Source organism: Bacillus sp. COPE52, from assembly GCF_003355115.1.
In the GTDB taxonomy this organism is placed as follows: domain Bacteria; phylum Bacillota; class Bacilli; order Bacillales; family Bacillaceae_G; genus Bacillus_A; species Bacillus_A toyonensis.
In genome coordinates this window covers 1,039,412-1,097,082 of record NZ_CP031292.1, presented here as the reverse complement: position 1 = coordinate 1,097,082, position 57,671 = coordinate 1,039,412, and the positions used below count along the sequence as shown (strand labels likewise).

The 57,671-nt window shown below is 35.4% G+C and carries 64 protein-coding genes, 2 pseudogenes and 1 riboswitch (1 of these 67 cut by a window edge); of the genes and pseudogenes, 18 read left to right on the top strand and 48 right to left on the bottom strand.

Annotation, left to right across the window (positions count from 1 at the left end):
• From DPQ31_RS05475 to DPQ31_RS05435, 9 genes are all read right to left on the bottom strand, one after another.
• Positions 1–1,461: part of a SpaA isopeptide-forming pilin-related protein coding region (locus tag DPQ31_RS05475; protein WP_208731655.1), annotated on the bottom strand (this coding region is incomplete at its 3' end). The annotated region extends 2,326 nt beyond the left edge of the window; the window shows 1,461 of its 3,787 annotated nt.
• Between the two features lie 59 nt (positions 1,462–1,520).
• Positions 1,521–1,613: riboswitch (cyclic di-GMP riboswitch) on the bottom strand.
• Positions 1,614–1,784: 171 nt separating this feature from the next.
• Positions 1,785–2,321: a TetR/AcrR family transcriptional regulator gene (locus DPQ31_RS05470; RefSeq protein ID WP_098138363.1), complete on the bottom strand. Its 537-nt coding sequence runs from the start codon at positions 2,319–2,321 to the stop codon at positions 1,785–1,787.
• Positions 2,322–2,694: 373 nt separating this feature from the next.
• A complete protein-coding gene (locus DPQ31_RS05465) occupies positions 2,695–2,961 on the bottom strand; it encodes a CPCC family cysteine-rich protein (protein WP_199634440.1) in 267 nt (88 codons plus the stop codon).
• On the bottom strand, positions 2,958–3,401 hold the full coding sequence (locus DPQ31_RS05460) for a hypothetical protein (protein ID WP_098138364.1): 444 nt from the start codon (positions 3,399–3,401) through the stop codon (positions 2,958–2,960). Before DPQ31_RS05460 ends, DPQ31_RS05465 begins: the two co-directional genes overlap by 4 nt.
• A gap of 352 nt (positions 3,402–3,753) precedes the next feature.
• Entirely contained in the window at positions 3,754–4,407 is a 654-nt protein-coding gene (locus DPQ31_RS05455) for a DUF975 family protein (protein WP_000625391.1), read from the bottom strand.
• A gap of 224 nt (positions 4,408–4,631) precedes the next feature.
• Positions 4,632–6,062: a PH domain-containing protein gene (locus DPQ31_RS05450; protein ID WP_208731654.1), complete on the bottom strand. Its 1,431-nt coding sequence runs from the start codon at positions 6,060–6,062 to the stop codon at positions 4,632–4,634.
• Positions 6,055–6,531 (bottom strand): PH domain-containing protein, encoded by a 477-nt coding sequence (locus DPQ31_RS05445; protein ID WP_000371349.1) that lies wholly within the window; start codon positions 6,529–6,531, stop codon positions 6,055–6,057. Before DPQ31_RS05445 ends, DPQ31_RS05450 begins: the two co-directional genes overlap by 8 nt.
• Before the next feature lie 79 nt (positions 6,532–6,610).
• On the bottom strand, positions 6,611–6,778 hold the full coding sequence (locus DPQ31_RS05440; RefSeq protein ID WP_000783814.1) for a hypothetical protein: 168 nt from the start codon (positions 6,776–6,778) through the stop codon (positions 6,611–6,613).
• 2 nt (positions 6,779–6,780) lie between these two features.
• The gene (locus DPQ31_RS05435) at positions 6,781–7,362 is read right to left on the bottom strand and encodes a TetR/AcrR family transcriptional regulator (RefSeq protein ID WP_000164841.1); all 582 of its coding nucleotides are present in this window, start codon (positions 7,360–7,362) and stop codon (positions 6,781–6,783) included.
• Between the two features lie 156 nt (positions 7,363–7,518).
• Between DPQ31_RS05435 and DPQ31_RS05430 the strand changes: the two genes are divergently transcribed.
• Entirely contained in the window at positions 7,519–7,662 is a 144-nt protein-coding gene (locus tag DPQ31_RS05430; protein ID WP_000522751.1) for a YjcZ family sporulation protein, read from the top strand.
• Between the two features lie 40 nt (positions 7,663–7,702).
• Here the strand turns inward: DPQ31_RS05430 and ecsC are convergent, their stop codons facing one another.
• From ecsC to ecsA, 3 genes are read right to left on the bottom strand one after another with little or no spacing between them, the layout of a single operon-like run.
• A complete protein-coding gene (gene ecsC / locus DPQ31_RS05425; protein WP_208731653.1) occupies positions 7,703–8,410 on the bottom strand; it encodes an ecs operon protein EcsC in 708 nt (235 codons plus the stop codon).
• A 13-nt stretch (positions 8,411–8,423) separates the two neighbouring features.
• Entirely contained in the window at positions 8,424–9,635 is a 1,212-nt protein-coding gene (gene ecsB, locus DPQ31_RS05420) for an ABC transporter permease EcsB (protein WP_001089113.1), read from the bottom strand.
• Positions 9,628–10,371: an ABC transporter ATP-binding protein EcsA gene (gene ecsA, locus DPQ31_RS05415; protein ID WP_001292604.1), complete on the bottom strand. Its 744-nt coding sequence runs from the start codon at positions 10,369–10,371 to the stop codon at positions 9,628–9,630. Before ecsA ends, ecsB begins: the two co-directional genes overlap by 8 nt.
• Before the next feature lie 559 nt (positions 10,372–10,930).
• Between ecsA and DPQ31_RS05410 the strand changes: the two genes are divergently transcribed.
• The 3 genes from DPQ31_RS05410 to DPQ31_RS05400 all read left to right on the top strand — a co-directional run bounded on the left by DPQ31_RS05410 (position 10,931) and on the right by DPQ31_RS05400 (position 12,797).
• Positions 10,931–11,365: an HIT family protein gene (locus DPQ31_RS05410; RefSeq protein ID WP_001016840.1), complete on the top strand. Its 435-nt coding sequence runs from the start codon at positions 10,931–10,933 to the stop codon at positions 11,363–11,365.
• Positions 11,366–11,579: 214 nt separating this feature from the next.
• The gene (locus tag DPQ31_RS05405) at positions 11,580–11,942 is read left to right on the top strand and encodes a YtxH domain-containing protein (protein ID WP_000030306.1); all 363 of its coding nucleotides are present in this window, start codon (positions 11,580–11,582) and stop codon (positions 11,940–11,942) included.
• 297 nt (positions 11,943–12,239) lie between these two features.
• Complete coding sequence (locus DPQ31_RS05400; RefSeq protein ID WP_000834919.1) at positions 12,240–12,797, top strand: HTH-type transcriptional regulator Hpr; 558 nt, start codon at positions 12,240–12,242, stop codon at positions 12,795–12,797.
• Between the two features lie 5 nt (positions 12,798–12,802).
• Here DPQ31_RS05400 and DPQ31_RS05395 read toward each other — a convergent pair whose 3' ends face one another.
• Positions 12,803–13,138, bottom strand: a complete 336-nt coding sequence (locus DPQ31_RS05395; protein WP_000383648.1) for a DUF1878 family protein — start codon at positions 13,136–13,138, stop codon at positions 12,803–12,805.
• 118 nt (positions 13,139–13,256) lie between these two features.
• Here DPQ31_RS05395 and DPQ31_RS05390 point away from each other — a divergent pair, with 118 nt between their 5' ends.
• The 4 genes from DPQ31_RS05390 to DPQ31_RS05375 all read left to right on the top strand — a co-directional run bounded on the left by DPQ31_RS05390 (position 13,257) and on the right by DPQ31_RS05375 (position 18,131).
• Positions 13,257–13,451, top strand: a complete 195-nt coding sequence (locus DPQ31_RS05390) for a hypothetical protein (protein ID WP_208731652.1) — start codon at positions 13,257–13,259, stop codon at positions 13,449–13,451.
• A gap of 424 nt (positions 13,452–13,875) precedes the next feature.
• Positions 13,876–14,739: a peptidylprolyl isomerase PrsA gene (prsA, locus tag DPQ31_RS05385; RefSeq protein WP_097953162.1), complete on the top strand. Its 864-nt coding sequence runs from the start codon at positions 13,876–13,878 to the stop codon at positions 14,737–14,739.
• Between the two features lie 408 nt (positions 14,740–15,147).
• Positions 15,148–17,481, top strand: a complete 2,334-nt coding sequence (gene helD / locus DPQ31_RS05380) for an RNA polymerase recycling motor HelD (RefSeq protein ID WP_208731651.1) — start codon at positions 15,148–15,150, stop codon at positions 17,479–17,481.
• An 86-nt stretch (positions 17,482–17,567) separates the two neighbouring features.
• Positions 17,568–18,131: a hypothetical protein gene (locus tag DPQ31_RS05375; RefSeq protein WP_098225916.1), complete on the top strand. Its 564-nt coding sequence runs from the start codon at positions 17,568–17,570 to the stop codon at positions 18,129–18,131.
• Positions 18,132–18,232: 101 nt separating this feature from the next.
• On the opposite strand, the gene DPQ31_RS05370 is transcribed toward DPQ31_RS05375, so the two are convergent.
• Genes DPQ31_RS05370 through DPQ31_RS05360 form a run of 3 tightly spaced genes read right to left on the bottom strand, consistent with a single transcriptional unit; the run spans position 18,233 to position 20,442 of the window.
• Entirely contained in the window at positions 18,233–19,489 is a 1,257-nt protein-coding gene (locus DPQ31_RS05370; protein WP_208731650.1) for an FtsW/RodA/SpoVE family cell cycle protein, read from the bottom strand.
• 7 nt (positions 19,490–19,496) lie between these two features.
• Positions 19,497–19,904, bottom strand: a complete 408-nt coding sequence (locus DPQ31_RS05365) for a PadR family transcriptional regulator (RefSeq protein WP_000390179.1) — start codon at positions 19,902–19,904, stop codon at positions 19,497–19,499.
• A gap of 4 nt (positions 19,905–19,908) precedes the next feature.
• Positions 19,909–20,442 (bottom strand): sigma-70 family RNA polymerase sigma factor, encoded by a 534-nt coding sequence (locus DPQ31_RS05360; protein WP_097958800.1) that lies wholly within the window; start codon positions 20,440–20,442, stop codon positions 19,909–19,911.
• Positions 20,443–20,721: 279 nt separating this feature from the next.
• Between DPQ31_RS05360 and DPQ31_RS05355 the strand changes: the two genes are divergently transcribed.
• Positions 20,722–20,886, top strand: coding sequence for a hypothetical protein (locus DPQ31_RS05355; protein WP_000561154.1), 165 nt, complete (start codon positions 20,722–20,724; stop codon positions 20,884–20,886).
• Positions 20,887–21,085: 199 nt separating this feature from the next.
• Here DPQ31_RS05355 and glpD read toward each other — a convergent pair whose 3' ends face one another.
• The 17 genes and pseudogenes from glpD to DPQ31_RS05265 form a co-directional block, all read right to left on the bottom strand.
• Complete coding sequence (gene glpD, locus DPQ31_RS05350) at positions 21,086–22,768, bottom strand: aerobic glycerol-3-phosphate dehydrogenase (RefSeq protein ID WP_000672820.1); 1,683 nt, start codon at positions 22,766–22,768, stop codon at positions 21,086–21,088.
• A gap of 133 nt (positions 22,769–22,901) precedes the next feature.
• Positions 22,902–24,392: a glycerol kinase GlpK gene (glpK, locus tag DPQ31_RS05345; protein ID WP_000759975.1), complete on the bottom strand. Its 1,491-nt coding sequence runs from the start codon at positions 24,390–24,392 to the stop codon at positions 22,902–22,904.
• Between the two features lie 12 nt (positions 24,393–24,404).
• Complete coding sequence (gene glpF / locus DPQ31_RS05340; RefSeq protein ID WP_208731649.1) at positions 24,405–25,226, bottom strand: glycerol uptake facilitator protein GlpF; 822 nt, start codon at positions 25,224–25,226, stop codon at positions 24,405–24,407.
• 227 nt (positions 25,227–25,453) lie between these two features.
• The gene (gene glpP, locus DPQ31_RS05335; protein WP_000394289.1) at positions 25,454–26,014 is read right to left on the bottom strand and encodes a glycerol uptake operon antiterminator GlpP; all 561 of its coding nucleotides are present in this window, start codon (positions 26,012–26,014) and stop codon (positions 25,454–25,456) included.
• Positions 26,015–26,111: 97 nt separating this feature from the next.
• Positions 26,112–26,561: a helix-turn-helix domain-containing protein gene (locus tag DPQ31_RS05330; protein ID WP_016107969.1), complete on the bottom strand. Its 450-nt coding sequence runs from the start codon at positions 26,559–26,561 to the stop codon at positions 26,112–26,114.
• 286 nt (positions 26,562–26,847) lie between these two features.
• Positions 26,848–27,078, bottom strand: coding sequence for a hypothetical protein (locus DPQ31_RS05325; protein ID WP_199632831.1), 231 nt, complete (start codon positions 27,076–27,078; stop codon positions 26,848–26,850).
• A gap of 216 nt (positions 27,079–27,294) precedes the next feature.
• Complete coding sequence (locus DPQ31_RS05320; protein WP_000404439.1) at positions 27,295–27,495, bottom strand: sporulation YhaL family protein; 201 nt, start codon at positions 27,493–27,495, stop codon at positions 27,295–27,297.
• An 80-nt stretch (positions 27,496–27,575) separates the two neighbouring features.
• Positions 27,576–28,448 carry an alpha/beta fold hydrolase gene (locus DPQ31_RS05315; RefSeq protein WP_033663243.1) on the bottom strand — a complete coding sequence of 291 codons (873 nt, stop codon included), beginning with the start codon at positions 28,446–28,448 and terminating at the stop codon, positions 27,576–27,578.
• Positions 28,449–28,690: 242 nt separating this feature from the next.
• Positions 28,691–28,939 carry a Phr family secreted Rap phosphatase inhibitor gene (locus DPQ31_RS05310; RefSeq protein WP_097958796.1) on the bottom strand — a complete coding sequence of 83 codons (249 nt, stop codon included), beginning with the start codon at positions 28,937–28,939 and terminating at the stop codon, positions 28,691–28,693.
• Positions 28,939–30,033: a response regulator aspartate phosphatase gene (locus tag DPQ31_RS05305; RefSeq protein WP_208731648.1), complete on the bottom strand. Its 1,095-nt coding sequence runs from the start codon at positions 30,031–30,033 to the stop codon at positions 28,939–28,941. The genes DPQ31_RS05310 and DPQ31_RS05305 overlap by 1 nt, the downstream gene beginning before the upstream one ends.
• 252 nt (positions 30,034–30,285) lie before the next feature.
• Positions 30,286–31,263: a ring-cleaving dioxygenase gene (locus DPQ31_RS05300; RefSeq protein ID WP_097958794.1), complete on the bottom strand. Its 978-nt coding sequence runs from the start codon at positions 31,261–31,263 to the stop codon at positions 30,286–30,288.
• Positions 31,264–31,318: 55 nt separating this feature from the next.
• Positions 31,319–32,263, bottom strand: coding sequence for a ring-cleaving dioxygenase (locus DPQ31_RS05295; RefSeq protein WP_097958793.1), 945 nt, complete (start codon positions 32,261–32,263; stop codon positions 31,319–31,321).
• 544 nt (positions 32,264–32,807) lie between these two features.
• Positions 32,808–33,074, bottom strand: a pseudogene (locus DPQ31_RS05285) (AAA family ATPase); the annotation flags it as partial.
• An 800-nt stretch (positions 33,075–33,874) separates the two neighbouring features.
• Positions 33,875–34,204: a hypothetical protein gene (locus DPQ31_RS05280; protein ID WP_000566287.1), complete on the bottom strand. Its 330-nt coding sequence runs from the start codon at positions 34,202–34,204 to the stop codon at positions 33,875–33,877.
• Positions 34,205–34,790: 586 nt separating this feature from the next.
• On the bottom strand, positions 34,791–35,735 hold the full coding sequence (gene yhaM, locus DPQ31_RS05275) for a 3'-5' exoribonuclease YhaM (RefSeq protein ID WP_000726648.1): 945 nt from the start codon (positions 35,733–35,735) through the stop codon (positions 34,791–34,793).
• Between the two features lie 41 nt (positions 35,736–35,776).
• Complete coding sequence (locus DPQ31_RS05270; RefSeq protein ID WP_097958790.1) at positions 35,777–38,701, bottom strand: ATP-binding protein; 2,925 nt, start codon at positions 38,699–38,701, stop codon at positions 35,777–35,779.
• Positions 38,698–39,939, bottom strand: coding sequence for a metallophosphoesterase family protein (locus DPQ31_RS05265; protein ID WP_208731647.1), 1,242 nt, complete (start codon positions 39,937–39,939; stop codon positions 38,698–38,700). Before DPQ31_RS05265 ends, DPQ31_RS05270 begins: the two co-directional genes overlap by 4 nt.
• Positions 39,940–40,200: 261 nt before the next feature.
• Between DPQ31_RS05265 and DPQ31_RS05260 the strand changes: the two genes are divergently transcribed.
• The gene (locus tag DPQ31_RS05260; protein WP_000539550.1) at positions 40,201–40,386 is read left to right on the top strand and encodes a YhzD family protein; all 186 of its coding nucleotides are present in this window, start codon (positions 40,201–40,203) and stop codon (positions 40,384–40,386) included.
• Between the two features lie 26 nt (positions 40,387–40,412).
• Here DPQ31_RS05260 and DPQ31_RS05255 read toward each other — a convergent pair whose 3' ends face one another.
• The gene (locus DPQ31_RS05255; RefSeq protein WP_097958787.1) at positions 40,413–40,775 is read right to left on the bottom strand and encodes a hypothetical protein; all 363 of its coding nucleotides are present in this window, start codon (positions 40,773–40,775) and stop codon (positions 40,413–40,415) included.
• Between the two features lie 153 nt (positions 40,776–40,928).
• Between DPQ31_RS05255 and DPQ31_RS05250 the strand changes: the two genes are divergently transcribed.
• Both DPQ31_RS05250 and DPQ31_RS05245 read left to right on the top strand, forming a co-directional pair.
• Positions 40,929–41,069, top strand: a complete 141-nt coding sequence (locus tag DPQ31_RS05250; protein WP_000273535.1) for a YflJ family protein — start codon at positions 40,929–40,931, stop codon at positions 41,067–41,069.
• Positions 41,070–41,407: 338 nt separating this feature from the next.
• Positions 41,408–42,424 (top strand): zinc-dependent alcohol dehydrogenase family protein, encoded by a 1,017-nt coding sequence (locus DPQ31_RS05245; RefSeq protein WP_395934989.1) that lies wholly within the window; start codon positions 41,408–41,410, stop codon positions 42,422–42,424.
• A gap of 31 nt (positions 42,425–42,455) precedes the next feature.
• Here the strand turns inward: DPQ31_RS05245 and DPQ31_RS05240 are convergent, their stop codons facing one another.
• The 4 genes from DPQ31_RS05240 to DPQ31_RS05225 all read right to left on the bottom strand — a co-directional run bounded on the left by DPQ31_RS05240 (position 42,456) and on the right by DPQ31_RS05225 (position 44,150).
• Positions 42,456–42,767 carry a YbjQ family protein gene (locus DPQ31_RS05240; protein ID WP_000637510.1) on the bottom strand — a complete coding sequence of 104 codons (312 nt, stop codon included), beginning with the start codon at positions 42,765–42,767 and terminating at the stop codon, positions 42,456–42,458.
• Between the two features lie 144 nt (positions 42,768–42,911).
• A complete protein-coding gene (locus DPQ31_RS05235) occupies positions 42,912–43,115 on the bottom strand; it encodes a DUF4028 family protein (protein ID WP_097958786.1) in 204 nt (67 codons plus the stop codon).
• Between the two features lie 301 nt (positions 43,116–43,416).
• Positions 43,417–43,947, bottom strand: coding sequence for a general stress protein (locus DPQ31_RS05230; protein WP_001100089.1), 531 nt, complete (start codon positions 43,945–43,947; stop codon positions 43,417–43,419).
• Positions 43,948–44,009: 62 nt separating this feature from the next.
• Positions 44,010–44,150 (bottom strand): hypothetical protein, encoded by a 141-nt coding sequence (locus DPQ31_RS05225; protein ID WP_208731645.1) that lies wholly within the window; start codon positions 44,148–44,150, stop codon positions 44,010–44,012.
• Positions 44,151–44,386: 236 nt separating this feature from the next.
• On the opposite strand from DPQ31_RS05225, the gene DPQ31_RS05220 reads away from it, so the two are divergent.
• The 3 genes from DPQ31_RS05220 to DPQ31_RS05210 all read left to right on the top strand — a co-directional run bounded on the left by DPQ31_RS05220 (position 44,387) and on the right by DPQ31_RS05210 (position 48,407).
• Positions 44,387–44,638 carry a hypothetical protein gene (locus DPQ31_RS05220; RefSeq protein ID WP_000991353.1) on the top strand — a complete coding sequence of 84 codons (252 nt, stop codon included), beginning with the start codon at positions 44,387–44,389 and terminating at the stop codon, positions 44,636–44,638.
• A 204-nt stretch (positions 44,639–44,842) separates the two neighbouring features.
• On the top strand, positions 44,843–47,533 hold the full coding sequence (locus tag DPQ31_RS05215) for an ATP-binding protein (protein ID WP_208731644.1): 2,691 nt from the start codon (positions 44,843–44,845) through the stop codon (positions 47,531–47,533).
• 16 nt (positions 47,534–47,549) lie between these two features.
• Positions 47,550–48,407, top strand: coding sequence for a CheR family methyltransferase (locus tag DPQ31_RS05210; RefSeq protein WP_173781586.1), 858 nt, complete (start codon positions 47,550–47,552; stop codon positions 48,405–48,407).
• Positions 48,408–48,446: 39 nt separating this feature from the next.
• On the opposite strand, the gene DPQ31_RS05205 is transcribed toward DPQ31_RS05210, so the two are convergent.
• The 5 genes from DPQ31_RS05205 to rsbV form a co-directional block, all read right to left on the bottom strand.
• Complete coding sequence (locus DPQ31_RS05205; RefSeq protein WP_199632591.1) at positions 48,447–49,589, bottom strand: fused response regulator/phosphatase; 1,143 nt, start codon at positions 49,587–49,589, stop codon at positions 48,447–48,449.
• A gap of 172 nt (positions 49,590–49,761) precedes the next feature.
• Complete coding sequence (locus DPQ31_RS05200) at positions 49,762–50,202, bottom strand: ferritin-like domain-containing protein (protein WP_087970780.1); 441 nt, start codon at positions 50,200–50,202, stop codon at positions 49,762–49,764.
• Between the two features lie 69 nt (positions 50,203–50,271).
• On the bottom strand, positions 50,272–51,048 hold the full coding sequence (gene sigB, locus DPQ31_RS05195; protein WP_208731643.1) for an RNA polymerase sigma factor SigB: 777 nt from the start codon (positions 51,046–51,048) through the stop codon (positions 50,272–50,274).
• Complete coding sequence (gene rsbW / locus DPQ31_RS05190) at positions 51,011–51,493, bottom strand: anti-sigma B factor RsbW (RefSeq protein WP_208731642.1); 483 nt, start codon at positions 51,491–51,493, stop codon at positions 51,011–51,013. The genes sigB and rsbW overlap by 38 nt, the downstream gene beginning before the upstream one ends.
• Before the next feature lie 6 nt (positions 51,494–51,499).
• Positions 51,500–51,838 (bottom strand): anti sigma b factor antagonist RsbV, encoded by a 339-nt coding sequence (gene rsbV, locus DPQ31_RS05185; RefSeq protein ID WP_002038093.1) that lies wholly within the window; start codon positions 51,836–51,838, stop codon positions 51,500–51,502.
• 196 nt (positions 51,839–52,034) lie between these two features.
• Here rsbV and DPQ31_RS05180 point away from each other — a divergent pair, with 196 nt between their 5' ends.
• Positions 52,035–52,235: a hypothetical protein gene (locus DPQ31_RS05180; RefSeq protein WP_000391008.1), complete on the top strand. Its 201-nt coding sequence runs from the start codon at positions 52,035–52,037 to the stop codon at positions 52,233–52,235.
• Between the two features lie 181 nt (positions 52,236–52,416).
• On the opposite strand, the gene DPQ31_RS05175 is transcribed toward DPQ31_RS05180, so the two are convergent.
• The 3 genes from DPQ31_RS05175 to DPQ31_RS05165 form a co-directional block, all read right to left on the bottom strand.
• Complete coding sequence (locus DPQ31_RS05175; RefSeq protein ID WP_000522903.1) at positions 52,417–52,668, bottom strand: GlsB/YeaQ/YmgE family stress response membrane protein; 252 nt, start codon at positions 52,666–52,668, stop codon at positions 52,417–52,419.
• Positions 52,669–52,743: 75 nt separating this feature from the next.
• Complete coding sequence (locus DPQ31_RS05170) at positions 52,744–52,944, bottom strand: CsbD family protein (RefSeq protein WP_000004263.1); 201 nt, start codon at positions 52,942–52,944, stop codon at positions 52,744–52,746.
• Between the two features lie 50 nt (positions 52,945–52,994).
• Complete coding sequence (locus DPQ31_RS05165; RefSeq protein WP_000448810.1) at positions 52,995–53,384, bottom strand: YflT domain-containing protein; 390 nt, start codon at positions 53,382–53,384, stop codon at positions 52,995–52,997.
• Between the two features lie 213 nt (positions 53,385–53,597).
• Here DPQ31_RS05165 and DPQ31_RS05160 point away from each other — a divergent pair, with 213 nt between their 5' ends.
• Positions 53,598–54,068, top strand: coding sequence for a hypothetical protein (locus tag DPQ31_RS05160; protein ID WP_208731641.1), 471 nt, complete (start codon positions 53,598–53,600; stop codon positions 54,066–54,068).
• 71 nt (positions 54,069–54,139) lie between these two features.
• Positions 54,140–54,307: pseudogene (locus DPQ31_RS29105) on the top strand (YolD-like family protein); the annotation flags it as partial.
• Between the two features lie 64 nt (positions 54,308–54,371).
• Here the strand turns inward: DPQ31_RS29105 and DPQ31_RS05155 are convergent.
• Positions 54,372–54,785 carry a BtaA family protein gene (locus DPQ31_RS05155; RefSeq protein ID WP_000120220.1) on the bottom strand — a complete coding sequence of 138 codons (414 nt, stop codon included), beginning with the start codon at positions 54,783–54,785 and terminating at the stop codon, positions 54,372–54,374.
• A 427-nt stretch (positions 54,786–55,212) separates the two neighbouring features.
• The gene (locus DPQ31_RS05150; protein WP_085450091.1) at positions 55,213–57,597 is read right to left on the bottom strand and encodes an immune inhibitor A domain-containing protein; all 2,385 of its coding nucleotides are present in this window, start codon (positions 57,595–57,597) and stop codon (positions 55,213–55,215) included.
• Between the last annotated feature and the right edge of the window lie 74 nt (positions 57,598–57,671).

Below are 57,671 nucleotides of genomic sequence, written 5' to 3'. Positions count from 1 at the left end.
TTTATGAATTGATACTGTACCGTCTTTTGGAGTTTCAGGCGGCGTAACAGTTACTTCTTTCGATGTTAATTTCTTATCATCAAAATGTAATTCTGCCTTATTAGGAATCTTCTTATCTACGTAAGAAGATAAGTCTGCATTAGCTTTAATTTTCGCCTTAATATTCAAGTTAATTATCTGGTCTTCATATGATTTATAGTCAAAGTTCTCACCGAACGTAAATGTCACTTCACTTTTTTGTTTATCTATCTTTAATGTTCCTTTAGAAGTAATATCTTGACCATTTTGATCATACACTTTTGCCTCTAATACTTCTAAAACATCTTCTAAATCATCACTAATTACCATAGATGTGTATTTAGGAGGATCGTTCGGTATATGTGTACCAACTTGGTATTGAATAACTTGATCCATTTGTGTTAACTGCTCATTCTCTACAAGCTTGCCATTCTCATCAACTATATTTTTTTCAATGCTAGGTGGATTATCGTCACCTGAACCGGATCCTCCCCCACCACTTACAAATACTTGTCCTACTTTTTCTTCAGTTTTAATATTTTTACCTTCTAATTTCACAGTATTTTTATGAGGTTTTGCAGCAGGATTTGTAACCTTTGTTTTATATCTTAAAACATAGCCTTTGGAACTGTCTGGAAATTCAATTGTAAATCCAGCCTTTGTCGCATTAATTTTAATGTTAGATAAATCTGCTGGCTTAATATTTGTTGGTGCATAACCATCTTCAAATACAGCCTCTTCTAATACTACGCTGTCTGTAATTAACTCATGCCCAGGTCCTAATGTATCTGTTAATTTAAGATCTTGCATTTCTGTTCCAGTTGCATTTACATATACAAGCCAATCAGCAATGGACGGATCTTCTTGATTATAAGAACCCCATTTCAATAGATTATCTGTATTGGGCTGTGGCTTCGGTCTCTCTGTCGTATTACTTACATTTACTTCTTTATTTACGATTTGACCATCAACGTTAAATTCTAATGGAATTTCTTTGACACCATCATATGCTTCTAGACCAAAGTAGAATTCTACAAATAAAGAACCTTTAACGTTATTCTTTCCTTCTACGTAATCACCCATAGTACATGTTAATAGGCCCTTTTTCATCTCACATGTACCAACTGTTTTTCCTTCAGCATCTTTTAAAGGAAAACTCATATTCATAAGGTCTTTTCGAAACTCTTTTGGCATATCAATTGTGAATTGATCTCCACTTTTTATTTTTTCTTTAGCTGACCACTTCACTTCTACTTTCATACCATCTGAGGCTTGATACGGTTCAGATGTCGTGCCATCAGTACGGGAAATATTAATTTCGTCCACTGGACTTTTCATCACAGCAGCTTGAATAACTGGAGCCCACACATTCAGCACTGAAAATAATACTAGAAAAACTAATGAAACCATTGAAATATGCCTTTTAGTACTTTTCATTTGCATAGTTCCCTCCTATTTTTTATATTTATATAACAAAAAAAGACCGTCCGGTTGCATCAAAAATGTGCAACCAGACGATCTTAGTAACCAATATATATTACCGTAGACTCTAAGCTTTGCGGCCTATCCTTTCGAATAGTGTGCTAAAAATATCTTTTATTCTTTTTTTGTTTCATTTTCCTCTTAAACCAAATATTACTATACCGTCTGGACGGTTATAATTCAACACCCTACAAAATTGTTCTATTATTCTAACAAAAAAAATAATTCACCACTGGATTAAATAACCAACGGTGAATTATCGTATATTATATAGTTAGTATATTCTACTTATATGAATTATTAATAAGAGCTTGAATCACTTTTTCTCTTAACTCGGGGCTTAGTCTTCCAATCCCTAAACATTCCGAATACCATAATCCATCTGCTGCTAATCTAATAATTGTGGCACAAACTGAATCTATTTCATCATTTTCTATATTATTCTGAAGTTGGTGAAATGCTTGTTGTAATGGCTCAAGTAATTCAGGTTTTAACATGAATGCTGTCATCATACTACTAGACAGCTCTTCTGATCTTCTCTCATTACTTAATCTTTCCTCTACAAAAGAGCGAACCCATCTTCCTTTTCTCTCTGAGTCTTCCTCTACTTTATTGTAAATAGCGTCTTGATACTCCTCCGTTCCTTTGAGTATCATACCTTCTATTAAAGCTTCTTTATTTGAAAAGTGATACAACAATCCACCTTTACTTACGCCCGCCTCTTTTGCCACTGCTTCTAAGGTTAATTTAGCAACCCCTTTATATTGCACAATGTGAGAAGCAGCTGATAAAATTTTTTGCCGTGTTATGCTTGTACTCATTCCTTTTTAAAACCCCATTTCGACTAAAATTATATAAATACGTATCTTATTTTTAATATTGTTGAGTACTACTAACTATTTTCTTTATACAACAAAAGCTTCATTACCTTTGAATTTTTAGTTACTTATTCTATTAAAAATTTCCATATCATTCAATATGATAACATCAAATACACAACACTGACTATACATCTATACTTTTATATTCATTTCTAATATATTCATGAATAGGATTTATTAGTTTAGCTTTTCCTATTACTTTATCACCTTCATTAGTTTATCTTATTAGACAACTGTAATTCTCTCAGTACTAAATAAAAAATGTTATTCCTCCCGTTGAATGGAGGAATAACATTTTTTATTTATAAACTACTTAACAAATTTGATTCCAACTAGCATCCTTCACATCTTCACTAGTCGGTTTTCTAACTGATTTCACAAAACATTCCTCGCAAGCACCGAACGTAATGAAATTTTTCTGTGCTTGTCTTAACGAAGGTTCATTTGCCCCGCCTTCAAAGTCAGGATTGTTAAACTGAACCTCATCATCTTCCCAATAACATATACTGCAAATTTCATATGTACCTGGTGGTTCTTCTTCTATTGTTTTATACCCACAACACGGACAAGTGTATTTCATGTTCCCACTCCATTACTAACTTGTTTTTTCTCCCATATATCCCGACCCACAAAGAATGTAACAGCACAAATCATAGTTATCCCCATGAAAAAAACATTGGAATCTTCATATGTATTTGGAATCCCTACCGTTATGAAAACAATACTAAAAGCTAAGAGTAAATATAATAATAAAGATATAATATAGCTAAATTTAAATCGTAAAATGATACCTCTAAACAATATCTCACCAAGAAGACATCCACCTAAAATAATAGGTACTCCGAAATACAATGTAAGGACTCCCATTTGCGAAATAGATTGAATTATCTTTCCAAGTATGTTCGGCGAAATCATCTCATTATTTTTTCCCATCCTATCATATAAATCAAGTGCCGTTGCTGAAATAAAGAAACTTAATATAGAAAATGAATACGGAATTAAAAATTTGCTCACTCTCATTCACCTCACTTTTTTCCTTTCATATATATTATTCACTATTTTCTATCATTTTCACATAAAAAAATAACCCTCTATGATAAAACATAGAGGGAAGAATTTCTATATAAAAACCTATACCTTATCCTGAAGTGAATTCCGAAAACAGAACACATATCAAAACACCTAAACCATCTGCTCCCTATATTCGGTTTAGATGTTTTATCCCGCTATTTGCGGGCAGTAAGACCCCCACCTCAAAATTTAGCGAAAGCAAAGAAGTTAGGTGAGGAATCAACTGCCCGTAAACGCCCGATTCGTTCAACTAATAATCAGTGGGGATGAAGCCCCCCCCACTGATTAAAGTTTCACTTTATTAGAAAGTAGTACCTTCTTTTTTGTAATATTCTTTTGAAATCTCTTCATAAAACGCTGCCGATGTCGAATAGAAGTAAGGTGCTAACCATAAGAAACCGATTCCTATAGTAAGAATACTTAAGATGAACCAGCCAAGGAAACTTAAGCATAGTAAAAAGTAATCCATTTTATGTCCGTTCATCATATGGCGACTTTCGGTAATTGCTTGATTCGCTGTGTATTCTGGATGATCATTCAAAATAAAATACGTCATAGAATAAGAAAATGATTTAATAATACCCGGAATAATAAGAAGTAATGTCCATAGAATTACGTATACATACATTAGTAAATATGTTAAAAATGCCTTCATAAACTTACTTCCATCGCTAAACCATCTAAATACATGACCAATACTAGCATTAGTTCCACGAATTACATTTAAAACTAGGTAATAAGCACCCGTTGTTAACGGACCGATAATAAGCATTGCAATAATAGTTACTGTAAGCGAATCACTTGCTTCTTCCCAACCCCAAAACATTGAGAAAATACCTGTGGTTAGAAATTCCACAGCTCCAATAAGAATTCCAATTAATAAGGTTGCTCCTACTGCTAATCCCCATTTTCCTTTTAATGCATCAAGTGCTTCTCTTTTCAACTGACTTATCATACATAGCCTCCTAATATTATTTCTACATTATTATACCATTTATATCAAATATTTCACGAATTCCCCTTAAATAGAAGCACACTTCCTTTTTTCTGATACATATTCATATATGTGCGCTGTAGTACTCATATATGGATTGGACTAAAGAAAACTTAGTTCAATTGCAAACTACTCATTTCTCTATAAAAAAAGCCTACCTATCATACTAGGCAAGCCTTTTTAAACTAATCCTCACTTATTCTTTTCTTATACCAATCCTGCATTCTCTCTGCATCTACTACTCTCGTATGCTCTAATTTATAATTCGATGATGCACTAGAAAACTTATACGTACATAAGTCTACGCGGCGCTGGAAATATGATTGTGTCTTCTCCATTGATTGGACGTGTCTTCTTCTTACAAGTCCTGTATATTTTCCAATACTACGATACACAATTGTAATTTGTTCTCCGTTTACACCGTAACCATTTGTTTTAAATGTTGCGTATCCAAGTGTAAAGATGAGGATCGCGAGCGGTAATAATGCCCACATGATGTAATACTTTTCAAAGTATATGCTGATTCCCGTCAGCGGGATTGCTAGCATGGCGAAGAAGATGAAACTATCAATGAGATAGCGACGCAATGCTGCTTTTGGTAATGAAATAATGTTTGTATTCAGTTCGTATGGTAATTGTAAATGGGTGAGTAACTGTTGCACGCGATCTTTTCGAATGATAGGATGTAGCGTAACTTTTTCTTCTTTCCCTTCACTTTGAATGACTTCTACTTGCACAGCACAATAACCGAATGGTTGGCGTAATATACCTTCTTTTATCGTAATACCTTGAATGCGGTGTAACTTTAATACGAGTTCTTTTTTCTCAAGTAATCCTTGCGAAATACGGACTTCATCATTTTTTCGATTGACTGTGAAATCCCCATGTTTTAACGCATATCCAATTGTAGATATAATCCAAGAAACGACAAGTAAAATAGCTACCATGTAAATCCAGCCATATATATCATGATCCATAACATAAGACTCTACGCTATTTTTGATCCATTTCGGAATATACTCGTCCACTTGGTTATAAACGAAAAATATTAAAGAGAATAATAATCCAAATTGACCAGATGTAACAGACGCTATTAAAATCTCTTTCCACGTTAACTTGTACTCTGTCGTTTGTTTTTCCTCTGTAATAATTTCTTTTTGTACTACTTCTTCTGATGTTTCTTCTACTTTTACTACCGAGGTTGGCTCATTTAACATTGTAATAAGCTTTGTTGCCTCTTCTACCGTAATACCAGCTAAACTAACTTCCGGCTCATTTCCTCCGCCAGCTGTTTCAATTTTAATTTTCTTTAGTCCTAACACTTGGTACAGCATGCCTGAACTTGTATTAATCGTTTGAACACGTTCTTTATTTAAGTAGCTCTCCTTCTTCACAAAGAGCCCTTCTTTAATATGTAATACGTTATTTTCGACCCAATATACTTTGTAGTACCAGCCTACGATAGCTGAAACAATCGTGATTACCGCAAAACCGATAGGAACTAAATACCAAAATGGAAACTTTCCTTTTAAACTAAAAAGAAAAATAATAAATGGTATAAAATCTGTTATTTTTAATTCTAATAACATCGTGATTGGATGCTGCCTCTTATACATCCTCATCACTCACTTTCGCTAATTCTGCGATTTTCGTTTTCAACATTTCTGCCTCATACATCGTTAAACCTGGGATACTATGAGAAGTCGCCGCTGTTGAAATGTGTAATTCTGCTAATCCGTATTTCCTCATAATTGGCCCTTGTTCAATTGTAACGTGCTGCACACGAATCATCGGTACTAATACACGTTTTACGACGAAAAGACCGTGCTGAATTTCAAGTTCTTCTTCATTTAGTTGGTAGCTATAGTAACGTTGACGCAATTTCGGGAATGTAAAGTAATCAAACGGCGTATATACAATTGTTAATCCGATGAGCACATAAAAAATCCAAGCCCACCAATTAAACTTAATCATAAAGAAAAGATATGCCAAAATGACGATAATACTAATTCCTAACTCAATTAAGGAACGCGTTTTCCACACCTTGACCATGTCAGGGTGAATTTCATTTTTCAATGGATCCATGTAACCACTCCAAATCTAGTAATCTAATATATGAATACTCTCAATCTATATTTTACATAACTTTACAGAAAATTGAAATTTAATTATCTTTCTTCTCTGGAATAAAATATCCGAACCAAAGTAACCAAATGAAACCGATTAACTTCAGCCAACTTCCATCCGCCTGAAAAGCCTCTATCATACCTGGAATTTTATACACTCCAATGAATCCAAGAAAACCGAGCCACCAGTTTTTTTGCATTTTCACTTTTACTCCTCCTTTATGACGTTTTTCACATTTCGAATCCAAATTTCTTTATACTTTAACTGGAATCCCATTAACATGTAGTTGCTCATATTATCGATAACGAGCGCTAACGTATGAGCATTCTCTTCTGTTGCATGTTGTGACACAACGTCAAGTTCTACACCTTGCTTTAATAAATCATGAAAGCCATTTAAAAACTCTTCTTGTATTTCAAATAAACGTTTCTGATACTTTTCATTTCGCGCCGCAGTTACGATAAATTCATTTATGACGCGTAATATACCTTCTTGTCCTTCATACTCAGACAACATATGTAAACCATCTGCAATTAACTTTTTTGCAAAATTTTCTTTCGTATATTGATCTTTATCGAAGTAAGAAGAGAAATGATACCCAGAAAAAATTTCTTCAAATAAAAAATCTACTAACGCTTCTTTAGAAGAAAAATGATAGTAAATGGCCGGTTTTGAAATACCTACCTCTTTCGCAATCATGGAAAGGCTCATTTTCTCAATACCGTGCTCTGCCATAAGTTTAAATGACGCCTCTACAATGTTCTGCGATGTTTGTAAATTCTTTGTCATACTGTACCTCACTTATTTTTACTTACCGGTCGGTAAGTAAATTATAAAATGAAACGAAATGATTTTCAAGTTAGTTAGCGCTTTAGAAGGGGTTTATTGGTAAATGTAGAAAAACATAAAGTAAAAGCAATATATAACAATAAGGAGGATGTTCATATGGGACTTGGTGGTAAAGGCGGTAGCGGCGGAACTGGTGGCGGTGAAGATGGACAAGCTGGTAAGAGCGGATTTCCATTCATCATTGTACTCTTTATCGTATTAATTATAGTTGGAGCTAGCTATAGTGGACTTGGCTTCTAAGAAAAGGCGCCCTACATTACACATGTAGGACGCCTTCTTTTTAATCCCTATTCAACAATCGCATACGATAACAATTCATCGTCACTTCTCCAAGTCTTTGCAGTAATTGATAGTTCGCATATGCGCCGACCGGGGCACCGATTATCGGTACGAGCTGAAGCATTTTTGCTAAATCGATATAGTCTCGGTACTCTGTTTGGAACTTTTCCCAGTCCATATGATTTTTTTCTTCTGTATCCCACGTTTCGATGGCTTTCCATATTTCTTTTCGATGATCATCACTTGAAAAGGCGAGTTGGAAAACGTGAAGTATAAAAAGGCGCTCTTCTTTGTTACTCGTATCAAATCCGTACAACGTTGCTGCATCGAATAAAAATTTAATTTTAATGCCGAGTAAAAGCGGAAAGTCAGCAAGGCCAAGGAGAATACCACCAGCTCCAGTCCCTGCTCCTTCCGCCGCTGCTATTTTTTTGTACTCATCCATTTTTTTGCGTACTTCATCGTCACGTCTTTGCAGTGACCATGTCGTCTCTTTTAATTTCGGCTTTATAAAGTTTGATCCGGCGCTGATCGTTTGCACCATCATACGAATCGTCTCTGTTAACACCTTTTGTACTTTCGCCGGAATGAGCTGTTGTACTTTCGTCTGCACTTTTTTGGAGAACCGTGTCATCATAGAAGAATCTTTCATGAATGTAGCTTTCCACTGCTCCAATTCTTTTATAACCTTCTCTTCATATGTAATCATAGGTTCATTCCTTTCAATTTAAACGCTCAATGCGCTTCGCCCCGTATTGGTAAACGAAACCGATACTAAATAATATGCTTACGATAAGTAAAATTCCTGTCATCATGAAATCTTTCGTTGCTAGTGCAAATATAACTGTAAAGATTACGCTCCCGATGATTAGAATCGCGTTTAATAAAGTAAGAAAATCTTTCTTCTTTTCATCTACCTTTACTGGATACAAATCAAGCCAAATTTTCATGCGGTGATGTTTCCATAAAGTTAATAGCTGATAGCCGATTAAGTATAGGAAGATAAAACTCACGATGAATCGTCCATATAAAAATGGAATGAAGTAAAGAATAACTCCTCCAAGAGCGAGCAAACGCACATATAATCCAAAATAGTTACCTGATCTTAAAAATGTTCTCGTATATAAGTATAAATATGTACGCTTTTCGCCGATTATCGAAAGAATGAAATCAAGCCATTTCTTGCGGGATACTCTCTCTTTTAATGCTGGTACATCAACGAACATATTCGCAATGCGGTACAGTAACATCATCTTTTTACCTTCTTCAGAAATTAAATACTCCCAGTTCAGCGGCTTCCCTTTCACCATTTGATGCATGATAGCAAGGTATAACACCATGAATAGAACAATTCCGCCAATAAAAAGAACTGAAGTACGTTCTACAAGGAAATATACAAATAAACCGTTTAAGATAAAACGTATGAACCAATCCGCCTTTTGTACATTTTGATCTGTTAAAAAGGACTTTTCCCACGCTATAAATAAATTCCAAGCTTTCACAATGACAAACGCGATTACAATCCATATGTAAGCCGCTCCTGTTTGCTTCATTTGCTGGAAGTATAACGGGGCAAGCGCAGCTGCTACGATTGCGATTATGTATAACTGAATCATAAACGTAAAGAGAAAGGCCTTTGTGAAGTAAGGCTTTAGCTTCTCTTCAACTGGCAGTAAGTAAACAAGGTCTGCTTCTTTTAATAACGTTTGCATTGATCCAGCTGTTAAAACTAGTCCAATTAGCACTGCCATTACGAGCGCAGTTGGAAACGAAGGTGTTAACGTTTGTAACCATTGTTGGTAATAATACGCTCCCGCACCGATGATAAACACGAAAATAAATTTCAAATGATCGTTAAATACGTATTTACTATATGTACGAACTTCTTTTAGAAAGTGACGAAATCGTTCTTTCCATAATGCTGTACTATTCATAATCTTCTTCCTTTGTTAAGGCAATATAAATATCATCTAACGTTGCACCTGGCATATTAAACTGTGATTGCAGTTCAGATAATGTTCCCATCGCTCTTACTTCGCCTTGATGTAAAATAATGAACGAATCACAATAACGCTCTGCCGTCGCTAAAATATGTGTACTCATTAAAATACCTGCGCCGCTCTTTTTCATTTGATCCATCATTTGAAGTAGAGATTGAATTGCTAACGGATCCAGTCCAACGAAAGGTTCGTCTACTATGTAAAGAGATGGCTCCACTAAAAATGCACTCATAATCATTACCTTTTGTTTCATCCCTTTTGAGAAATGAGATGGAAACCATTTTAAACGATTTTTCATACGAAATTCTTGCAATAGTTGTCCTACACGTTCTTCGTACTGTTTTTCATCGACACCGTACGCCATCGCTGTTAATTTCAAATGCTCTTCTAGCGTTAGCTCATCATATAATACCGGTGTTTCTGGAATGAATGAAAAGCTAGAACGGTACGCTGTCATATCATCACGAATTGTTTTCCCATTAATTGTGACAGTTCCTTTTTTCGGTTCCATTAAACCGATAATATGTTTAATCGTCGTACTTTTACCAGCCCCATTTAAACCGATTAAGCCGACAAGTTCGCCTTTATTAACAGAGAACGAAACGTCTTTTAATACAGGTCGTTTCGTATATCCTCCTGTAACATTTTCTACACGCAATAACTCGCTCATACGACACCACTTTCTTCATTAGTATTCATTCTATATTCATCTTACCAAAAATTGCGCTGTACTACATAGTATCGATGTGTTCAAAAAAAATTTAAATTTGTTAGCATATATTTTTACGAAAGCGGACATCATAATTAGTGAAGAAGGAACACATTGAAAAAGCAACCACCAATTGATGAGTATAACAACATAGTGAAGTCATCATGAAATGGGGTGTCCATGTTGGACAATGAAATTTACACATAACCAGATCATTTGTTTCATTTTCGAAACGGGGTGTCTCCGAAAGAGCATATACTGTTTTAAAAAATAAACAATTTCATTTTAAAAAGATTGCAATTCATTTCACTTGAAAATGGGGTGTCTACGGCAGAAACTTTAGCCGATTTACCATGCATTTCTTAAATAAATGGGGTGTCTGCGAAACGTAAATTACGATAATGCTTTTTCAATCCCTCTTCAGAAAACAGGAAGCTGAGTCAGCTTCCTGTTTTTCGTGTTTGTTCTCTTATGTAATTATGGTAAAATACGGCTAAGGATATTTGAAAGGATGAGATCGATGAATCATACAGCAGACAATTGTATTTTTTGTAAAATCATTGACGGGCAAATCCCTTGCTCAAAAGTATACGAAGATGAACATGTGCTTGCATTTTTAGATATTAGTCAAGTAACAAAAGGACATACTCTTGTTATTCCGAAAGTTCACAAACAAGACATTTTTGCGTTAACGCCAGAAATCGCATCACACATTTTTTCTGTCGTTCCAAAAATCGCAAATGCGATTAAAGCAGAGTTTAATCCAGTTGGCTTTAACCTACTTAACAATAACGGTGAAAAAGCTGGACAAACTGTGTTCCACTTCCACCTTCATTTAATTCCACGCTACGGTGAAAACGATGGTTTCGGTGCCGTTTGGAAATCACACCAAAATGAATATACAATGGAAAATTTACAAAACATCGCAAGCACAATTGCAAATAGTGTGAAATAGTGACACTATAAGAAGACGTAATACATAACAAGCCGATTCCCCGAAGTAATTACATATTGCAAGGCTTGTTTCTTCACTCCATATACCGGGGTATACTTTTCTGTGCATAGCGCACTTACAAGAAGGAAAAGTTCTCTTTTCTTTCTCTTGTTTTAAAGATATGCATACTATTTCACATCATGAATACGAACGAAAAATAAGGAGGTCTCTTTTTATGTCAAAAGCTAAATCCTTTATTACAGGTGTCCTTTGCGGCGGAGCAGTTGCTGGATTAGCAGTTCTTTTCTCTACTCCTTCTTCTGGCAAAGCCATGCGCGGCAAGTTAAAAGAAAAAGGAAATGATATTAAAAAGACTTTAGCTGATATTACAGCTGATACAAAGTTATTAAAGCGTCAAATCGTTGAAACTGCTTCAGAAGGTAAAGAAGTGTTTCAAGAATTAAAAGACGACATGCAAGACACGCTTTCTAACTGGAAACAAGATATTTCTCAAAACAAGCGCCATATTGAAAAAGAAATTTTGGACATTCAAAAGTCAATTGAGAAACTACAAGAAGCTGTTCCAGAAAAAGCGTAAACAAATTCCTGCTTAGTTTTTGCATATAACAAATATTTTTTATATAAATTGACCTTAACACGGCATATCACATAGATATGCCGTGTTTTTATGCATTTACAATATATGTTAGCCATTAACATGTAAGGACAACACATGTACTCACGACTCATAAACCGCTTCCATAGTTATGCATGATTTGTATAGAATGTCATTTTTTTAAAAAATTTTCACAATTCTCACAAAAAGACTTTATTAATTTTTATTTTACTGGCATAATAGATAGTAATGAAAAAGAATGTTAAAGTGGGTGAGTAAATGAAAAGTGGAGAAAAAGATTACTCGGTAAAAGAAGCGATGATTTTCAGCCAACGCATTGCTCAATTATCGAAAGCGTTATGGAAATGTGTAGAGAAAGATTGGCAAATGTGGATTAAGCCTTACGATTTAAATATTAATGAGCATCATATTTTAACAATCGCTTATCATTTAAAAGGGGCTTCTATTTCTGAGATTGCTAAGTTTGGAGTTATGCACGTATCAACGGCGTTTAACTTCTCGAAAAAGCTTGAGGAACGCGGCTATCTTGTATTCTCGAAAAAAGAAGATGATAAACGAAATACGTACATTGAAATTACAGATAAAGGGGAAGAATTACTACTTCGCTTAATGGAGGAGTATGACCCTGAAAGTAATTCAGTGTTTAATGGGGCTCTTGCACTTCGTAATTTTTATGGGAAGTTCCCAGAAAATATCGAGCTGATTGCTATCTTGCGCAATATTTACGGACAAGACTTCATCGATATTTTTGAGAAATCATTAGAAGATATTGAGGAGAATTTTACGGAATCCGATCAGAAGTTAGTTAAGAAATAATCTATTTATTTTTTCGCACTCATGCGTAAGAATTCATTCATAAGTGGGTTAAATAAACCTTGTTTTGCTAGCGCTTCCGCAGTTTCGTTTACTTCGAGCTGATGTGGAAGCGCTTTTTCAAATTGATCTAACAGCGCATCGAACAATAAAAGGCCTTCTGCTTTCTCCGCTACATATTGTTCGTTCAATGTTTCACAAAGTTTCAGTATACGTTCAATATCTTTTTTACGAGCTTTTTTCTTTATGATTAAAGAATAAAATGGACACTTTTCTTCATCAATCATTTTAAATAGTAGGTCTACGTAGTATTCAGCTTGTTCTAATCTTCTAACAACGTCCATTTTCTCCCTCACTTTCTAACACAAAGTCTTCTATTTCTGAATTTTATAACACGAACAAAATATCGTATGATACAATATATAAAGTATATGTATTTTAGCCAAAAGGAGGTCTCGCCTCATGACACTTATAACAGTTGTTTTTGTCGCATTCGCACTTCTTGTTATATTTTACACGAATTCCATGACACATACACTGTGTGAACGAAAACAAATAGCTGCGAGCCGCCAGCCCGGTGTCTTTCGGGTTATTAATGTATGTATAACAATTTTATTAATTTCTAGTTATATAGAAATTATATTTCATGGAAAGTGAGGAAGGAAAGCCCCTTCCTCACTTTTTTCCTCTATAAGCAAATTATACCTACTATAACCAATAAAATAAACAGTACAAGTAATAAAATAAGTTGAGAATTCATCCCCATCCCCTCCTCTATTCTGTATATGCGGCATACGCCCAATATGGCACACTTTCAAAATCTGACACGATATGGTTAATTTTTCTTTATCAATATGAAAACGAGTCGAAATATGATATATTAAACTTTGTACATATTGCTTATACTATAGAACAAATAACATTCATCAAAACTTTATCCTCAGCCTCGGTAAGCCCTGTTAAGCGCGCTTTAACAATATAAAAAGCAAAAGTATCAGTGAGACTTAATCGGGCTCTTATGAACTTAAGTTCATTGGTGTAGGATAAATTAAAAATACATAATAGTAGGAGTGTTTATCGAATGAAGAAAGCTATGCTTGCCTTAGCAGCAACAAGTGTAATCGCATTATCAGCATGTGGAACATCATCATCAGACAAAATCGTTACATCTAAAGCTGGTGACATTACAAAAGAAGAATTTTACAATCAAATGAAGACACAAGCTGGTAAACAAGTACTAAACAACATGGTTATGGAAAAAGTACTTATTAAAAACTACAAAGTAGACGACAAAGAAGTAGATAAAAAGCTCGATGAAACGAAAAAACAAGTTGGTGATCAATTCGATACACTGTTAAAACAACAAGGTATGAAAGAAGAAACATTTAAAAATATGTTACGTGCTCAATTAGCTCAAGAAAAAGCAATTGAAAAAACAATCACTGATAAAGAACTAAAAGAAAACTACAAACCTGAAATTAAAGCAAGCCACATTCTTGTAAAAGATGAAGCTACTGCGAAAAAGGTTAAAGAAGAACTTGGACAAGGTAAATCTTTCGAAGAGTTAGCGAAACAATACTCTGAAGATACTGGCTCAAAAGAAAAAGGTGGAGACTTAGGATTCTTCGAACATGGTAAAATGGTTAAAGAATTCGAAGATGCTGCTTATAAACTGAAAAAAGATGAAGTAAGCGAACCTGTAAAAACACAATTCGGTTACCACATCATTAAAGTTACAGACATTAAAGAGCCAGAAAAATCATTCGAACAATCTAAAGCAGACATCAAAAAAGAACTAATTGCGAAGAAAGCACAAGATGGCGCATTCATGAACGATCTTATGATGAAAGAAATCAAAAAAGCTGACGTAAAAGTTGAAGATAAAGATTTGAAAGATCTTTTCGAAGAGAAAAAAGCTGACGAGAAAAAAGAAGAAAAGAAATAATGAAATAAAAAGCTCGGGCTTAGGCCTGAGCTTTTTGTATACCCTCTTCTCTCGGGAGTTATATCCAGATTCGATAAATGAAATTATATAGTTGGTCCTCTGAATGAATTATATCAGCGATTTTTCAAATATATCGACCGCAACTTCAATTATATCGGCGATTTTCGAAATATATCGACTTACCGACAACAAGCGTGACTCCCTCTACAAAAACAAAAAAACCTTGATCCACGTAGCATGGAACCAAGGTTTATCTTATTATCATTGATTAAATGAAAAAACTATGTTAAATTAGTACAGAAACACATTTCATAAAATAAAAGGAACGTAATTATCCGTATCTTAATTTTACACCAAAACACATCTTCAGTCAACCTCTATTTTTCACTTTTAAAGGAGTGCTACCGTATGAAAAAAAAACTTGATCTAGAGCAAAAACGATTGGATACCGTGATCGAAACGATTACGCAGCAAATTGATAAACTGGAAAACGAAACTGGCAGACGCCGGGCAGAAGTAATCAACATCCGTAAACACTTTTGGGATGACGTTAAAGTGAACACGGATACTTTTGATGATTATCTTGAAACAGTTATCAACTTAAGGCAACAAGCTCAGTCCCTTGCTGTCACACAAATTACACATAAGCACACTTTCAATCGACTTGCCGCATTAAGACGCATGCATAAAGCACCTTATTTCGGACGAATTGATTTCAAAGAAGAAGGAGAATCTGCTGCAGAGCAAATTTATATCGGCGTAGCCACACTTACCGATGCTAGCGGAGAAAACTTCCTCATATACGACTGGCGTGCACCTATTTCGAGCGTTTATTACGACTATCCACCAGGACCAGCTGAATACAAAACACCAGGAGGCGTAGTTCGCGGTAATGTGGAGAAAAAATTACAGTACATTATTCAAAATGGCGAGATTGATTCTATGTTCGATACGAGCCTTACAATTGGCGACGAAATTCTGCAACAGGCGCTTGGAAAAGGTACGAATAAACATATGCAAAGTATCGTCGCTACGATTCAGCGCGAGCAAAATGAAATTATCCGTCACGATGAAGGGCGACTCCTTATCGTGCAAGGAGCTGCTGGTAGTGGTAAAACGTCAGCTGCCCTGCAACGCATTGCCTATTTACTATATAAATATCGCGAATGGCTAAAAGCGGACCAAATTATTCTCTTCTCCCCTAACTCTATGTTCAACAGTTACGTATCTAATGTACTGCCAGAACTCGGCGAAGAAAATATGCAGCAAGTCACATTCCAAGAATATTTAAACCATAGACTAAGTAAATCGTTTGATGTTGAAGATCCTTATGAACAACTAGAATATATGCTAACTGAAACGAATAGCCCTGCTTATAAAACGAGAAATGCGAGCATTCGATTTAAAGCATCTACTCAATTTTTCGAGATGATTAGAGCGTACAGACAATCTCTTGAATCTTCAGGCATGCTATTTAGAGGAATGAAATTTAGAGGGAAATTGATTGCCTCTGCTAAAGAAATTACAGAGCAATTTTATAATACGGATTCCTCCCTCCGCTTCCATAATAGAATCGAGAAGTTAACGGATTGGCTAAACAAACAAATAGACGCAATCGAAAAAACAGAACTGAAAAAGCCATGGGTAGAAGAAGAAATTGAATTACTTAGTAAAGATGAATATCAAAAAGCTTATAAATACTTACAGAAAAAAGGCGAGTTTGAAGATAACTCCTTTCATGATTATGAGAAAGAAACGAAAGTACTTGGACGTATGATTGTCCGTAAAAAATTGAAGCCGCTTCGTAAAGGCATTCAAACATTACGTTTCATCAATTTTACAGGCATATATAAACAACTCTTCACAGATGCATCATGGGTTACTGGAGAAAAGCCGAAAGAATGGGACGACATTTGCTCATTAACTGTGAACATGCTTGATGAAGGAAAATTATATTACGAGGATGCGACTCCATTTTTACTTTTAAAAGAACTAATTGAAGGCTTCCAAACGAATAGATCGATTAAACACGTACTCGTAGACGAAGCGCAAGACTATTCTCCGTTTCAGTTCGAATTTTTAAAACGTCTCTTCCCTGCCGCAAAAATGACGGTACTCGGAGACTTTAACCAAGCGATATTTGCCCATGCGAGTGAAACAGTGAACTTCAATACACTTACTAGCTTATACGGACCAGATGAAACGAACGGCATCAACTTAACTCGTAGCTATCGTTCCACAAAACCGATTATTGAATTTACACGTGCTCTCATACCGGAAGGAAAAAACATTCACGCATTTGAACGTGACGGTGAGAAGCCTACAGTAACGAAAGTAGCGAATGATATCGAACTGCACGACTGTATTTCTTCCAAAGTTGCTGAACTTCAAAAACAACAGCATAATACAATCGCAATTATATGTAAATCCGCAGCTGAAAGTGCCGCTGCCTACGAAGCACTTAATCATATCGAGAATATTAAACTCGTGAAAAGTAACTCCGCCGAGTATGAGCAAGGCATTGTCGTGATCCCGGCTTACTTAGCGAAGGGTATCGAATTTGACGCTGTTATTATTTATAATGCTTCTAAAGATATGTACAGTGATGAGAGCGTTCGTAGATTGTTTTACACTGCTTGTACGCGAGCTATGCATGAATTACAACTTTATAGCGTTGGCGAGGTTAGTCCTTTTATACTCGGGGCTGCTTCAGAGAGCTTTGAACTTATTACAACACCTTGATACGAATCAAGGTGTTTCTTTTTTATGCAGGATTTACAACTTTAAAATAGAATATATCATTTTAGAAAAAAATAAGGAGTGGAAAAATGAATCATTATTTCATTGCTATTTATGACGGTGAGTTTCCTACCGAAAAATTACATACCATTTTACAATTGAACCCCACTTTTATTGATTTAAACGTCCGCACCATTTCAATTTCATCACCAAGACCTTTCACATTAGTAGTTGGAGAAGAAAACGATGCACTCACAACTGGACTTACAGATAAATACCACTTATTAACGAAGGAATTACAAGCACTTGAGCAGCAAGAAAAGTACTACTACGTATACGATTATAAAATTAGAAAGACCATCGAGAATCCTACCGAAAAATGCTTTCCATTAGCAAAAATCAATATAAGCGTTACGAATTTCCATCAGATGATTCAAAAAGTAAAAGATTTAAAACGCCCTGTATTTGCAGGGTATAAAATCATTTCTCATGATTCGGATATACTGACAATTGATGTACTTCTTTCTTCTCATTTATTAGATCCTAACACTTCTGAAAAAGATGCGGAAGAGTACGCCTATTTACAACAACTAGCTGAATCAATCTCTCGTTCTGAATTATGTACTTCTATTGAAGCGAGTTCACTTATTTAAACACGAAAAGAGGGTTATTTCTCATAACCCTCTTCTACTATCTATTTACATTTGTACTTAATCATAATAATGCATTCTTTTATATGCAACTTATATAAGTATCAAGGTGTTTTTCTCATTCTAAACGACATATCTTTACGTCGATATATACTCAGCACAATACCCATTATAAATGCATGAAACAGAGTTGGTACTAATCCATAACTAATAAAAGGTAATGATATAGAAGCACGCGGTAATAATCCTAAGATCATGCCAACGTTACAAATAAAATGGATTACAAAAAGAGTCACTCCGCCAACGAGAAGTAATTTACCATAACCATCATTTATTTTATAAGCTATGTTCATTATCCTTACTGCAAAAAGAGAAAGAATAATGACAAGAAATAGCGCAAGCACATATCCATAATAGTAAGTCAAACTAGCGAATACAAAATCAGTATGGGCAGCAGGGATAGACTTTATATTTCCATATGTACCAAACCAACCTGCCGACGACATCGCCTCTTTTAAACGTAAATACCATAGATCATGCTCTGGGTTTAACATTCCTAAAATTCTAGCTATCCGGTATTCTTTTACAGCAGACCAGGAAAATAAATCCCTAATAATAAAGAGAAAAATCGGTAACATCGTAATGAGCCATGCCGTTTTCTTTCCTAGCTTACTCCACCAAAGCATAACGAATACCATCGTAATATAAATATAAATTGGCACCATAAATGATGTAGTTAAAAATAGATATAAAGAAAATACGTACAACATGAGCAGATGTATAAACTTTAATCTACTGTTATTAAAAAATGAAGCCCAGGCTAGAAAAAAGAATGGTATTGTCATTAAACCGTCAATTTTAATGGGACCAATTTTTATTAACGCTTCCCCATTCACAGAAATAGTCGGAAAACATTTTATAGCTAACAAGATAAGTATTCCAATTGTATAAAACAGCCACCCGAGTCTCTCTAACTTCCGATAATCAAATAGCATCATCCCAATAGCTGTTGCAATGCCGAGAATCACAAAAATCACTTTATTTAGTAGTAAATCATTCGTATGTCCAAGAGCTATAATTGGCAAAAAACCTAGCCCCATCGCAGCCACTAATAAACCAATTAAGAACCAATCAACCTTTGGCTTATGTAGTTTATTAAGTTCCTGGCCAAGCTTGATTGGACTTCCCATTTGTTCAACAGCCTTATCTTCAGCAACTTCCTCACTTAACCCTTTCTCTACCCACATGTTCTTCGCCTTTTTCAAATGAAAATCTAGTTCAGTTGCCACAAAGCTCTTTGCTTCTTTTGATTTAATATGATTGGTAACTTCGCTTACAAAACGCTCCCCTTTTTTATTCAATTCCGCCTCACTCCTGTACTAAGCCTTTTAATATAAATCGTGCCTTCGTAGCATTCTTCTCAGCCTTTCGCAGCATCTTGTTTCCTTTATCATTTAATTGATAATATTTAGCTCCTTCGTAATCCCAGCTAGATTGGATAAAGCGATTCTGTTCTAGACGATGTAATAAAGTGTATAGAGATCCTTCATCACCTTCGAATTTTTGAATTCCTCTCCCACGTAGTAACTGCATCAATTCATAACCTGTTTTTTCATTCATAAGAAGTTGCAACACTGCTAAAAGGATATCTTCTTCCTTTTCGGACGATTGATTGATTTTTTCGCGCACCCGCTTTCGATGCTGATCAGAAAAACTCAAATGTTTAAAAGTTGTATTCTCCATTGATTTTCGCAAGCCTTTTAATCGATCTTCCATTTGATTATTCCTCCAATCCTTCCTTCAATAGTTCCTTCGCTTTTTTCAGTCTTGTTTTTATCGTGTTTTCTTTCACGTCTATTACAATAGCAATCTCTTTAATTGATAATTCTTCATAATAAAATAGATAAATGACTTCTCGATATTTTATCGGTAAATTCATTACTGCAGAAGCAAGCCTACTATCCTCTGCATTTTGAATAACAGTTTGTTCCACACTTTCTTTTTGACTCTCCATATACGTAAAGTCATCCTCTGTAACGATAACTCTTTTGTTATACCAACTTTTTAAATAGTCCTTACAATGATTAATCGCAATTCTCCATAACCATGTTTTCACATTCGAATTTCCTTTATATGTATGAAGAGATTTATAGCATTTCACAAATATATCTTGCGTTAAATCCTCCGCAACCTCTTTATTATTCACATATGAATACACAAGCTGCAGGACTTCTTGTCCATACTTGTTCATTATTTCGTCGATAAGGTCCTCCTTATCTTCTATTTCAAACGCTTCTATCGTTAATTCATCCACATCATTTCCTCCTTCCCATATATTAGACGACGCACTGTATGGAAAAGTTTTATAAATTCATAAAAAAATACGGCTGGCAATGTCCATACCGTTTTTTATGAATTTTTATTTGCTTATTGTCCCCACGCACTAATGCTCTGCTTAAAGACAGGAATTTTCATCCATATATCTTGTTCCCTATTTTAAAACATAATACAATTAAAATGTAACTTAATAAGCTATAACTAGTAGGTGTGGTAATCATCTCTTCCATTTTGAAAAAAGGGGGGAGGTGATAAAATGATCGCGATGTTTGTAATCAAATTAGTGTATGGTATCCTAACCGGAGCTGGCGTTGTCATCGGTAGAAGATACGTCGGTCCGTGGCTAATTTCTGTATACAAAAAAGCGAGAACCACCCTGCTTCGTGGAAAAGGTAAGGGCGGTTCTCGGCTAAAACGTTAATGTAATTGTCTTATAACCGCACCTACTACCACCACAATAGCAAGTTAGGTTACACAAGGCAGAAGTTTCTCAGGCTTCTGTCTTTTTTATTTTATGCAAAATTCACACTAAATACTCTATCATCATTGTAACACATTTTATTTATTTTTAGTCAAGAGAAAAACCACCTAAAGGGCTCCCCTTCAGGTGGTTCTCTATTTTAAGCTAACGCAGCTGCCTGCTCTTGTTGATCCACAGGAATGACAGCGTCTGTTAATGCTTTTTCTAATTCTGCTGTGTATTTCATTTGCTCTTCTTTGCTCCAGCCTAGTTTCGCAGCCATGTAGTTGATTACTGCTTCTTTCCACTCGTATACCCAGTGGATGTTGAAGAATACAGCACCTCTACGGCGTACGAAGAAGTCTACTGGTTTTGCTGTCATTTCGTAATCCATTGCGTATACAAGTGGGATTAGAACGTCAAGCGGCATGTTATATTCTTTTGCTTCGTCTTTATGTTTTTTCGCTAAGTCAAATAGTACGTCAACGTTAGAGCCGTAGAATTTCGCGAACTCTTCTGCTTGTGCTTTCGTTAAACCAGATTTCGTACCTTCGTCTGCTTTTTTCGCAACGAATGCTGGGAATCCATGTGAACCATCTACATGTCCACCAGAGATTGGCATATGTTTCGTGTCACTCTTCGGATATGCACTATGACCTTCTTTTTGTAGTAAGTTCGTTACGTAGTCTACTACCATTTCAGCCATTTTGCGGTATCCTGTTAATTTACCACCTGCGATTGTAATTAAACCAGATTCAGAAGTCCAAATTTCATCTTTACGAGAAATTTCAGATGCATTTTTACCTTCTTCATAAATTAATGGACGTACACCAGCCCAGCTTGATTCAACATCTTTTTCCGTAATTTTCACGCTTGGGAACATGTAGTTAATCGCATTAATAATGTATGTGCGATCTTCTGTTGTCATGTGTGGTACAGCTGCATCTTTATCATAGAACGTATCTGTTGTACCTACGTATGTTTTTCCGCCACGAGGAATCGCGAACACCATACGTTTATCTGGTGTATCGAAGTAAATTGCTTGACCTAATGGGAAACGTTTTTGATCAATTACTAAGTGAACACCTTTTGATAACTGAAGTACTTTTCCTTTTTTCGAGTTATCTTTTTCACGAAGTGTATCTACCCAAGGACCAGCTGCGTTTACAATTTTCTTACCGTAAACTTCGTACACTTCTCCGTCTAGTAAATCGATTACACGTACACCGCATACTTTTCCATCTTTATATAAGAAACTGTCTACTTTTGCGTAGTTAACAGCTTTCGCACCATGCTCAATTGCTTCTTTCATTACTTCAATTGTAAGACGCGCATCGTCTGTACGATATTCTACGTAGTAACCGCCGCCTTTTAATCCTTCTTTTTTCACAAGAGGCTCTTTGTTTAATGTTTCTTCACGGTTAAACATTTTTCTGCGCTCGCTTCGTTTTACACCTGCTAAGAAGTCGTATACACGAAGACCAATTGATGTACTGAATGATCCGAACGTACCGCCTGTATGGAACGGAAGTAACATCCACTCTGGTGTTGTTACATGGGGACCGTTCTCATATACGATCGCACGCTCTTTCCCCACCTCTGCTACCATTTTCACTTCAAGTTGTTTTAAATAACGTAGACCACCGTGTACAAGTTTCGTAGAACGACTTGATGTACCTGCTGCAAAGTCCTGCATTTCAAACACAATTGTTGATAACCCGCGTGTTGCCCCATCTAATGCAATACCAGAACCAGTAATACCTCCACCAATTACGATCACATCTAACTCTTGTTTATTTACTCCGTTTAATACGTCTTTACGTTGTTTACTTGAAAATTTCATGGTAATTCCTCCCTTTGATAACGAAAAAAGAGACCACGAACTCCGCTATAGATTTCGCCTCTATAGCGTGTTGTGGTCTCTCCAAATCTCCTACCGAATTATTAACTTGTCATCATTATAACACTGTTTATGATTATTTGAAAGCTTTTGTTGCTTCAATTGCTTTTTTCCATCCAGCATATAGCTCTTCGCTTGTTTCCGCTTCCATCGTTGGTTCAAAGCGTTTGTCCATATGCCACTGCGCTTTAATTTCATCTTGGTTTTTCCAATATCCAACCGCAAGACCTGCTAAGTATGCTGCACCTAAAGCTGTCGTTTCATTGATCACTGGACGCTCTACAGGAACTTCTAAAATATCACTTTGGAACTTCATTAAGAAGTTATTCTTAACTGCTCCGCCATCAACGCGTAATGTATTTAGTTCGATACCTGAATCTGCTTCCATTGCACAAAGTACATCTTTCGTTTGGTATGCTAAAGATTCTAGCGTCGCACGAATGAAGTGCTCTTTCGTCGTACCGCGCGTTACGCCAAACATAGCGCCGCGTACTTCACTATCCCAGTAAGGTGTTCCGAGTCCTACAAATGCTGGTACAACGTATACACCGTCAGTTGATTCAACGCGTGATGCGTACACTTCACTCTCACTTGCATCTTTAAACATGCGCATTCCGTCACGTAACCACTGAATTGCAGAACCTGCTACGAAAATACTTCCTTCTAATGCGTAGTTTACTTTACCATCTAAACCCCATGCAATTGTTGTTAATAGACCGTGCTCAGAAGCTACTGCTTTTTCACCTGTGTTCATTAACATGAAGCAACCAGTTCCGTAAGTATTTTTCGCCATACCTTCACCGAAACAAGCTTGTCCAAATAATGCTGCTTGCTGATCACCAGCTACACCTGCAATCGGTATATTTTGACCGAAGAAGTGATAATCAATTGTTTCACCATATATTTCAGATGATGGACGTACTTCAGGAAGCATGCTCTTTGGAACTGTTAACATGTCTAGAAGCTCATCATCCCACTGTAAGTCGTGAATGTTAAACATTAATGTACGTGATGCATTTGAGTAGTCTGTTACGTGCGCTTTACCACCAGATAGTTTCCATACAAGCCACGTATCAATTGTTCCGAATAATAACTCACCGTTTTCTGCTTTTTCTCTTGCACCTTCAACGTTATCTAAAATCCATTTTACTTTCGTACCAGAGAAGTATGCGTCAATTAAAAGACCTGTTTTTTCACGAACCATTTCGCTATAACCTTTTTCTTTTAACTCATCACAAATCTCCATTGTTTGACGAGATTGCCATACGATTGCGTTATAAATTGGTTTACCAGTCGTTTTATCCCATACAACCGCTGTTTCACGTTGGTTCGTAATACCGATACCAGCGATTTGCTCTGGTTTTACATCCGCTTCACTTAAGCAAGTTGCGATAACTGCTAAAATAGATCCCCAAATTTCTTGTGCATTATGTTCTACCCAGCCTGGCTTTGGAAAATGTTGTGTAAATTCTTTTTGAGCTGAATGAACGATTTCCCCTGCTTTATTGAAAAGAATTGCGCGTGAGCTAGTTGTTCCTTGGTCTAATGAAAGAATATATTTTTTCATATCGGTTTCCCCCTATGCTACTTTTCTATTATTTGTAGTGCTTCCACTTTTTTTACTTTTCATATATGAGATTGCTAGTACAACCACAGTTGCAATAATTACATAAATAAGTGCTGAATTTTGTTTTCCTTCAAATACAACTTGATGGAATAAACCTGCAAGTGATCCACCTAAAATCGGACCAACTACCGGAATCCATGCATACTTCCAGTTTGAACCGCCTTTTCCTGCAATCGGAAGGAAGAAGTGTGCAATACGCGGACCTAAATCACGAGCCGGGTTGATTGCGTATCCTGTTGTTCCACCTAATGATAAACCAATACTTACAATTAAGAAACCTACGATAAATGGATTTAATCCATCCGCAAATTTATTTGCTCCAATTGCTAATATACCAAATACTAAAACGAATGTTCCAATCATTTCACTTAAAAGGTTTGCAAATGTGTTCGGAATTGCTGGACCTGTTGCAAATACGCCTAACTTTGTTCCTGGATCTTCTGTTTCTTTCCAATGTGGTAAGTAGTGTAAATATACGATAATTGCCCCGATAATTGCCCCAATCATTTGTGCTGCGATATAACCTGGTACGTCACTCCATGGGAACGCTCCCTTAAATGCTAGTCCTATCGTTAAAGCTGGATTCAAATGTGCCCCACTAATTGATCCAACCGCATACGCTGCAACCGCTACTGCTAAGCCCCAGCCCATTGTAATTACAATCCAACCAGAATCTTTCGCAAACGACTTCTTTAAACTTACACCCGCACAAACGCCGCCACCAAGTACGATTAACAACGCTGTCCCTATTAATTCCCCTAAAAATGCTGACATAAAATCCCTCCACAATCAATTTAAATGCTTTCAAATGTGATAGAGGTAAAATGAATGGCCATTCGTTTTTTTCAAAAGAAAAAGATCCACAGCTTACACGCTTCTATATAAAAGTATATAGAAACAATGAAATGTGGATCTCTTCTTTTCTCCGTCACGTTTATTAACTTGTCTATAATGTTAACTGTTAATGAAAGCGGTGTCAACAGAATCTTTTCACATTTTCGTCACTTTTTTTGGTAATGTTTCCATAATTCTTTTTTCGATGTCGTAATCGCTGTCGCACCAGCATGTAAAGCTCTTTCAACATCCTCCACAGTACGAATAAAACCACCCGCTAAAATCGGTACACCTGTACGCTCTTTTACTTCAGCGATCACATCCGTTAGCGCACCAGGAAGCACCTCTATATAATCCGGTTTCGTCTTTTCTAACAAATTACAGCTCTTTTCCATCGCACTAGAATCAATCAAAAAGATGCGTTGAATGGAGACGACACCCTTTTGCTTCGCCTTCATAATTACGCTCGCCTTTGTTGACAATAACCCGTACGGTTTATATTCTTGGCATAAAAACTCCGTCGCATGCCCATCACTTTGTAACCCATGGATCAAATCAACATGTAAAAACACCTTTTTACCGTGTTGCTTCGCGAGTGAAACAACACTCTTCAATTGACCAACATGAATATCTAAAATAACAATATATTCATACGAACTATGTAATAGCTTTTCCAAGTCTTTAATTTGCCTCACTGCTGGCAAAATCTTTTGTTCATGAAATTCCATTCTAAATGTCCCCTTCTTTATATCATCCTATCCTTTATAGTACACAATTTATATGAAAAGAACAGCTAGTGTAGGGAATTTCTTTCAAACCTTTCCTCTATTTATATATTTTCTTCAACTTATCAGAAACCGCGCCACCTATAATCATTAATATAAGAGGTAGAAAGTTCATCACATACGGTGCGTCTGCTACAATTGTAACGCTCGCTCCTGCAAACTTATTTAACATCCACACAATGATTTTTGTAACAAACAAAAATACGCCCATCATAAATAGACTATCGAAAAACACCTTCCATTTCGGATACGCTAATTGCTTACTATCCTCAATTACTTTTTGCGTCAACTCTTCATCACTCCTCAATAACTCATCAATTGTAATACCGAACAGATCACTTAAATGAATAATAATTTCAATGCTCGGATAGTTCTTTCCCGTCTCCCATTTCGAAACAGATTGCCTACTTACATGAAGTTTTTCAGCCAAATCATTTTGGGACCAATTCCGTTTTTCTCGTTCTTCTTTTAAACGCTCACTAAAGATCATACTGTGTTTATCACCTCTCTACGCCTAGTATGGTCAAATAAATGATGAAGAGTAAAGCTAGTTATCGTTGCATAACCTACGCAACTTATGAGTTACCCCTTAACATAGAGTCATTGCGCACTTTATGTCATGCAAATTTTTTATACTTTTCTTCTATAATAATTTCCCGAACAATAATATACATAACGGATCCCAATAAAAACAGGACTAAACATAAAAACACGCCCTCTGTTTTAGAATAATAAACAGAAAGCGTTCCTTTTTTATAAACTGTATTTAGAAATTATTATTTAAGGTATTTCCCCAAATCATCTAAGTTTCTCGTATGATTTAGAATGATTACATACTCAATTTCAACTTCTGTTACTACCATTTCTAATACTTGATGGACTTCAATATAATCATTTTCATATTCTTTTGCCGAAGCTACAATCTCTTCTAAGGTTCTTACAAATGTTTCAGCACTCCAGTCTTTTGTTGACAACGCCACATAGGTTTGAAATTTTTTTGTATTCATGTTAGTTCACATCCTTTTTAAAATTAATAAAATTATATATTAGATAAAAAAAATATAAAATACTCTCTTGTATAAATCAATTACCTTTTTATTTAGTACATCTTCAATTTTAAAATGACAGCTAATAAACGAAGCATACACTTTTCTCTTATACAAATATTTCATACAACAAAAAAGAAGAGAAATAAAATATATTCCTCTTCTTTACAATCTCTATTAAAGTAATACCGAATCTTTATCACTATCCTGATTACGTTTCTCACGCTCTTCTTCTAAACGTTTCATATATACTTCGCCTTCTTTTTCAATAAACTCATTATCCATCTCTTGCTCTTTTTTCGAAGTATATAAAACCATGTAGCCACTTAGTACAATCCCAACAATTACAAGATACACCCACCATGGTAAAATTTCCAAATCACTTCATTCCTTTCTTTAGACAAGCCTTATTAGTTTCACTGTATGAGGAAAGAAGTGGATTTATGCTTAAAAACTTTTTATTGTGGATGCTTTGAGAAAAATGCTTGTACATATTCCATAAATTCGATTGGCTCTTGGCGGAACGGAGCATGGTATCCTTTTTCAATAATATGAAATGTACTATTTGTAAATAACTGATGATACAGCTCACCGTTTTTCCAAGAAACGCTCTTATCATGTCGTCCCCATATAATTAAAGTCGGTACTTTAATTTTATCGGCCTCCATCGCAATGCGGCGCTCTCTCATTTTCGTAAGCTGATCGTAATGCTCTTTATCATCACGACTATTTTTCACTTCATTTTTATTATAATCCGTAATCTCTGTTACTGTTTGAAGATCCGTTGATAGGGGCGGCACTTCATAACTTTCTTTTTGCTGGAAAGACTCGATTCCTGTAGAATCCGCCAAAACGAGATGTGTCACTGCGTCCGGATATAAATACGCTAAATTAAGGGACATCTCTCCCCCCATCGAATGACCAAGTACCGCAAACTGATCGTATCCGAGCTTCTTCATTAACTTATAATATAAATTCACTTGCGCAGGAAACGAATACTGAAAATCAACCGGCTTAGAAGAACGCCCAAATCCTAAAATATCAACTGCAATAATCGTGTGATCTCTCGCAAGTTCCGGATAAATATCACTAAACCCATCTGAAGAACCACCAAATCCATGAAGCATAAGTAAAGGCGGCTTCCCCTCACCAATTTGCTTAAAGTAAATCGTCTGCCCATCAATCTGTGCCATACTCTCTTTCGTATTCAGCTTCATCATAACAGTATCTTTCACTTCTCTAACCTTCGCAATCGGCTTATCGACGAAGTTACATACTACTAACAAAACGAGCACAATACCGCTAATCATATAAAACTTAAACCGTTTCAAAATTTCCGTCTCCTTTCTCATGTTGCTATTTAAAGTTTTTACATTTTTTGGTTGTTTTATGATTGATTTTTTAATTGTAACTAAATCAGTTACAATTATATTAAAAAAATATAACTCATCTCTATTACTGATGGTTATTTTGTAACTATTATAGTTACATATTAAAAGTAAGTCAATTCTTTTCTCTGCATGGCCAAAAAATAAAGAAGGGACTTCCATATGAAGTCCCTTCTTTATTTTTATTATAGTTGGCTTACTCCGCCGCCGTCGCCTCTATTATCTGCAGGTGCTCCACCCGTGTCTCCAATGTTAACGTAGTCTGGTCTTGCTGGTGCTCCACCTGTGTCTCCTATATTAACGTAGTCTGGTCTTGCTGGTGCTCCTCCCGTGTCCCCTATATTTACAGCTTGATTTGTAAAAGAACTATTGAATCCAATTGATAATACCCCTACTAATGCAGCCCCAACAATAGCTAAACGAAATTTCTTCATTATTTTAACGCTCCCTTTTCCAATATATTTTTTTGAGCCTTATTATTCATATAAAAATATTTACTTGCCTTAACATGATCATCAACTTCATAAAATTTCATTGCTAAAATTTCAGTGTATTCTTGAATACAATCCCATAATCTTTCTCTCTCAAAATAAGAAAGGCCTTTTAAAATTACATCTTCAATAATTGATATAGAAGAATTTCCATTGAGTTCTTTCAAAATTTTAAACCGATGTTGAAATTCTTTTTCGCCTAAATCAATACAAATATTTAAACCTTTTTCAACAATTGGATTCGCTAAATTATATTCTCCTAATTTGTAATGTTCACGTGCTTCTACAAACAAGGCTTTAAAATGTTCTGGGTAATTTTTTGTCACCTCAGATATATGGCGAATCGCTAATTCTGAAAGGTTTTGACTGGCATAAAGCCAAGCTAAATTATGTCGAACCATTAGCATATATTTTTTTTGATTTGCTTTTTGCAATACTTCCATAGCAGCATTAAAGTTCTCTTCCGCTAATTCATAGTGATCTATGTCTACGCAACATAGCCCAAAAGTATTTTCACATAACCCTACTTTTATTTCATAGCCTGGATATTTCAAAAATGCCGCTTTGGCTCTATTCAAGTAATCTATTGCATGAACTTGGTCATATTTTTGGTAATAAAAATTCCCCATTCGATAATTAAACTCCGCATGCTCTATCGGATCTGCAATATATTTCAATAACTTCTCAGCTTGTTCATACTGTTCTTTCGCTTCGTTATAATTTGAAATTAATGTACAATGAAACCCTTTAAAGAAGTGATAGTAATACGCTAGAAAGCCTTCTGTCGGAATTTCGAAAGATTCCACTTTATCAAAACTATCTTCTCTAACCCCAATCCAATCAACTAATGCATCGTATCTAAAGTTCAATAACGCATGATAAAGTAATACATCTTGATCCACTTCCAAACCACTAATCTTACTATCAATCTCCTCTTTCATTTCCGTAACTTGCTCTATTTGTTGCTGCAACATTACACGATACCAATCATCTAAAGAATGTTTCATTTGCTCCTTCGTTACTATATTCGTTCCCATACCTTCGCCTCTCCCTTGCCAAATTATAAATTTGGGATATTTATACAATTATCCAAATTGTATATTATCACCTCTTTTCTATGTATTGAAAAATAATTATCAGAAAATTTATAATTTAAAATCATTATACCAAATATTTCTATTTCGAAAACTTGAGAAACATTTGTCAGAAAACTTTATAGACCAAATAAAAAGCAAGCAGTTCCAGCACTCTGCTAAAACTACTTGCTCTTCTACTTACTATCTCTGTTTTTACTCTTTAATAAATTCCTTCGTACTTCTCACTGTATCAATTGGACGAACTAATTTTTCAATTTCTTCACGTTTTGGCTCTAGGAATGGAGGTAAAGATAATTTTTCTCCAAGTGTTTCGTATGGCTCATCTCCCATAAACCCTGGGCCGTCTGTTGCGAATTCAAATAAAATTTGCGGTGCCACTCTTGCGTATAATGACTCGAAGAAGTGACGGTTTACATAACCAGATGAAGGGAGACCAACGCTACCTATTCTTTCAATCCATTCTTCTAGTACCGCACGATCTTCTACGCGGAATGCAGCATGGTGAACTGTACCAAAACCTTGTTGTGCTTCAGGAAGAACTGTATTATGTTCTACGATGATAGATGCACCGTTTCCACCTTCGTTCACTTCAAATAAATAGAATTCTCCTTCTTGCGCAATCTCTTTAAATAATAGAACTTTTTCTAACACTTCTTTAAAGAAGCTAAAGTTCGCAATACGAATGAATACAGGTCCTAAACCAGTAATTGCATATTCTAATGGAACTGGACCGTTTTGCCACGGTGTACCTGATTCTATCCCTTTATCAAGTTCATCCGAGATTAATTGATAGTGTTGATCATCAAAATCAACGAAAGAAAGAGTTTTCTTACCAAATTGCTCTTTAATTCCTGTATGTTCCACTTCAAGACGGTCAAAGCGTTTCACCCAATATGATAATGCTGCATCAGTTGGAACGCGGAATGAAGTTTTTGAAATTTCATTTGTACCGTGTACTCCTTTTGGAACACCTGGGAAGTCAAAGAATGTCATATCTGTTCCGGCACTACCTTTATCATCTGCAAAGAATAAATGGTACGTTTGAATATCATCTTGGTTTACCGTTTTTTTAACTAAACGCATTCCTAAAACATGAGTGAAAAACTCATAGTTCTTTTCTGCACTACTTGTAATCGCTGTAACGTGATGAATTCCTTTTAATTGGTTCATTTTATATTCCTCCAATGGTTTTCATTTATATATTAAATTTGTATTTTTTCTTCTATTACTTCTCTTCAATCGGAGCTAAATTTGCTTCAATTTCTGCTCGCTGATCTTCTAAGAATGGTGGTAAATCAAGTTTTTCTCCTAAATGCTCCACATCTCCATCAACTGTAAATCCTGGTCCATCTGTCGCAATTTCAAATAGAATTCCGTTTGATTCACGGAAATATAAGCTTTTAAAATAGAAGCGGTCAATGATTCCTGAAGAATGGAAACCTCTTTGTTTCACCTGTTCTTCCCAATAAGCAAGCTCTGCATCGTTTTTCACACGAATCGCTAAATGGTGAATGCTACCGCGGCCCGGCTTTTCAGAAGGACCGTCCAAATATTTCACAACGATTTCCCCAAAGGCCTCTCCTTTAATAGACTGAAAAATTGCTTCTTCGTCATTTCGGCTAACCTCTGTATAACCAAACATCTCTGTAAGTGTACTCGCCATTTTATCAAGTCTACGCACTGTCATTTCCACAGCACCCATTCCTTGAATTTGATGCTTTGCAGGAACTTCTGATTTCTCCCACGTCTCCCAATGCTCCACTTTTTCTCCGTTTGAAACGAGTAGTACTAAGCGAAGACCTTCAGCATCCTCAAATTGCAAAGCAGGACGATTTGCATATGTTGTCATTTCACTATGTTTCACATCAAATTTCTCAAATCGTTCTTTCCAGTAATGTAAGCTTTCCTCGGAAGGGACGAGTAATCCAATTCGAGTAATTGCATTCGTACCACGATATGTTTTTCCTACTAAAGGAATTTCAAAAAATGATAGCTCCGTACCTGGGCTTCCTGTTTTATCTCCATAAAATAAGTGATACATTGACGGATCGTCTTGATTTACCGTCATTTTCACACGACGTAAACCAAGCACGTTTTTATAAAAGTGATTATTTTCATTTGCGTTTTTCGTAACCATTGAAATGTGATGATGCCCTTTAATTTCATACATCGGTCATTCCTCCGTTTCATTTTACTAGTCAAGTGACAACAAAAAAATAATATGCTTCTTAGCTTTTCAATTTATTCTCATTATGTTTTTATAACTTAGTCGTAGTGTTTACTAAATAAGCTGCATTGAATTCATTCATAAATTACTTTGTCTTGTAAACCGAAAGTAACTGAGTATATGTTTTTCAGATGACTCATTTGCTTTCGTTACTATCACTTTACAACTCAAGTGATTAAAAAGCAAGTAAAAAATCTCGAATTTGAGATATTTTTTTTGTTAAATAACATTTAGGGTGTAAAATCATTAATTTCTATGTGGGATAGCGTCACATCACTATCAAGCTAAAGACTCCAGGCTCCCCATGCCCCAAAACAAAAATTTTATCTCACCACAGTTGGTTGTTTATGAGAATTCAGTGTACTTTTGTCGTTTTGGAGAATAATGAAATTCTTAATCTGATGGCGATGAGGAGTTACATTATTTTTCTTCCTACCACAAATGAGAGATACTAACTCAGAGAAGATCTTCTGGTGCATAGCCTACTCGTTTTAAAATCACTTTCTTTCATATCAAAGTATTCTAATCCTACTACATCACCCGGCAACGTATCCGATGTAAATTGAACACGCTAAAAAGCCCCATCAATACTTTTCGCAAGAGTTTTGGCTAATGTTGTTTTCCCTGTTCCTGGTACGTCTTCTAATAAAACATGTCCATTTGCAACTAATGCCATCATCGCTAAATCAATTACTCCTTCCTTTCCTACAATAACCTTTGAAACGTTTTCTTTAATTTTTTCTAATATGTTCATATTCCTTATCTCCTTTATATTATTTGATTTTTCTGATATTTTATCACAATAAACATTTTCCACAAACTAGAAAATATAGATTTTGTTAGTGCTATCCCTTATTTTGAAGGGCTGTTCTTTTAAGATCTAATAACTAACGTTCTTGGACTAAAAACACGCGAGGTTCTTGGTTTGAGGACATTATAAAATTCATAAGTTGATGGATGTAGGATATCGCCAGCATTTTTGAAAAAACAAGCTAAGAGTATGCAAGATCTTATACAGTTTTTCAGCTAATTCAGCAACAAACGAGGACTCTAAAGCCGCTCCAGGATAGGAATGTATTAAAAAATGCATAGATCCATAAAACAAAAAAAAGGAAGTTCCCTTGTGAGAATAGGGGTTCCTCCTTGTCCTTGCTACCGATAATAAGACGTTATGTTAACCTTACATGAATATCATATACAACCAAAATTATACAACATATCACTTCCTCCAAATGGTACAATTAGGAAAAAGGGGAGGGAAGTATGAAAAATAAAATACTTCTAATAACATTCATTTTAGCTGCTTTATTTGTAGCTGGAGGTTTTGCGTTCTTCTACTGGATCAAAATATTCCCATTCAACTAAAGAGACCTAACTACCGATAACACTGATTATATGAACGAAAAGCCCCTTGAGAAAATCTGAAGGGGCTTTTCTAGGTTTCTAGATAGATTGACTCCTCATAATGAGACGTTATGTTGACCCCATATGTATAGAATATACAGTTAACTAAAAATGAAAAGTTTACATTTTTTATTGTTTCTTATAAGTGGATTATTTGCATTCCTGTTTATATAATTTAAACGAATAAATAGCTCCAATAAAGAATACAAAAGCTTCAAATAATATAAAGATTTGACGGAAATTCTCAATATCTTTACCAACTAAAGAAATAAATATAGCATTCATTAGAATCTGAATAGTAAACATACGAGAAGTAATTTTTAAATAAATAGCATTTGTTCTTTCATATGGTTTACCAATTTTTTTGTAAATAATAATAAGTGCAATTACTGAACCCAAAAATAGAAGTGCTGTAAGTCCTACAACGATATTGAAATTGCCTGTACTTTCTAACATCCATTTATTTAATAGATCAATCATTATTATCTTCCTTTCCTACATAAGAGAATATTTCGTTCTTCTTTTTCACTATAATAAAAAAAGAAAAAGGAAAACATCGAACTTTCTTACAAACATTCGTGTATTCTTACAGTTTTGTCATTTTGTAAATGTATTCAGCGCCTTGCCTTTCACTATTTTCTTTGGAAAACATAGTGAATTACGAGAAAGAACGCTACAAGATCAACTTCCGAGAACGAGAATTATGTAAATAAGCTGCCCATATGGACAGCTTATTGTATTTTTTCTGAAATGCTGGCGGTACTCCGATCTAGTCGAGGAAAGGCACCTTAGGGTGTCTTTTTTTATATAGGGATCCCTCCCACCTTTTAACAAAAATATATGCTAAACAAATTTCAACTCTTATTTTTAGGCCTATTGTACAGGCTGAAGCGATTCTAAGTATCTGCCATATTAAAGTTGATATGCTCCCATTCTAGTGGTGAGATATGTTTTAATCGTTCTTCGTTAACCCCATGCGTACTTCTTAACTATTTCATTTAATTTTTAATACAAAAACAGCCTCACTAAGCTTTTAACGCTTAATGAGGCCATTCTATTTACAATCTTAATTATGGAACGTCGGTTTATAGAATGAACGATTATCAAGTGCGAAGACACGTTCAGTGTATTCACCTGGTTTTGTGCGTCCTAATGCGCGGTCCATCATATTCATTTTTGCATCTAAGTTGTCGATGTAGTGCAGAATTTCTGCTTCTTTTACTAATGGTGGTTTTGGGCTACCCCATTCTGCTTTTCCGTGGTGAGAAAGGACGATGTGCTGCAAGATTAATACTTCTTCTGCATCAATTTGCAATTCGTCTGCTGCTTTCCCAATTTCGTTCACCATGATAGAAATGTGGCCTAGTAAATTTCCTTCTAACGTATACGTTGTAGAAATTGGACCAGATAGCTCAATTACTTTACCAAGGTCATGTAAAATAACGCCTGCATATAGTAAGTCTTTATCTAACGATGGGTATAGAGCCGAAATAGCTTTCGCTAAATCTAGCATCGATACGACGTGATAAGCTAGTCCAGATACGAACTCGTGATGATTTTTCGTCGCTGCTGGATATTCTAAAAACTCATTTTGATGCTTATTTAATAAATGTCTTGTTAGACGCTGAATGTTCGGGTTTCTCATTTCAAATATGTATTGCGTAATTTTCTCAACCATATCTTCTTTTTTCACGGGTGCTTTTTCTACGAAGTCCGAAATATCTGTTACTTCATTTTCATTCGCAACTCGAATTTGTTTCACACGTAATTGAATACGTCCTTTGTAGTTTAAAATATCTCCAGCTACTTTAACGATTGTTTCTGCTACATATTGTTTCTCAACTTCTGGTGATACATCCCATAGCTTCGCTTCAATATCTCCACTTGGATCTTGTAAGATTACTGTTAAAAACGGCTTTCCATTACTTGCGAGACCTTTTGTCGCTGTTTTAATTAACAAGAAAACATCGACTTGTTCACCAACTTCATATTCTGCAATTTTCTTTTTCATTCGAATTCCTCCACCAAATCAGTTACTTTTAGTATAGCACACTACAACTCATTTTCTTTACGCTTATGCGTTAATTTTATAATCTGTTCTTCTGTGAAATACGTTAACAAATGCGCATGACATGTAAAGAAGATGACTTGTCTATCTTTCGCAATTTCCTTTATTAGTTCAATCGTTCGATTCGTCCTTACCGCATCAAAATGCACGAAACTATCATCAATAATAAATGGATAATCATGCTCAAATGTTTTCGCTAATGCAAATCGTAACGATAAATACAATTGCTCCGCTGTCGCTTGGCTTAGTTCATGACTGTAAAAACGTATACCGTCGTTACGTTCAACAATGAACGGCTCCGCCTCTGACGGTGAAAAGATTTTACTATAGCGCCCGCCCGTTAAATAGACGAAATACTCTTCTGATTTTTGTAAAATACGAGGCAAATGTACCTCATGATAGTATTGCTTCGTTTTCGTTAACACCGTCTTTGCTGCCGCATAAGCAGCCCACTTTTTCACTTGTTCGCGCACTTGCGCTTTTTTCATTTCCCATTCATGCATTAAATCACCGTACGTACTGCCTTCTTCTAAATTCTCAATTTCCATACGATGTTTCGCAATGCGCTCTGTCAGTTCTTTCTCTTTTGCAAGACAGTTTCGCACGACTGTCATTTCTCGCTTTAATTTTTCCTCATAACCTTCAGCTTCATAATGTTCAGCTAATGACAAACTCGTTAAACGCTGCTCTAAAAGCTCAATTTGCGGTAATAAACGCCCCACTTGTTTCTCTGCATCTTCACATTTCTCTGCCAGTTTACCTGCTTCTAAAAACATCTCTTCATCTGTAGCCTCTGCAATATTCCATAATGCATTTCGTTCTACTAGCAGTTGTTTCAATTGCTCTTGCATGAACTCATATTCTTCTTGCCATTCCGTCAGCTTCTCTTTTAGTTGCTTACAAGTTTGGCGCTTTTCTTTCTCATTTTGCATACGACTTTGTGCCCCGTGCAGCTTATTATACTCCGCGCTACCGATAACAGTTTCTAGTTTATGTTCAAAGTGCGAAATCATTTCATATAATGAAGATTTCCTCGTGCTTTGTTTCTCTACTTCACGATACAGTTGCTGCATTTTTTCAATCCGCTCAAATGCCGGCAATATGTGTGCATACGTATAAAATTCAGGGAACATATAGCGCGTTTTATACGCATCGACTTGTTCTCCTGCGCGGAACGTTTCTCTCTCCCATTCCTCATACGATGAAACGACTTTATCATAAGCTCGTTCCATTTGCTGTAACTTATATGACTCGCGCTCAAATAGCTTACGGATCTCTTCATCTTTTTCTAATTGATAGCGAACGGACATCGCTTCTTCACTTTGTCTTCCGCCAGCACTTTGCTGAAGAGTAAGAAGTTCTTCTTGTAATCCACTTGACGGATCTTTATACAAAACAAGGGCGAGAACAATCCCTACAAAAACAATGACACTAATAAATAAAAGCTGGCGGTTATCTATAAATAAGCTCGTGAATAAAACACCTGTGTTAATAAGAAGTAACAAAAGACAAACTCTTTGCCACTGCTTTTTCTTTTGCATAGCCGCTCCTGCTTTTTCCTCATACTTACGCTTCATTCTCTCAGCACCCATACCGATAAACGCCGCATCTTGGAACGATTTTTCTTTCTCAGCTAACGTATTTCGCTCTTCATCAGCTAACATTTGTTGCTTAATCTGTCTTATGTTTTCCTCTTGTTCTTCTAATTGCTCCTGCGCTACTTTAAAGCGATCATCAAGCTGTGCTTTTTGCGTTTCTAATTCACGCGCATTTTGCACTGCTTGCGTAATTAACTCTTTCGTTGCCAAACTCATATCAAACGAAAGGACTGTTTCTTTTTCAAAAGTAGCACCGATTTGTTGCTCTAATTCTGCTATTTCTTCTTTTATATTCGCAATATTCCCCGTCATATCTCGCATTTCTTGGCGTGCATTTTCATACGACATATGCTGCATGCGAAGTTCTTCAACATAACTTTCTTTTTGTAAAAACTCTTCATCTATTTGAATCGAGGCAATTTCCAATTGCACATTCTCGATTTTCTTATGGAGCGAATCAACTTGTAATTGAATTGGCTCCATCTTCGCCTTTATCGCTTCATAGCGCGCCGTTCCGTTTACAGGAAATTGCCTTTTTTCATATTCTAACACTTTCTCATGCGCATGCTTTTCAATAACGAGAGGCTCAAGCGCTGCTAATATTTCATAATCTTGCTTTCGCTTTTCCGCGTTCTCCTTCTCCGCACGAACAGAGGCAAGCTTCTCTTCATCCTCTTTTAACTGCTCGACCTGTTTTTCATACGTGCCAATTTTCCCTTGCCACTCTTTCATCTTCTCTTCAAGCTTCTTCATCTCTTGCAGTGACATATTAATCTCTGGCTTACGACCACTCGGCTTAAAGCGCTGATCCATTTCTTTCTCTAGCTTTTTATCGAGCTGTAATAACGCATCGCTTCCAACTGCGCTTGCTGAAAATAAATAATTGCCGATATCCGATTCGCCGAGCTGATGAATATTTTGAAGACCGTGCATATCAAATGAAAAGACCGATTCAAATAAACTTTCATTCATCCCACTTAATATATCGTGTAAAATCTCCTCGCCGCCCGTTTTTCCGTCTTCAAAATAAACGGTCACCTCGCCAGCTGCCGTCTTTGGCAATCGTTCAATTTTCAAACGGCCATACTTCTCTGTTTGTACAGTCATGGCACCGCCATACTTGCCGCCTTCTTTCGGCTCATAACGGCGCTGTCCTCTCGTTGGAAAACCGAATAAAATACTTTTCATAAATGAACGAATTGTTGATTTCCCAGCTTCATTTTCACCGTATAGCACCGTCAGCATCGACAGATCCATTTCCACATTTTCTAATTTTCCGTATCCATAAATATGGAGTTTTTCCATTCTCATTTCTTATCCCTCTCTTGCTGGAATAATTGTTCTAAAATAATATTTTCCGCTTCCTTTTGAATCTCTTTCTTCTCTTCTTCTGTAAAAGATTCAATACTATTACGCGCTACAGGAGATGTCCAAATGGCGCGCAACACGCCGTCCATATTTGTGAAAGCTTCTAACTCTTTCAGTACACTACCGACAAAATGATTTTCTTCTTTCAAACGCTCTATTTCTGCAAAAGAAACCGTCTCATTTTTCCACTTCATCGCATATACGAAATCTTTTCGCTCTTCTCCAGATGCTAAAATGTGAAAAATCTCTTCCACACGCTTTTCGTCACGCAAATAAGGAGAAAGCGGCCCTTGTCCTGTAAATACGACAGTTAGTAGCGTCCCTCCCTCTTCTCTTCGACACTCATTCATCGCAGTAGATATGCTCGTCATAATTTCATCAACAGTTTCAAGTCCATCAATATTCACTTCTATTTCATCCCATACAACATCTGCCGTATGGAAAAATGAGCAATGCGTTCCTTGTTTCGTAAGTTCAATAAGGTACGCACCCTTTTCCCCTGTCTCTTTACGATGACGCCCTTGTATGTTACCTGAATAAATAATGTACGGCTCTTCTGATAAAATTTCACGTTTATGTATATGGCCAAGAGCCCAATAGTCAAACTGCTTTTCTTTCAGCTCACGAATTTGAAACGGTGCGTAGCGATTATGCTCTGCATCTCCTTCCACACTTCCGTGAAGCATGCCAATATGAAAAGGCGCATCACTCATTTTCGTAAACTGCGCTGTCATATTATCCGTTACTGCTTGCTGCAAATAACTAAATCCGTAAATAGAAGCTAACAGTTCACCATTTTTATAAAATGATTTCTCTTCTACATAAGGCTCCGTAAACACATGAACATTTTCTGGAAACTCAATTGCAGCCCAGCTCCCACCTAAATGGTCATGGTTACCATGAATAATAAAAACAGGGATATCGTACTGCGAAAGTCTCTTCATTTGCTCACGCACAAACACTTGCGCCCGCAAACTTCGCGTCTCCGCATCATACAAATCCCCGGCTAGTAATACGAAATCAACGCGCTCTTGAATCGCTTTATCAATAATACGTTCGAACGATTCAAACGTACTTTGCTTCATTCTCTCCCAAACAGACTGCGGTACATTCATTTCCATCCCTTTAAACGGACTATCCAAATGCAAATCAGCCGCATGTATAAACTTCACTTGTTTCACAAATAACGATCCTTTCTATATTTCAAAAGTTTCATTTTATCCTGTACTAACGGGCAATAGGCAAAGAAGGCAATCTGAAAGTTAACTGCCCTTAAATACCCGATTGGCTCCACTAATAATAAGCAGGGGATGAAAAACTCCCCTGCTTATTAAAGTGTCACTTTATTGTAACATGCAATGTCATATATTTCTTTGCATATTCTAGTGATTTATGCCAAAATAGTTATAAGATTCTGATTTTAATTTTTGGAGGGAATTTTCATGGGAGTATACGTTCTAACAGTCTTTGAAAAAGATGGTTCAAAAGCATTGGACGAATCATTTGAGGCGGCAACTGAAAAAGAAGCGAAAGCAAAAGGTGAATCTATTTTACAAGAAAAAGGATTGCACGAAAAAACACATCGCTGCACATCTTCTGCAGGTAAGCTCGTTTTATTCCAGCGCTAAAAAAAGAAGCGTCATCCGCTTCTTTTTCACTCTACTATATCTTCGTCGCACCACGTAAACTCCACATCTAGAATGCGATTACCGATACGTACGCGTTTATTCCATTTACCTGTTTGGATCTGATGTTGCAATTCTGCCTTCATCTTTTCCGTCCAGTTATGAATCGTTTCACTACCGTCGTACGGATATACACCCGGAAACTCTTCCTGCAGAAGGTGTAAGCTCTCTGCATCAAAATGAAAATGGAAGAAGTAGTTTGCTGTAAGCGATGGTTCTTGTAAACGTAAAAAATGATCATCAATTTGCTTTCTATTTCTATAGAAAGTAAAGATATTCACTTTACCGCTCGTAATTTGGTCAATTTGAATTTCGTGCTTCTCTATAATCACGTCTTGCCCACCTCGTTATATACTACCTTTAGTATATATGTCTTTTGCAACAAAGTTAACCATTTTCGCACGAAATTCATTTCCTTCATTATATTACCTGTACCTCCAAGTACAATCAGAACAAATAAAACAAAGTTGAAGGGGAGCGATCACATGTATTTCGGAAGCAAAGGTTGGTATGTAAAAGAACTTAAAAAATTAGGCATCCGTACTTATGAAGGTAAAAAACTAGAATCTTATCGTACGCATATTTTATCTAGTTTACTTGAGAGAATGAAAAAGGCTTCGGCTTAATAGACAAATAGAAGAAGCTACTTTAAAAGTAGCTTCTTTGGCATTTTTTTGTAATACATTCATACTCACAAGGGCTATCATGATCACAACAATCCCTAAAATTCCCCAGATTATCTTTTTATTCATGCTGACTCCCCCATTTATGTATAATCTTTAAATTATATTGGTAAAAACAAAATAAAAGCACTCGTTCGGGTGCCTTTAACTTTAGTTTTTATTGGGCTAATTCTTCATGTTTACTCCCTCTTTAAAATTTCTATTCCCTTATATATATAACGAAATAAGTAGCCAAGCTAAAAATGCTATAATACATTTGACTACATTAAGGAGGAACCATTATTTTGCGCGGAACATGCATTCAATTTCATAAGTTTGGTAGCCCAAAAGATGTATTACAAGTTGAATATAAAAATATAGAACCAGTAAAAGATAATGAAGTGCTAGTTCGTATGTTAGTTAGACCGATTAATCCATCTGACTTAATTCCTGTAACTGGAGCGTATGCACATAGAATTCCTTTACCTAACATACCTGGTTATGAAGGTGTTGGTATTGTTGAAGATGTTGGTGCGAGTGTTTCTAGAGACCTTATCGGTAAACGCATGCTACCTTTACGCGGGGAAGGTACTTGGCAAGAATATGTGAAGACATCAGCTGATTTTGTAGTCCTTATTCCCGATTCAATTGATGATTTTACAGCTGCACAAATGTACATCAACCCATTAACAGCTTGGGTTACGTGTACAGAAACGCTAAACTTAAAACGAGATAACGTTTTATTAGTAAACGCTTGTGGATCCGCTATAGGTCATCTTTTTGCACAGTTATCACAAATTTTAAACTTCCGACTCATTGCAGTGACTAGAAATAGTAAACATACAGAGAAATTACTTCAGCTCGGTGCTGAATATGTAATAGATACTTCCACTGTTCCGCTTTATGAAACCGTTTTGGAGTTAACGAACGGGATAGGCGCAGATGCTGCGATTGATTCTATTGGAGGATCCGATGGAAATGAATTAGCATTTTGTGTACGTCCAAATGGACACTTTTTAACTATCGGTCTTCTATCAGGCGTACAAGTAAACTGGGCCGAAATTGTTACGAAAGCAAAGGTGCATGCTAACATATTTCATTTACGACATTGGAATACAGACGTGTCACCGTATAAATGGCAAGAAACGTTTCGTCACTTAATTCGTTTAGTTGAGGATAAAAAATTACGTTTTACGACAGTACATTCTACGTATGACTTAGCGGATGTGAAAACTGCGGTTGCCGTTGTGCATTCTGCTGAAAAAACAAAGGGAAAAGTATTTTTAACGAGTTACAAAAAAAATCCCCTCAAAGCATAAGCTTCGAGGGGGAGCCTGTTTTTTTATTTACTTATATACGTACAGCTGTACCACTTACAGCAACCATTAACATGCCATCACGAACAACTTCATAATCTACGTCAATACCAACGATAGCGTTCGCACCTTTTTGTTTTGCAAGTTCTTTCATTTCATCCATTGCGATATCACGAGCTTCTTTTAGCTTGCTTTCATAAGAACCAGCACGACCACCGACAACATCACGAACAGAAGCGAATAAATCGCGGACAATATTTGCACCCATAATAGCTTCACCATTTACAATATCGATATACTCAATAATTTCTTTACCTTGAATTCCAGACGTTGTTGTTACAATCATGACTGACACTCTCCTAATAACTTATAGTTTTTTGATTAGCTTTCTTATGTCTTTATTATGACATGGAACAAACAACTAATCTATTGAATTACCTTACAGGAATGTGACAGTTTTGTAAGAATGAAACGCGCATTATGTTTCATTTTAATAAAGCGCTTTAATATTTGGATACATAAACGATTCTTTATTTTCTTTCCAGTCCTTTTCTACTTCTTTGAAAGTTGGTCGTCCTAATTTTTCATTGTTCTCATGTTTACGAAACCATTTCTTCACATACTTCTCTCCATTTTTATTTTGAATCGTGCAAAGGAAACTATCGCTACTATCCTTTAATATTTTTACAATCACGAAAAGACACCTCTTTCCTTTTCAATAAAGTGAAACTTTAATCAGTGGTGGGGCGCATCCCCCACTGATTATTAGCCCTCACCAACCGGGCTTTTACGGGCAGCCCGCCCCCCACCTAACTTCTTTGCTTTCACTGAATTTTGAGGTGGGGGTCTTACTGCCCGGCAAATAGCGGGATAACAGAATAGAACTTGATCTTTTACTATAAGCCCTTCCTCTCTTATAGTCATACGACTCCTCGGCCGCGCCAAAGTTGTAAGATCAAAAAACGATATTCACTTTATTTACATTTTCCATTATTTTATTTAAAGAAATCAGAGTTATAGGCATTATGCTTATCAAATATTTTATAGATTTCTAACTTATCATCTAACTTTGCATCTACTAAAATTAATATATTTCCATCGTAAATATATTCTTCATACTTTTTAGCATGTTCTTCTGGAATTCCTAAGCCGATAAATGCTCCTATTAAACTTCCAGCTCCTCCGCCAATACCGGCTCCTCCAATAGCTGCTGCGATTGGTCCTGCTGCTACAATTGGACCCATTCCAGAAATGGCAAGTATACCAAGACCTGTTAATAAACCACCTAGTCCCCCTGCTACTCCTCCTGCTACAAGCCCTGTCGCTGAAAAGATATCTGCTTTATGTGCAGTTTCGCTATTCACTTTTTCACCCGACTTTTCTTCCAGATGTTCAATTTCCTTTTGATCTTTCGCAATAGCTGAAATGTTATCTGCTGAGTATCCTTTATCATTTAATTCATTAATAACGAGTGCCGCATCATCAATTGTTCTAAAAACACCTACTATTTTTCTATCTACATTCATAACTATTAACCTCCTAAATTTTTATATACATATACGCCCTTTTATTTTTATATAATGCATCTTTATCCTTCTTCATTTCTGTATACACCAATCTTCTTATTAACATAACCATTTACGAAAAAAGCGAATAGTAACAGTATTACAAGCGAACTACTTAACAAGTAAATTAAATCAAACGTAATATCAATCATCATTTCATTCATGTATACCAGGCTCCTTTTTATTTAAATTAAAAGTATATTTTGATAGACTAATCTACTAAACATAGACATCTTACAATTCATCTTCAGTCAATCTCTTTGTAGTATATGTATACCCTTCCTAACCTTTTCTAAACGTAAAAAACTATACTTATATTTTTTCTTATTTATATGTTTAACATTTTTTAAAACGGGTATGTTTATATTGTTATGCTTACTATATGGAAAGGAATATTGCAATGAACGCCATTCACTCTACTACTATTTCTTATAATGAAACGCCTACAATAACTCAGATTCATCATTTTTACGCTTTAATGACAACATTTCAAACGAACTTGTTTATAAGTAAACACGGAACACTTACTTCTATTAAAAACTTAAGCACATTAGTATCCTTTTTCCTTACGGTAAAAAAGAGAGAGCTTGTATTATTTATTTTTGAAGGAATAGATGCAAAAAGAGCTTTAAGAACACTCTTCCCTTCTTAGAATGTTTGTTATCCTCTATTCCCTCGTTTACTACCTTTCATATATGTTTTTATATTTCAAAATGATTTCCTCTATTAAAAAAGAACCCCCTACTACAATAGGGGGATTTCTAGTTTGGCCTTATGAAAACTGATATAATGTATATTACGTTTTTCATTCTTTAAAATAGAAAAGTTTTAATAACCTTGAAGGTAGGAATTTTTAATGAACTCGAAAGCAAAATTTAGTATTCGCTACAAAATTATGGCTGGTTATTTAGTTATCATTTTGTTCTTACTTGTTTCTTTCATTATGTTAAACAATGAGATTTCTAGCTTACAAAAATCTCGTAATTTTATTATTGATCACGATTTTAAAGTTCTCAATTTAACGAATCAAGTGGAGAAAGAGTTACTAACAATTGAAAATAAAGCGAAAGGGTTTATCATTTCTAATAACCCTAATTACGTGCAATCCCTTAACTCTGCGGAAAAGGATTACGAAAAACATTTTCAAGACCTTTTTTCTTTATTAGAGGATAACCCCTCTCAGCAAGAAAAATTAAAACAGATTAACGAAAACATTACTAGTTGGATTAATAAAGAGATTCACCCACTTATTACAAATAATAATAGTAATAATGTACAAACAATCGACACGACTCAAATTCAGTCATTACAGTCGCAGCTAACTAACTTCCGGAGCACTGAGGAGCAACTAACGAAAAAAAGAGCTGCACAATTAGATATTGAAAATAATAAATTAGAGATTTGGTTATACAGTTTATTGTTCTTACTTTCTTTTATTTCCATTATCGTTTCACTCTATATTTCGAATTCCATTACAAAAACGATTAAAAATGTAATTCAAGCTATTACATCAATTTCTTCCAAAGAAAAAATTACGGAAAGAATTCATGTAAATACACATGATGAAATAAAAGATCTTGCTCATACAACGAACCACCTACTAGACGAAATATCTAAAAGAGAGTGGTTACAAACTGAGCTTGCAGAATTAATTTTAATGTATCAAGGTGTATCTTCTATTGAGATGTTAGGTAAAAAAATTCTTAGTGGAATTATACAAAAAACGCAAACTTCCTGCGGTGCATTCTATATACGCGAAGAATATGAAGAAACTGTCTACTATGTGAAAAAAGCTTCTTTCGCCGATCAAGGTACTGATATTGGAAAACAATCTATTAAAATGGGTGAAGGTTTCATTGGACAGTCTGCCTTAGAAAAGAAAAGTTTTATTCTCAGGGACATACCAGAAGATTTTCGTTACGTTACTACTGGCTTATTAGAAATACGTCCTAAAAATCTACTAGTCATCCCTATCTTATTTGAGGATGAAGTGATTGCAGTAATGGAGTTAGTAAGTGTAACTGAGGTTTCAGACTTACATCAAGATTTAATTCAACAAACTATTGATAATCTAGGTTTAACAATCCATAGCATTATAGGACGTATGCGAATTCAAACTCTTTTACATGAATCACAAGCAATGACAGAAGAGTTACAAGTTCAATCAGAAGAATTACAAACGCAAGCGGAAGAACTACAAATGCAAGCGGAAGAATTACGAACAACGAATGAACAATTAGAGTCTAGAACTGAAGAAGCTGAGCAGAAGACAGCTGACTTACAAATTACCAAATCAGAATTAGAAGAAAAAGCAAGCGAGTTATTACGTAGTTCAAAATACAAATCAGAGTTCCTAGCAAATATGTCACATGAATTACGCACACCGTTAAATAGTATTTTACTATTATCTGAAATGTTAAGAGAAAATCATGATAATCATTTATCGGATGATGAAATTGAACTAGCAACTGTCATTCATTCATCAGGGAAAGACTTACTTACTTTAATTAATGACATAATAGATTTATCTAAAGTAGAAGCAGGCAAACTAGACATCATTTTTGAAGCAACGAACATAAGTGACATGGCAGCCAATATGCATCAAAACTTTTTACATATAGCTGCAAAAAAAAATGTCGAATTTACTATTGAAGACAGTGACACGATTCCAGATTTGTTTTATACAGATGCAAAACGGATTGAACAAATTATTAAAAACTTACTATCCAATGCATTTAAATTCACGGAAAAAGGAGCCGTTTCTTTACATTTCGATTCAATAGAAACAAACAATTTAAGTCATGATATGCAGTCTATAAGTAAAGATTGGATTACAATTTCAGTAAAAGATACTGGTATTGGTATCGCTAAAGAACAGCATCAACTTATTTTCGAAGCCTTTCAACAGGCAGATGGAGCAACAATTAGGAAATATGGTGGTACAGGCTTAGGGTTATCTATTTGTAAAGAGTTTGCTAGATTGTTAGGTGGTTGGATTACATTAGAGAGTAATGTAGGAGAAGGTAGTACTTTCACGGTATATATTCCTAACCTTCCAAATGGCTTAAATGCAATCCAAGTATCCAATTTAGAAGTCGCAGCAACGATAGAAGATGTTATTCCTGCTGAAGTTATTGAGGAAACTATCATTACTACCGAAACAAATAACGTCTTCCAAGAGAAAACCATTTTAATTGTCGATGATGATCATCGAAATATATTTGCGTTACAAAATGCATTAAAAAAACAAAATGCCAACATTATTACTGCCCAAAACGGCATAGAGTGTTTAAAAATACTAAAAAGCAATACAAATATTGACCTTATTTTAATGGATATTATGATGCCGAATATGGACGGTTATGAAACGATGGAAAATATCCGAATGAATTTAGGGTTAAATGAAATACCTATTATCGCATTAACTGCTAAAGCAATGCCAAATGATAAGGAAAAATGTTTATCTGCTGGCGCTTCAGATTATATAAGTAAACCATTAAATCTACATCAACTCTATTCGGTAATGAGTGTATGGTTAATAAAATAAGTGAGGTTTAGTTGGAGTGGAAAATAAGTATTATAATTTTGATCCATCAGTAGATACGGATGAGCGCACGAACTTAGAAATTGAATTACTATTGGAAGCGGTATTTAAACTATCAGGATTTGATTTTCGCCAATATGCTCGCACATCTATTTATAGAAGGATTTGTAATCGAATGCAGCTCTCTAATATCCCGACCATTTCAAAATTAATTGAAAAAGTAATTCACGAGGAAGGGGTTTTAGAACAGTTATTAAATGATTTCTCGATTAATGTAACTGAGATGTTTCGTAACCCTGCCTTTTTTAAAGCGCTTAGAGAGCATGTTATTCCTGAATTAAAAAAGCATCCTGAAATTAGAATTTGGCATGCTGGATGCGCAACTGGTGAAGAAGTATTATCAATGTCCATCTTACTTCGCGAAGAAGGATTAAGTGAAAAGTCGGTTATTTACGCAACAGATATGAATACAAATGTGTTAGAAAAAGCAAAACAAGGCATCCTCCCGTTAAATAAAATGCAAACTTACACGAAAAACTATTTACAAGCTGGCGGTACACAAGCATTTTCTAACTATTATTCGACGGATAGTCGTTTTGCTTATTTCAATCCATCACTTTTACAAAACATTATTTTTGCACAGCATAATTTAGTAACCGATCAATCTTTTAACGAATTTCATATTATACTTTGTCGTAACGTTTTAATTTACTTTACAAGTAAACTTCAAAACCAAGTACAGCAACTATTTTATGAAAGTTTAAGTCACAATGGATTCCTATGTTTAGGAAATAAAGAAACTCTTCGTTTTTCAAATATAATGCCGCATTATACCCAATTTAATCCTAGTGAACAAATTTATCAAAAAATACAATAAAAAGCGTATGAAATCCTCTGTTTGGATTTCATACGCTTTTTATTTCGCATTCGTTTTTATCATAATGAGACACATATCATCTGATTGTGTTTTCTTCTGTTCTTCCTTATAAAACCCTTCTATCTCTTCTTCTAAATCTCCCCATTTTCTTTCTGTAAAAGCACGTAATTTCTCTTCAGACTCAAATTCATCATTTGCAATTGCTTCAAGAACACCATCTGTAAATAATACTATTTGAGCGTTCTTCTCAAAAGGTATAACTGTCTTTTCAACTTTTATTTCATCAAAAAATCCTACCGCACAACTCCCGCGATTTAGTTCCACTACATTCGCTTCATCAACTAGCACGTATCCAGAAGGATGTCCTGCATTTACATATTCAATTGTTCTCTTTTCTGTATCCACTACTAAATATATCGCTGTAAAATAATATGGGATATTGTCATTGTCATTATGTAAAAGAGTCATATATTTATTTAAGTCTTTAATGACGAGTTCTGGATCAATTAAACATTTAATCGATTCACGTAATACAGACGAGATAAACATACAAACTAATGAAGCAGATATACCATGTCCCATGACATCTAATAATATAATACCGTAGCGATTTTCATCGATTTTATACCAATAATACATATCTCCAGCTAGTTTGAATGACGGTAAGTAACTTGCTTCAATTTTTATATGATTTTCTCTTAATGGGCTACTTAATAAGTTTCTTTGTACTTGTGTAGCTAAATCTAGTTCATTCCGAAGATTTTCTTCTTGTTCTTTATGCCAATTTAATTCCGATTTCAAGCGTAACGCTACACGCATACGCGCTAATAGTTCAACTTTATTTATAGGTTTCGTAATATAATCCATTGCTCCCATATCAAGAGCTTCGGCTAATTTATTTGCATCCTCTAAAGCTGTAACAAAAATAATAGGGATATCTTTAAACTTCTCCTCTTTTTGTAATCGCCTACAAACTTCAAGTCCATCAATTTCAGGCATCATAATATCTAATAGTATTAAGTCAATTTCATTATGCCTGGAAGAATCTTTTCCAAACTGTATGTATTCGAAGAGCTCTTGTGCAGAATTGAGCGATACAAGATCATGATATCCGGCTTGTTTTAAAATTTTCTCAATTACAAATATGTTAACCGGATTATCATCAACAATTAAAATGGACACAAGTTATTTCCCCTTTTCTTATTTAAAATGTAAATCTATTATCATTTTCTATTTTTCTAGTATTACATACTCAGTTACAAAATGAAAATTTCGTACTCAAACATATTTATACAACAAAAGAACAAACCCCTAGAAATAGGAATTTGTTCTTTCACTCTATAAATTTCTACTTTTAATTTAACACCATGGCTTTATCATTTAAAAGACGATCTAATTCTTCCATATGATTTGTTTCATCTGCAATCATATCTTCTAGTTTTACAACTAACTCTGTCATATTTAATTTCGCTGCCTGTTCTTTTCTCGCTTCATAACGCTTAATTGTTTCATATTCTGATTGTCTAGCGGATTCTAACATTTCTCGAACATCTTCCACTTGTTTCACTGGTAAAGGGATCGTAGTAGGTGTACCACCTAGCGTCTTAATTTTTTCCGCTAAATATAGGGCATGTCCTTGTTCATCGCTAATTTCAGATTCAAAGAAAGGTTTTAACACTTGTCTATATATACCAGAAACTGTAGCAGCATTATGGTTATACATAATAATCGCCGAGTATTCTCCTGCTAAATCTTCATTCAATCCTTCTATTAGTTCTTTCACATCGTGTGACATTTTAATATCTCCTCCTATACTTAATAACTACCCCTTTTCTCATGTTTTAAACATCATTATTTTAATTTTTTATGTATCTAAAAACGCGGCTTGCTTCAATTTACTTATCGCTTGTCTTTTAATACGAGAAACGTGCATTTGTGAAATACCTAATCGTTCCCCTGTATCTTTTTGATTTAAATTTTCTCCAAATATATAATGAATAACACTCTTTTCTGTCTCATTTAATACGTTAAAAATATCCTCTAAAACGAGACGCCTTTCTGTCTGTTCATATCCTTGCTCTACTTCACCTACAGATTCAATTCTCGCTACCGAACTTCCATCAGATGAATTTTCAACTACATCATCTAAGGAAGATACTCGATAATTATTTTTCGCATCCATAATTTCTAGCACTTCCTCTTCGGATAGTCCTAAATGATCCGCAATCTCTATAATCTTCGGTGAACGCTGCAGGTGATCTGTTAACTCCTCTATCGCAAGTTTAATTTTCCCACCCAAATCTTTAATTCGCCTTGGAACGTGAATGCCCCAAGTTTTATCACGTAAATACTTCTTTATTTCTCCTACTATCGTAGGTATTGCAAACGGCTCAAAAGCATTCCCTATCGAATAATCATACCTTCTTATTGCGCCTAAGAGCCCTAACATCCCTACTTGTATAATATCCTCATGCATTGGCCCGCCTTTTGAATAGCGATATGCAATGGAATATACGAGATTTTTATAATGCTCAACTAACCTTTCCTGTGCTTCACCACATTGGTTTTGTTGAAATTCTGCAATTAGCTTAATAACATCGTCTTTAGTAAGATTCGTAGGTTGAGATTGGATTTCCATCATTCTCCACCTGCTCTCTTTGTATATATTTTGTCATTAAAACCGTCATGCCCTCATCATGCATGATTTGTATATCATCCATTAACGTATTGATTAAATATAAACCTAAACCATTTTCCGGCAAATGTTCTACTGGTTTACTAATATCATACGGACCAACTTTCCTTTTTAAGTTATTAAAATCAAAGCTAACCCCATTATCAGCAACCATAATTTCTAATCGATCTTCATATAGACCAAAGACAATTGTAATTTCTCCAACATCTTCTTTGTATGCATGTTGTACAATGTTTGTACATGCTTCACTAATAGCAATTTTCATATCTTCTATATCGTCATAAGCAAAGCCCATTCGGTTCGCAACACCAGCCATCGTTAAACGAATAATAGCCACATATTCTGCTTTTGCAGGAATTTTCATTTCTATCTTTTCAAATTTCTCCATCATCCCTAGTCACCTTCTTTCTACTTTTTCAAAATCGGAATTCAAATTTAATATTTCTGTTAGTCCTGTAATATCAAATAATCTTTTTAGTCTTTTAGATACACCAATAAACTCTAGTTTGCCATCATTTTTCTTAACTGCTTTTAATAGCGCTATAAAAACACCTAAACCGGTACTATCCATATAATCTACGTTATGAAAATCTACTACAATATGAACTTCTTTTTCGCTTGCAATAGGCATCATCTTATTTTTTAAATCTGATGCCGTATATGCATCAATCTCACCATTAAGTTGTACCGTATAACCTACATCATTTTGCAAAATATTTATTGCCAAATTCATCATTTCCGCCCCCTTATCTCAAACTACTACTATGTTAATTACCCATAAAAATTAATTTTAAACATATTTTTTATTTTCATTATAAATAAATTTTCTACACCTTTCTCGGCTTAACACTTAAAAAATACTACTAAATGTTTAAACCTTATAAATTTGTGTATGTATAATGTATAAACATTATTTTTAGGGGGATCTATCTATGGAAGAGCACAACTTTAAAAAGGGAGATTTCGTTCAATTTTCTTATCGACACGATCATGCTACAAAATTAGTTGGTTCCATTATTAACATACTGACGAATACAATTGTAGTTGATATAGGTAATAGTGAGGACTTATCTCATATAGAACCAAGGCAGGTCGTAAGGATAAATAATTGTGAAAAAGTAACGATGGTTTAATACATAATAGAAAGTGTAATTTCAAAGAGTGGGGGTTCTTCATCCCCCACTCTTTCCTATGCAGATTACATAAAAAAAGCATCCAAATTATTTTAATTGGATGCTTTTTTATGTATATTTATCACTCTTTTAACTTTATAGTTATATATAATAAACTTAAGATTATTATTCATTATCATACTTACGCTTTCCGTAGCATTCTAGAGAAGAATGTAACGATTAAAATAAAGACGATTGCACCTAATAACGCTGGAAGAACAAAAATGCCTCCCCATTCAGGGCCCCAGTGACCAAATAACGCACTACCTACCCAAGATCCGATTAATCCAGCAATTACATTACCAACTATACCTAAAGGAAAGTCTTTTCCTGTAATCATTCCAGCTAACGCACCAATAAGTCCACCTACAATACACGTAATAATAAGTCCCACAATTAAACCTCCTATATTGTTTTTATATTTGATTTATCAAGCTTTGGTATGTAACCAAAGCTTGATAAACATGTATTATTCTTTATTATCCAATCCATCACTTATCTTTTGTTTCACTTTTCCGACTTTTTCTTTTATCGTTCCCTTGGTCTTCTCCCACTTCCCTTCATTTTTCAACTCTCTATCTTCTGTAACTTCACCAATTCCTTCTTTTACTTGTCCCTTTTTCTTTTCAACTTTACCCGTAATTTGTTCTTTTAGCCCGCTCTCACTCATATTTCCAATCTCCTTTTCGTAATAGATTTATAGATTTAAAGGATACAAATTTAAAGAGAATATGTGCATCTTCTTTCTTGTAGCCATTCACCGACTCTTTCTAAATCCTTAACGAATAACAAGATTTTTCCTTCATCCAGCTTTTCTTCATAAAAGTTAGCTTCTTCCTCATTAAGTCCTAACTCTTGCATCTTATTTCTTAACTGATCTCCCGTTTTTTGAAAGACATTAATAATGCTTGTCCCAAGTCCCTCCTCTTTTATTCCAATTGTATTCACGTCTGCATTATCTGCGATTCTATCTGTCCTTTCTTTCTCATGTGTTAATACGTAAATATCTTTTTGGTCTATTCCTTTCTTCACGAGATCATTCGCCGCATTCATGACCTCTTTCTCCGTAATAAATTCATATACAAAAGGTTTACTATACTTCGTTTCCATCTTTAACTTCCTCCTTTAAAATGAATTATTTGTTATATTATATGTAGTACACCCATTTTCCCAATGTTAAACATAAAATATGAAAAAAGTTATGTGAATTTTGATTTTAATAGAAAATGAACAACATCATTTACCACTTTAAAACATCTTCTCCTTACAATAACTATGTAAATTAACTGAAAATTGTTACAATTAAACTTAAGGAGGGATACTATGAAAAAAATCATATCTATATGCGCTCTAACCGCTCTATCTTTCACTTTAATAGGCTGTACAAACACCTCTGCTACAGATAAAACTTCGCAGGCTAAGCAAGAACATACACAAAATACATTTCAATCAAATTCCGCTAATATTACAGACATTGAAATAATGAAAACAACAAATAATACTATTTCCAAATCTCAAACAGACAATGAAGAAATGATAAAACCTATCGTTTCGGCAGTTCAAAATGGAACCTCGAAAACAATTACATTAGATCAAAAAAAGCGAGAATCTGTGCATTCTACTATAACCGTTACATATAAAGATGACTCAAAAGAAGAGTTTCTTGTGTGGTTTGATAATAAGAAACAAATTACGATTGCTAAAGATGAAAAGAAAGGTACAGTAGAAGCTGTGACATTAAACATGAAACACTCTAAAATGATGAAAGATTTCTTTAAAAATGATAAAACGTAAGAAGGATCTCCTTTAAGGAGATCCTTCTTCTCTTTATACAATTTGCTTTATACAAGCAAACGAAATACATACTATTGTTATGCTCCTTATCATCCGAAGAAGAAATATTAATTATATATTATGGAGACGGTTATTTACTCTTTAATTATATGACTATCGTTAATATTGATTTGCTAAATCGTGCTGTCCTATGTACCGATGATGACACTAAATTTTTTTATATAGTTGATGTTAAGTAAAGGAAGTAGCTTTACATCCTACTTCCTTTGCTTAACCATTTCCATATTTAGACTTTTATAAAATCTATTTAAGGTCTAATTTTGCTAAATCATGTTGTAAAACATTATTTCCTTCTTGTGGATTAAATACGATTGCACTAAGACCAAAAACATTCGTAACAACATCTCTATCATTTGGATGAATTATTCTTACTTCGTAAGCAAAAAGTCCTGGAGGAAGAGCTGCCGAACGAAAAGTAACATATTGATTAGGTGCTAATGTTCGTGTAGAAGGATCTACTAATGGTAACAATACAGGAGAACCAGATGACCAATCAAACATTTCAACAGTTACTCTATGAGTATCATCTGGATCAACATTCATAGCATCAACAGTAAGAAATAAAGTAGCAGAATGTCTACGTAATACACCCGTTGATAACGTTTCATTGTAATTTTTACAACATTTTTTAGAAGAATAACCATAGCCATAACTCATATCAATTTCCCCCTTTCATTTACAATTAAGGACAAGCATTCCTTATAATATATAATGCTATTATTATTTTATTGAAAGGTATAATAGCGGAATTTCATCTATATTTTCTAATATTTAAGTTTACGTTTGTTCACTCGTATTGAAAATAAAGTGAAACTTTAATCAGTGGGGGTTTTGTTCATCCCCCACTGATTATTAGCCTTCACCAATCGGGCGTTTACGGGCAGCCCGACCCCCACCTAACTTCTTTGCTTCCGCTGAATTTTGAGGTGGGGGTCTTACTGCTCGGCAAATAGCGGGATAAATTTTATATCATTCTTGTCCATGAACTAGTTCCTAAAAGGTCCCTTTTCTACAATAAAAAAAGAGCTGTCCATAAGTCGGTTTCACCAACTTATGAGACAGCTCCTCTTCACTTCACCTTATTTTATCGATGAATCCAAACTGCACCTGCAGACTTGTCTTCTGCTTGGCCTACTACTTCAAACTTTAATCCTAGTTTCGGCAACTTACGTCCTGCATCTGGAATCACGCTGTTGATATACTGCTTAGAATCATCAAATTTCGCAACACCTGGTAATCCTTTATAGTCAAAGATACCGCGAGTTGGCGAATCTACTCTCCATGCTGGTGTTTGATCGAATGAGAATGCAGCATCAGCAATTTGATAACGCGTACTGCTCTTCACAGTCGGTTGTCCATTTAATGTCCCTACGATTGCCTCTGGATGAGAATCTACTACTCCTAAGAATCCTTCACCTGGATGAACCCCTACCCAGTTATCTGTAAAGCTTTGATCCGCATACCATACAACCATTCCTGTATTAAATACTGGACCACGCGCATGTTGTAAAGCCGTGTCAGAACCAGCGTAATTTCTCCACTCTACATAGTAGTTATGTTTCTTCTGTTCAAATCCGTTAGACACCGTAAATCCTTTTAGTGTCATTGCTGGTTGGCCTTCTGCATCATCTGAGAAAACAACTTTTCCATTTACAGTTAATGCAGCATTATCTAATGCAAATCCTTTATAAGCTACTGCAATATCTGTTAAATACTCAAATTGCAGTTTTACTTTTTTCCCTTTGAATTGGCTTAAATCGTATGATTTATCAACCCACTTACCATCAGTTGTATCCACGCCGCCTTTTACATCTTTTTCGCCCATTCTATCAATGCGTGTCTTCGTTCCATCTTCTGCAATCGCATATACGTCAAGGAAATCATACTTCGCTTCCAGTTCGTAGAATGCCTTATAATCAAACTTAGCATCCGTTGCATTTGTTAAGTCAAATACTGGTGTCTCAAGTGTTGTATGAATGTCATTTCCTTTTGTGCTGTAGTAAAACTTCTTACCAAATGCCGATTCAATATTTTTAATATCTTTATCCGGTAAGTTAACACGAACGATTCCTGGTCGTTTTGATTTTGTAACACTTTGATCTAAATATGTTGCAACACCGACTCCCGTGCGAAGTTTATCGTAATCTACCTCAACGATATTCGCCCAATTGCCCTTCATATTCTTTTGGAAAAACTCTTTATTTTGTGGTGAGAAACTTGTTGGCTCTGTTCCTGCAATTTTTCCAGCCCAGCTACCGCCACTCATAATAGACCAAGACTCAACAGGTTCACCTTGTCCTGAGTACTTCGTATCGTACTCATCTGGTAAGCCTAAATCATGACCATACTCATGCGCAAACACACCAACCGCTCCATCTTCAGGCTCGATTGTATAATCGTATGCAGCCATCTTTCCGCCCCAATTTGAAACAGAAGATTTTGTGCCATCAATCGCATATGGTTTTGACCCAAGTTTTGAACGATGAGACCAAATTGCATCATCTTTCAATTTACCGCCACCAGCTTCTTGACCAACACCAGCATGTACAACCATTAAATGATCAATAATGCCATCTGGCTCGTTTTTATTTCCATCACCATCTTGATCGTATTGATCAAATTGATCATAGTCTGCTAAATTGATCCCTTTTGCTACCGCTGCTTTTAATGCTTCTTTCACAAAATCACGTGGCCCTAAAGGACCTTTGTTATCATGACCAGTTCCAGCATCCGCACCATAATCTGAAGCTTTTCCTGGAACAGTAAGCCATTCCGTTACAGTTCCATCAACTGTGTAGCTACCACCAGATTGTTCTTCATAATATTGTTTAAATGTGTTAATCTTCGATCCATCAAATAACGTAAACGGTTCATCACCAAATAACATTTTTTGATAATGTTCACGATTGAAGTCCTTAGAATACATGTATCCTGGCTCTTGATCAATATTGTTATGCTTAAAATCGCTAAATTCTACGAGTAAAACAAGTACTTTATCTTTTCGGACAGCTCCATTGTACTCAGCTTGCTTCGCTGATGTAGTAGGTACTTTTCCATTTAATTTCCCTGGATTTAATCCTGCACCTTGTCCAGCTACTGGTCCTACTTCTGGCTGCTGCGCCTGTTCATTTTCCTTCATTTTTGAATCTTTTACTTTTTTCATAAAATCAGAAGCTTCTTGCGTAAGACTATCTCCTGTCAAGACTTCTTTCCCAGGGTTTTCCCCTTTCTTGTTCTCAACATATTTTTCGACAGCCTTTGACGTCTCCGCTTGTGATGCAGATTGATCAATTACGCCCCGTTGTTTTAGCGCTTCTGCCAAACGCTCCTCCGGTATTAAATGCTCATCTATCGGTAGAGATGATGGCGTATCAGCATACGCTGCATGACTTCCAAAAGCAAAACTACTACTTAGTACTGCCGCTGTTGCTAAAACTGATAATGGTTTTAACTTCTTATCCTTTTTCAATGCATTTCCTCCCCAGTGTCTGCAAATTATCGTTTTTTTGTCGATAACAACATAATATTCGTTATAATACGAAT

Excerpts from the sequence above, each read along its gene's own strand:
- DPQ31_RS05460 (WP_098138364.1), bottom strand. The coding sequence starts at position 3,401 with ATGAGAGTGAGCAAATTTTTAATTCCGTATTCATTTTCTATATTAAGT.
- DPQ31_RS05405 (WP_000030306.1), top strand. The coding sequence starts at position 11,580 with ATGTCAAAAGCTAAATCCTTTATTACAGGTGTCCTTTGCGGCGGAGCA.
- DPQ31_RS05325 (WP_199632831.1), bottom strand. The coding sequence starts at position 27,078 with ATGAATACAAAAAAATTTCAAACCTATGTGGCGTTGTCAACAAAAGAC.
- DPQ31_RS05225 (WP_208731645.1), bottom strand. The coding sequence starts at position 44,150 with ATGAATGAAATGATGATTGATATTACGTTTGATTTAATTTACTTGTTA.
- DPQ31_RS05365 (WP_000390179.1), bottom strand. The coding sequence starts at position 19,904 with ATGGAAGATCGATTAAAAGGCTTGCGAAAATCAATGGAGAATACAACT.
- DPQ31_RS05465 (WP_199634440.1), bottom strand. The coding sequence starts at position 2,961 with ATGAAATACACTTGTCCGTGTTGTGGGTATAAAACAATAGAAGAAGAA.
- DPQ31_RS05395 (WP_000383648.1), bottom strand. The coding sequence starts at position 13,138 with ATGGACGTTGTTAGAAGATTAGAACAAGCTGAATACTACGTAGACCTA.
- ecsA (WP_001292604.1), bottom strand. The coding sequence starts at position 10,371 with ATGAGCGAGTTATTGCGTGTAGAAAATGTTACAGGAGGATATACGAAA.
- DPQ31_RS05450 (WP_208731654.1), bottom strand. The coding sequence starts at position 6,062 with ATGTATAAGAGGCAGCATCCAATCACGATGTTATTAGAATTAAAAATA.
- DPQ31_RS05295 (WP_097958793.1), bottom strand. The coding sequence starts at position 32,263 with ATGTATGAAATTAAAGGGCATCATCACATTTCAATGGTTACGAAAAAC.
- DPQ31_RS05250 (WP_000273535.1), top strand. The coding sequence starts at position 40,929 with ATGTATTTCGGAAGCAAAGGTTGGTATGTAAAAGAACTTAAAAAATTA.
- DPQ31_RS05455 (WP_000625391.1), bottom strand. The coding sequence starts at position 4,407 with ATGATAAGTCAGTTGAAAAGAGAAGCACTTGATGCATTAAAAGGAAAA.
- DPQ31_RS05180 (WP_000391008.1), top strand. The coding sequence starts at position 52,035 with ATGGAAGAGCACAACTTTAAAAAGGGAGATTTCGTTCAATTTTCTTAT.
- sigB (WP_208731643.1), bottom strand. The coding sequence starts at position 51,048 with ATGATGGAAATCCAATCTCAACCTACGAATCTTACTAAAGACGATGTT.
- DPQ31_RS05375 (WP_098225916.1), top strand. The coding sequence starts at position 17,568 with ATGAATCATTATTTCATTGCTATTTATGACGGTGAGTTTCCTACCGAA.
- glpK (WP_000759975.1), bottom strand. The coding sequence starts at position 24,392 with ATGAAAAAATATATTCTTTCATTAGACCAAGGAACAACTAGCTCACGC.
- helD (WP_208731651.1), top strand. The coding sequence starts at position 15,148 with ATGAAAAAAAAACTTGATCTAGAGCAAAAACGATTGGATACCGTGATC.
- DPQ31_RS05155 (WP_000120220.1), bottom strand. The coding sequence starts at position 54,785 with ATGAGTTATGGCTATGGTTATTCTTCTAAAAAATGTTGTAAAAATTAC.
- DPQ31_RS05355 (WP_000561154.1), top strand. The coding sequence starts at position 20,722 with ATGATCGCGATGTTTGTAATCAAATTAGTGTATGGTATCCTAACCGGA.
- DPQ31_RS05430 (WP_000522751.1), top strand. The coding sequence starts at position 7,519 with ATGGGACTTGGTGGTAAAGGCGGTAGCGGCGGAACTGGTGGCGGTGAA.
- DPQ31_RS05470 (WP_098138363.1), bottom strand. The coding sequence starts at position 2,321 with ATGAGTACAAGCATAACACGGCAAAAAATTTTATCAGCTGCTTCTCAC.
- DPQ31_RS05160 (WP_208731641.1), top strand. The coding sequence starts at position 53,598 with ATGAAAAAAATCATATCTATATGCGCTCTAACCGCTCTATCTTTCACT.
- DPQ31_RS05410 (WP_001016840.1), top strand. The coding sequence starts at position 10,931 with ATGAATCATACAGCAGACAATTGTATTTTTTGTAAAATCATTGACGGG.
- glpF (WP_208731649.1), bottom strand. The coding sequence starts at position 25,226 with ATGTCAGCATTTTTAGGGGAATTAATAGGGACAGCGTTGTTAATCGTA.
- DPQ31_RS05200 (WP_087970780.1), bottom strand. The coding sequence starts at position 50,202 with ATGTCACACGATGTGAAAGAACTAATAGAAGGATTGAATGAAGATTTA.
- DPQ31_RS05230 (WP_001100089.1), bottom strand. The coding sequence starts at position 43,947 with ATGAATGTAGATAGAAAAATAGTAGGTGTTTTTAGAACAATTGATGAT.
- DPQ31_RS05260 (WP_000539550.1), top strand. The coding sequence starts at position 40,201 with ATGGGAGTATACGTTCTAACAGTCTTTGAAAAAGATGGTTCAAAAGCA.
- DPQ31_RS05220 (WP_000991353.1), top strand. The coding sequence starts at position 44,387 with ATGAACGCCATTCACTCTACTACTATTTCTTATAATGAAACGCCTACA.
- DPQ31_RS05390 (WP_208731652.1), top strand. The coding sequence starts at position 13,257 with ATGACACTTATAACAGTTGTTTTTGTCGCATTCGCACTTCTTGTTATA.
- rsbW (WP_208731642.1), bottom strand. The coding sequence starts at position 51,493 with ATGATGGAGAAATTTGAAAAGATAGAAATGAAAATTCCTGCAAAAGCA.
- DPQ31_RS05170 (WP_000004263.1), bottom strand. The coding sequence starts at position 52,944 with ATGAGTGAGAGCGGGCTAAAAGAACAAATTACGGGTAAAGTTGAAAAG.
- ecsB (WP_001089113.1), bottom strand. The coding sequence starts at position 9,635 with ATGAATAGTACAGCATTATGGAAAGAACGATTTCGTCACTTTCTAAAA.
- ecsC (WP_208731653.1), bottom strand. The coding sequence starts at position 8,410 with ATGATTACATATGAAGAGAAGGTTATAAAAGAATTGGAGCAGTGGAAA.
- DPQ31_RS05215 (WP_208731644.1), top strand. The coding sequence starts at position 44,843 with ATGAACTCGAAAGCAAAATTTAGTATTCGCTACAAAATTATGGCTGGT.
- DPQ31_RS05330 (WP_016107969.1), bottom strand. The coding sequence starts at position 26,561 with ATGATCTTTAGTGAGCGTTTAAAAGAAGAACGAGAAAAACGGAATTGG.
- DPQ31_RS05305 (WP_208731648.1), bottom strand. The coding sequence starts at position 30,033 with ATGGGAACGAATATAGTAACGAAGGAGCAAATGAAACATTCTTTAGAT.
- DPQ31_RS05240 (WP_000637510.1), bottom strand. The coding sequence starts at position 42,767 with ATGATTGTAACAACAACGTCTGGAATTCAAGGTAAAGAAATTATTGAG.
- DPQ31_RS05300 (WP_097958794.1), bottom strand. The coding sequence starts at position 31,263 with ATGAACCAATTAAAAGGAATTCATCACGTTACAGCGATTACAAGTAGT.
- DPQ31_RS05310 (WP_097958796.1), bottom strand. The coding sequence starts at position 28,939 with ATGAAGAAATTTCGTTTAGCTATTGTTGGGGCTGCATTAGTAGGGGTA.
- glpD (WP_000672820.1), bottom strand. The coding sequence starts at position 22,768 with ATGAAATTTTCAAGTAAACAACGTAAAGACGTATTAAACGGAGTAAAT.
- glpP (WP_000394289.1), bottom strand. The coding sequence starts at position 26,014 with ATGGAATTTCATGAACAAAAGATTTTGCCAGCAGTGAGGCAAATTAAA.
- yhaM (WP_000726648.1), bottom strand. The coding sequence starts at position 35,735 with ATGAAAAAGAAAATTGCAGAATATGAAGTTGGTGAACAAGTCGATGTT.
- DPQ31_RS05280 (WP_000566287.1), bottom strand. The coding sequence starts at position 34,204 with ATGATTGATCTATTAAATAAATGGATGTTAGAAAGTACAGGCAATTTC.
- DPQ31_RS05270 (WP_097958790.1), bottom strand. The coding sequence starts at position 38,701 with ATGAGAATGGAAAAACTCCATATTTATGGATACGGAAAATTAGAAAAT.
- rsbV (WP_002038093.1), bottom strand. The coding sequence starts at position 51,838 with ATGATGAATTTGGCAATAAATATTTTGCAAAATGATGTAGGTTATACG.
- DPQ31_RS05400 (WP_000834919.1), top strand. The coding sequence starts at position 12,240 with ATGAAAAGTGGAGAAAAAGATTACTCGGTAAAAGAAGCGATGATTTTC.
- DPQ31_RS05165 (WP_000448810.1), bottom strand. The coding sequence starts at position 53,384 with ATGGAAACGAAGTATAGTAAACCTTTTGTATATGAATTTATTACGGAG.
- prsA (WP_097953162.1), top strand. The coding sequence starts at position 13,876 with ATGAAGAAAGCTATGCTTGCCTTAGCAGCAACAAGTGTAATCGCATTA.
- DPQ31_RS05435 (WP_000164841.1), bottom strand. The coding sequence starts at position 7,362 with ATGACAAAGAATTTACAAACATCGCAGAACATTGTAGAGGCGTCATTT.
- DPQ31_RS05445 (WP_000371349.1), bottom strand. The coding sequence starts at position 6,531 with ATGGATCCATTGAAAAATGAAATTCACCCTGACATGGTCAAGGTGTGG.